Here is a 57265-nt window from a genome sequence, read left to right on the forward strand (position 1 = left end):
CTTGCGTTTGAAAGATTTGGGCGGTAGGTGTTGAATCCGAGCAAACATAGACGTTCTCCTGAGCATGGGTTTATCCCTTCTTTCAGGGCGATCGCACTCCCCTCAGGATTCATGCAGGAGGTCTATTGAGGACTAGGACGTGAGGTCAGTGCGACGATATGTTAGTAGTCATCTGGCTGTCGCCCGTTGCATAGTCGTCACTGACCTTTCCTACTCTTCAGGGCAATTCCAATTTCTCCGGTATTGCCCTTGTCTACCCATAAATCCCGTTGCACGCCGACCGTTTCGAGGCTCTTCGTTGAGTTTGAGAGGTTGCTCGCGGCGGGTGAAGGGGTCGTTATGCTGATTGGATCACGCATGGGAAAAGAAAATACAAGGCACCTAGTTCAGAGAAGTTTTAAAATCCACACGTCACTTTTTCAGCAAATAAGCGAACAATAAAATCGTTAGTTCTTGTTCAAGTTCCCCCGTTTGCAGGAACTCTGGATGCTCGGTCATTGCTCCATGAATGAGTCCTCTGATTGTACGTTCAATCATAAAAATCGTTAACTCTAGATTTTTAGGCTGAAGTTGATCGCACCGTTCGGATAGAAACGATCGCAACAGATTCTCCATCTGGGCTTGATCAAACTGTCGCATCACTTCACTATGCGGAACCTGCTCATGCAGAACGCGATGCAGTTTTGGATTCACCGCATGAGCCGCCACCGCTGCTGCTACAAGCTGCCGAATCACTTCTGGAATTGAACGATCGCCAATCTCTTCTAAATGCTCCTTCGCGAGTTGCATCATTTGATTGGCATGATGTTCTGCCAATGCTAAGAGTAAAGACTCTTTGTTGGGAAAGTACTGATAGAGAGAGCCAATACTCACCCCTGCGCGTTCAGCTACCTTATTCGTGGTGAAGTGGTCGTGTCCTGCTTCGGTCAAAATGTGAGCCGTTGCCGTGAGAATTGCCTCTACAGTTGCTTGCGATCTGCTTCGCAGTTACCGCAAGGGTCGCTCTTGTTTCGGTCGTTTACGCGGGGTGGCTGAAGGCTGGGATGGCACGAGCAAGGCTCCTAGAAATGCGAGTTGTCAGGCGTTCTCGATCGCTCATAAAATATGAGTAATCATTCACATTCTATCAGAGCAGTTTCATCGCTTGTAGGACAAAAGGAATATCACTCATGCAAATTGCAATCATTGCGATGGGAAGTCGCGGCGATGTTCAACCTTATATCGCGCTCGGTAAGGGTTTGAAAGCAGCAGGGTATCGTGTGCGACTGATCACGCATGAGAACTTTGAAGGGCTAGTGAGTTTACACGAGCTAGAGTTCTGTCCAGTCAAAGGGAATGTCCAAGAATTTATGGAAACTCCAGAGATGCTGGCGTTACTAGAGCAAGGGAATTTTCTTGCGATTAACGCTCAGACCTCGAAAGCGTCTCAGCGTGCCGCGATCGATTGGGCAGCGGATAGTTTAGCTGCATGTCAGGGTGTAGATCTACTGGTCGCAGGTGTGGGAGGACTGTTCCTAAGTCTCGCCCTTGCCGAAAAACTGAAGCGACCGTTACTGCAAGCCTATCTCTTTCCGTTTACGCCAACCAAAGCCTTTCCTGCCATCCTTTTCCCTCAGTTCATCTCCAAACTGGGCGGTTCTGTGAATTGGTTGTCTCATCAGTTAGTCCGACAGATGATGTGGCAAGGATCTCGCATCGGCAATCAGTTAGCACGACAGCAGGTATTCGGCTTACCCGCTGCTCCATTTTGGGGACCCTACAACTCAGTCCATTTGCAGCGTTATCCCATTCTCTATGGCTTTAGTTCATCTGTGATTGCTCGATCGTCGGATTGGCAGAATACTCATATCACCGGGTATTGGTTTTTGGATGAAGCACCGAATTGGAGTCCACCGATCGCCCTGCTGGATTTTCTGCAAAGTAGTTCGCCGCCTGTGTACATCGGGTTTGGGAGTATGGGGAGTCGCAACCCAGAAGAAACGGCGGATTTGGTCTTAGAAGCGATCGCTTCCACGGGGCAACGCGCTATTTTGCAATCTGGTTGGGGAGGGTTAAGTAAGAGCAGGTTACCAGATACAGTTTTAATGGTGGATTCAGTTCCTCACTCATGGCTCTTCCCGCATGTGGCAGCGGTTGTTCATCACGGAGGAGCTGGAACAACCGCTGCTGGACTCAGAGCCGGGGTTCCGAGCATTGTAATTCCCTTCTTTGGCGATCAGCCTTTTTGGGGGCAGCGCCTTGCAGAATTGGGGGTTGGTCTAGACCCGATTCCGCGTAAACAACTGACTGCTGAACACCTCGCAGACGCGATCGATCGAGCTGTGACGGATCAAGCCATGCGTCAACGTGCAGCTGATTTAGGAGCCAAAATTCGAGGCGAAGATGGGATAGCTCATGCAGTCGCGATCGTAAAAGAACTTGAAACGCAGGGAGCTTTTTAAGCTGAAGGCGATCGAGTCAAGCTGCACTGGAACGTATCAACATAGTGAGTTGAAATGCAAGTTTGTCTGCATCTGGTGAGCGCAACCATTAGCCTGCTGCTCCATTGCGGGTTGCGACAAAAATTGCAAGCCTATCTATCCCTGTCTGAGATTGAACAATCACCTCTTTTTTTCATCAATAAACTCAGCTCGTGTAGCCATTACTTCATCCAAATTTTCGACAAGCCATCGATCGAGAGACTTCAAAGCTTGACCGAGTGACTGACCCAAAGGTGTAAGTTCATACTCCACATGAGGAGGAACAACCTGGAAAGCTTGCCGTTTCACTAATCCATGCTCCTCTAAGCTTCGTAGTGTTTGCGTCAACATTTTTTGAGAAATCCCCTCAATCTGTCGGAGTAGTTCATTATTGCGACGGGGTTGATCCTTCAAAGCAAACATGATCAGCAGACTCCACTTGTCAGCAATGAGGGCGAGTAAGTGTCTCGACGGGCAGGATTCTGCGAAGAGGTCTGCGACTCGTTTTTCTGTTGGTTGTTCCATAAAAGCATAGTTACTAAAAGGTGCGTACTTGTTTCCTAGTTCCTATCAACTTAAGCTACTGATGTCAACACATTAGTGGAGTGATAGATTGATGAATCCTGACAAAATCATTACTGTATTTGGTGCAACTGGAATTCAGGGAAATGCTGTTGCCAAAAGGCTTCTACAGGACGGTTGGAAAATTCGGGCGGTCACGCGAGACGCGAAATCTGCCAAAGCTCAAGCCCTTTCAGCGCTGGGTGCTGACATTGTTACAGCGGACTTTGATGATTTTGCTTCACTCGTCAATGTTCTCGAAAATAGCTATGGCGTTTACAGCGTTCAACCTGCTCTGACCACACCGGGAGATGTCGGTCAGGCAAGATGGGGGATTGCTGTTGCCGATGCAGCATGGACAACTCAAGTGCAGCATTTTGTCTATGCTTCTGCTGTCATCGATCAAGCAAAAGGAATTCCAGGATTAGGCTCAAAGCGTGCGATTGAAGAACGCATTGCCGAGTTGTCCCTTCCCGCAACCATTCTACGCCCTGTGTTTTTCATGGAAAATCTAACCACCTACTTCCCGATCCAATCGGATGTAGAACGCTTAACTCTATCCATTCCTTTTCCGCCAAACCGCAAACTTCAGATGGTTGCGGTTGCAGATATTGCTAAAGTTGCACTATCTGCATTTTCTGATCCTCAAACCTATGTTGGACAAGCAGTTGAGATTGTTGGGGATGCAATGACATTGGATGAAATGGCAGCCGCTTGGGAGAATTATGCAGGACGTAAGTGTAGTGCAATGTCTGTTCCGCTAGAGACACTAGCGCAGTTTTGGTCGCAAGGAGTACCCTTGTTTCGTTTCATTGGTGAAGGCGGTTGCGACGTGAATATTACGGTAGATTTAGAGGGGACGGCGCGGCTCTCTTTCTCGGAATGGTTGCATCGTACTGGTGCTGCCAACGCAAGCTAAAACGAGGGTTAGAGCGGACGATTGAGAGTTTTTTCGTCTAGCTTTTAGTCTCTTTTGTTACCGCTCACTTTTGCCGTTAGCTGGCTTCATTTCAGTTGCGAGGACGTAGTTATCAAATTATCTGTAGGATGCAATCATTCTTCGCATAGGGTGAAAAATTCAGGGGCAGAAAGAGTCGTGCAAAGAACCGGATTGGTGTATCAAGTTCATTCACATCGCATTGCGGGACTGAGAAACTTCACCAATTGCTCGATCGCATTTTGAATCGAACCGGGGTCAGTACTTTGGAGCAGTGCAAACGGCTGACCCGCTTCAGTTTGCACTCGGATCAATGCGGCAATGGCGAGATCGAGCTTCCAGGAAAGCTGCGATCGTGATTGTTCAGGTAAAGCGCGTTGCAATAGATCCAGACAGAGTTCAGTCGCCTGAGAAAATTCATTCTCCACCAGACTCTTGAGCGGTTCCGGCTCGATTCGACATCGCCCCATGAATTGAGCGCGAACGAGCAGAGCAGCCGGATCGCGCACTAAGAACTCCAGACAAGGCTTAAATACTGCGGTCAGGATCGCTTCCACGGATGGCACTTCCTTGTTTGCTTTCAGTTGTTCGAGCAGGGCTAATTCTTGCTCAACGACTGGGCATGCAAATCGGGCAACGACCGCACGAAATAGCTCTTCTTTCGAGCCAAAGTGATAATGAACCGCTGCCAGGTTGACTCCTGCCTCACTCACCACGTTCCGTAAAGTCGTTGCCGTAAAGCCACGCTCGGCAAACAAGCGTTCAGCCACAGTAATGATTTGTTCTTTCGTATCGATCGTTGGCGTAACCACAATTTTCGGCATCGGTTTAACGTGTATTCATTATAGTTGAGCGCCTGTTCGCGACCCGTTCTAACGATTTCAGACTTGCGCGTTGCAATTTTTTACAACATCTGTTTTAATCATATCAAACGAACGTTTGAATGAGGATTAATCAATAAAAGCGCGGTTAGATGCTCAATACAGTTTACAGAAAAGGCGTTTGATTTAAGACAATTTTTAGCAAGGATGCGCGGTTCAAATTTTAAGTAAAACGGTCGTTTGATTAATCGCCATTCACTATCGTTTATCTGAATTCGGACAACTTGTATGATGCAGAGTCAAAACGTCAAAATGAGGCTACCGCTCAAGCAGCTTGCGATCGTCGGTGCAGTGCTACTGATGGGTGGAGGAGCTTATTGGGTGGGTCGATCGCAAACCGCATCCCAACCTGTTCAACCCGTCGTCCCTCCAAAGATTGAAACCGTGACGGCTCTCGGCTATCTTGAACCGCGTGGCGAGGTCATCAAGCTATCTGCCCCAAATACGGGTGGTGGTGCGAGTCGAGTGGAGCGATTATTCGTGGAACGGGGACAGACAGTGAAAGCCGGACAGACGATCGCGGTTGTGGATAATTACGATCGCTTACAAGCTGCTCTGGTTCAGGCACAAAAGCAAGTCGCGGTGGCTCGATCGAATTTATCAGTCGTCAAAGCGGGAGCCAAACGCGGCGAAATCAACGCACAACAGTCTGAAATCGATCGACTTGAGGCACAGCGCCAGGGTGATGTTCAGGCACAACAAGCGACGGTCGCCCGATTGCAAGCAGAACTACAAAATGCTCAAACCGAAGCACAACGGAATGAAACATTATTTCAGCAAGGAGCCGTTTCAGCTTCGCTCCGAGATAGCAAAGCATTAACGCTGAAGACTGCACAGCGGAATTTAGAAGAGGCACAAGTGGTACTGCGTCGAATTCAAACCACACGATCGCCAGAGTTGGCATCTGCGGTGGCAACGCTCGATCGCATTGCTGAAGTGCGTCCGGTCGATGTCGAGGCAGCACAGGCACAGGTGGATCAAGCAATGGCAGCCGTTCAACAAACTCAGGCACAACTCGATCAAGCAACCGTTCGCGCTCCTCAAGATGGCGTGGTGCTAGAGATTCATACTCGTCCGGGTGAACTGGTTTCGAGTGACGGCATTGTTGAACTCGGACAAACGCAGCAAATGACCGCATTGTTGGAGGTGTATCAAGCAGACATCAGCAAAGTGAAGTTAGGACAATCGGTTAAACTTTCTGCGGATAATCTGCCTGATGCGCTGAGTGGAGAAGTTAATGAGATTGGGGTGCAGGTCAAACGTCAGAATGTGATTAACTCGGATACTTCTGCGAATATTGATGCCCGTGTGGTCGAAGTGCGGGTCAAGCTTGATGCCGATTCTGCTCGAAAAGTGGCTGGACTGACCAATTTGCAGGTGACAGGAGAGATTGAACGATGACTACACTGCTCCCTGAGTCGCCGAAACAATCAAAGAACGATCGCACTAAACGAAAGAATACTTGGCAAGCAGTTGTCGATCGAACTCCCCTCGGTTGGTTGCAACTGAAGAAGAGCAAATCCCGATTGATTGTTGCTGTCGCTGGAATTGGTTTTGCAGATCTCTTGATGTTTGCTCAATTAGGCATTCAAGCTGCATTGTTTGATAGTAATACGATGCTGAATCGCGGCATGGATGCAGACATCATTCTTAGGAGTGCTCAGTATCGAGATCTAAATTTAGCCGACACTTTACCGCGTCGTCGGCTGTTTCAAGTAAAAGACATTCCGGGAGTGGAATCGGCTGAGCCATTGTATGTGTCAAGGGTTGTTTGGAAAAATCCCCAGACTCGACGCAGAACGCAACTGACGATCGTAGGACAAAGTACTGCTCGACCTGCTTTCACTTTTGCAGAACTCAATCAGCAACTCGATAAGCTAAAGCAGCCCGATACTTTTTTGTTCGATCGCTTAACTCGCGGTCAGTACTCAGACGTGGTAGATCAAGTGTCAGCCGGAAAACCTGTCGAAACTGAAATCGGTCGTCGAACAATTCGGGTCGTCGGACTCTTCCCGCTCGGTGCTTCGTTCGCAACCGATGGAACATTGGTGACGAGTCCAGAAAATTTCCTGCGCTTTTTTCCGCAGCAAAACCCAGGACAAATCACTCTGGGATTAGTCAAGGTGCAGCCTGGAGTTGATAAGGAAAAGGTTCTGGCTCAAATTCAAGCAATCTTGCCGCCCGATACGATCGCATCAACTAAACAGCAATATGTAGAAGATGAGCAAGCCTATTGGCAAGAAACAACGCCGATCGGGATTGTTTTTACCTTTGGCACGATCATGGCGTTTGTCGTCGGAACTGTGATTGTGTTTCAGATTCTTTCAACTGACGTAAACGAACACATGAGCGAATATGCCACGTTCAAAGCAATGGGATATCGCGATCGTTACCTATTGCTCATTGTTCTGGAACAATCGCTGATCCTAGCATCGCTCGGTTTTATTCCCGGACTCGCACTCGCACTCGGACAATACTCGTTGATTGCGAACCTTGGTGCTTTGCCGATTTCAATGACTGTTGGGCGAATGATTCTTGTCTTTGTTTTGACAGTCGCAATGTGTACGATATCCGGCGTGATTGCAACTCGTAAACTTCAATCTGCTGACCCAGCCGATAACTTCTAGGCATAACATGACTTTAGATTCTATGGTTGCAAACAGTTCTACAGTAGCTGCATCCTCAGTAATTCGAGTAGAAGGTTTAGATCACTTTTTCGGTGCAGGTGAACTGAGAAAACAAGTTCTTTTTGAGATCAATTTGTCGATCGACGCGGGAGAGATTGTGATCCTGACAGGTCCTTCTGGCTCAGGTAAAACGACTTTGCTATCACTGATGGGCGGACTACGATCGCCACAGTCCGGTAGTCTACGAATGCTAGAGACAGAACTGGTCGGAGCGACAAAAGCCGTTGCAGTCGAAGCTCGTCGCTCTTGTGGCTATATTTTCCAAGCACACAACCTCCACACGAGCCTGACGGCTCAAGAGAACGTGATGATGGGTCTGGAAGTCCACGGCAGCTATTCACGCTCAGAACGACGCGGTCGGGCACTAAAGATGCTGGAAGTCGTGGGCTTAGAACAACGAACGCAGTACTATCCAACCGATCTGTCTGGTGGGCAAAAACAGCGAGTTGCGATCGCTCGTGCTTTGGTCAGCCATCCTCGGATCGTTTTAGCAGATGAACCCACCGCAGCACTCGATAAAAAGTCTGGTCGCGATGTGGTGGAACTGATGCAGAAACTCGCGAAAGAACAAGGCTGCACGATTTTGATGGTGACGCACGATAACCGGATTTTGGATGTTGCCGATCGCATCATCTACATGGAGGACGGGCAGTTAAGTAATCAACCTGAACCGACTGACCACTCAGTACACACGGATTAATTTGAACTGAAGGAGCAAAAAGATGGCAAAGACATGGAAGCAAAAGCTCGAAGACAAGAAGGAGCCGAAGCTTCAAATTCTAGAGAAGCCAATGTCGGGCGTTCCCGCAGGCGGCGCGTTACTCGCCCCAACTGCACAATTGGTCAAAGAATTTATCGAGATAATTCCTCCAGGTGAAGAGGTTTCCGTCACGAAACCTAGAGTTGTTAGACTTGATTCAAGAGGGAGCGATCGGACTGGTGCGGGGTGTTGAGAAGTTTGATCCAACCAAAGGCTACCGCTTCTCAACTTGTGCGTACTGGTGGATTCGTCAAGCGATCATCTCAAGCGTCATCGATCTCATCTGCGTGATGATCTTCTCGGCTGAGCGAAAAATAGAATTGATGCGGGATGTCGATTCAGATCTCGATTGCAGCAGTCATAATCCAAGTTCGGTACGCTTCTTGCGCGAAAAGCTTAAAACAACAATGTCGTAGGATTCAGCAATGTAGGATCGCAGATCGTCATCGCTCAATCCTGGATGATCGTGTCGTTGAATCCATTTCATCCCTCGCGAAGCCAGGTAAGGCGCTGGGCGAAGTCCAGGCATTTCTCGCAACATTTCGTAGGCAGTTTCAGAAGTTTTGAAGGTGATACCGGGCAACCCATTGTTGCTTAGAGCGCAAATCGCAAAGACTTTACCACCGACTTTCCAGACATCGGAGCCGCCCCATTGCACGACGTGATTTGTTGCGGGTAAACTGCTGCAAAAGCTGTTGAAATCGTCTTGTGTCATAAGCGAATCGTGAAGCAGAAAGGGATCAATTTGCAATCGGTGAAGGCTGGAGTGTGGAGCCAAGATGTGTGCTGCTTTCATTATGTCAAATGGGCAATATGAACCAAGCAGCGGAACGAACATTAGTGGAGCAAAGCTGTCAAATCTACGTTCACCAGTATCAGCTTCTTTGGTTCACTTGTGTTTGCTAGTCTGACTGTTGAGCTGCGATCGACTTTTATGTTTGGGTACTCGAACAGAATTGAATGAGAAAAACATCACTGCTGCTAGACTAGCGCTTGTGGTGGCGAATGATGACGAGATCGCCACCACAAGAATGGTAAGTCCTGAATTCCGAGCGCTTCAAGAATTAGGCGGAAAAGCAAGCGACTAATCTCGTCTTTCCGCAGTTCGAGCGATCGCATACTCTATGGCGTTACATCATCCTTAACCATTAATCTTGTGGCTCAATAGAGCAAGACGCTTATCGTCTCAATATCTGGATGAAATGCGTTCGGATGGCGAACGTATTCTTTCATGATATTGCACGATTACTGCTTTACAGCGATCGCTTAAAAATCGCAGAACTAGAAAGAATTTTTCGTGCTGCTAAGTAGATAGGTGAGATTAATCGTAAGATGCGTTTCGACTCCGCTCAACGCGCAACACCCGATTCTTCGAGGGTTGAGCGAAGTCGAAACCCAAACCCAACGAGTGGTTTAATTTGGCTCTCCTACTTAGTGTAAGTTGAAAACACATCCATGAGCATCTCGGTCTTACTTTTCTTTGAGATTTGTGAAGGAGTTACACAAGACAAACTCAGAAGAAAACTGCCGAAGAGACAATTTTTCACGACTTGCGTAACGAACTAAGAAATTTGAGTAAAAGCTGTTCGAGTTTTTCGAGCGATTGAGGTTGAGCGATTTTGCCGCAGGCGCACAAACACGCTACTTTAGATGTCTACAGGCTCTCTGATCCATCGCTAGATCTTATCGATAAATTATCATGACACACCGGGCGGATCATAATTGGGTAAGTAGATAGGTGAGATTAATCGTAAGATGCGTTTCGACTTCGCTCAACGCGCAACACCCGATTCTTCGAGGGTTGAGCGAAGTCGAAACCCAAACCCAACGAGTGGTTTAATTTGGCTCTCCTACTTAAGAACGTTACGAATGACAGCAATTCTAAATTCAGATTTTGACAGGAAGAGGAACTAAGGAGAGGATAGAGGATTCCCAGCGAGAGCCGAAACATGTAAAGCCTACCCCTAAGTTTTGCAGTGTTGCTGAACTACGTCTATGAAAGAGTTCAACAGATTGCCTTTTCGGTTCATGCTTCCATTCTAGTGCAACGTATAATTCGCTACTTCTCAAACGTCCTCCAAAATCAGGAAAGAGCCAAAATTTACGACATCCAATTTGATAAGTTTCAAAATCTCTGTTCAAACTGTACTACTTGCGCTTTAGATCCCCATCCAGTCAGTGTCTCAACGCTTAAACAAAGTGTCATTTATTTGGTAAGACGACATTTTACGTGATACTCGACACGTATGAGTGGACGGCATCGCACTTCCAGCGATCAGAAAATTTGGGAAAAGTATTTTTGGAGCTTCTCCGAATGCAGGAGAAAACTAGGACTGTCGATCGCGCGGGTGTGCAGGAAGTTGACCCGTAATTAGCTGTCGCGAATAAGAATGCTGGAGCGCAGTTAAGTTTGAGGAGTTGAGTGATTCTACGATCGTACCTCTGTGCATCACTGCAACGAAATCGGCAAGATAAGCAACCGCCGCAAGGTCATGAGTAATGAATAGATAAGACAGATGGAATTGCTGTTTCAAATCATGCAGTAATTCTAGAATCTGAGCTTGAGTGGTCATATCTAAGCTAGAAACAGGCTCATCTAGGACAATCAGCTTCGGTTTAAGCGCGATCGCTCGTGCAATTGTAACCCGCTGCAACTGTCCACCGCTAAATTGATGAGGGTATTTATCGGCATCAGCAGCCGTTAAACCTACTGTCTCTAAAAGTTGTATCGTTTGATCAATAGCTTCAGTCGTCGTAATTTTTAGATAGTTCCGTAGCGGCTCACTGATAATCGATTTAACCTTAAATCGTGGATTAACTGCGCTAAAACAATCTTGAAAGACAACTTGCATTTCACGCCGCAGCGATCGTAATTCTCGCGCTCTTAACTGATTCAGTTCTTGTCCTAAAAAATAAACTTTGCCGCAATCGGGCTGTTCTAATCCGAGTACGATTCGCCCTAACGTACTTTTTCCTGCACCGCTTTCCCCAACGACTCCCAGGCAACTCCCAGAGGCGAGATCGATCGACACATTTCGTAGAGCAGGAACAGATTGAGTCGTCCCACTCCAGCCTAACTGGAGGGAGTAGCTTTTAGAAACATTTTGCACCGATAGTAGGCTCATTTCCGTTCTCCGAGACGATTGATCAACCGAGATTCTAAAAGCGATCGAGTGTAGGGATGCCGTGGATGATCAAATAATCGATCGACACGGGTTTGCTCAACAAATTCACCATTCCACATGACTGCAACTTGATCCGCCATCTGAGCAATCACCCCTAAATCATGTGTCACTAACAGGACTGCACAGTTTGTTTGCTGCTGAAGGTGTTTGATCAGTTTCAAAATCTGCATCTGCGTGATCACATCCAGCGCAGTCGTTGGTTCATCTGCAATTAGAACCTCTGGTTCTAGGGAAAGCGCGATCGCAATCATCACCCGTTGCAGCATTCCTCCACTCAACTGAAACGGATACTGGCGCAGCACTCGTTCTGGGTCAGTCAAGCCGACAGAGAGGAGATATTCAACAGCAATCGATCGAGCAGTGGTTTGAGTCAGCGATCGATGAGCGCAAAGGGTTTCGACAAACTGCCGTTGAATCGTTGCGATCGGATTAAAGAAACTGGCAGGGTTTTGCAGAACAATCCCGATTCTTTGCCCTCGAATCTTGCGAAGTTCTGCTGTTTTGAGTCCAATGAGTTCTTGTCCTAACAGTTGAGCGCTACCGCTGACCGTTGCGCCTTGCAAGAGTCCAAGAATGGCGAGACAGGTTGCACTTTTGCCGCTTCCACTTTCGCCAATGATGCCCAAAACTTCACCCGGTTGTAGCTGAAAAGTTACGCCTCGGACAATGGAACGACCTGTGAACGCAACCTGTAACTGATTGACGATTAGAACTGCTTCAGCCATTTTCTAGTTTTGTTTTTAAGGTTTCTACTTTCATCTGTTGCTCCATTCGAGGGTCAAGCACATCCCGCAACACATCCCCAACCAGATTAAATGCTAAGGTTGTGAGAAAGAGCATCAATCCTGGATACAGCATTAATTCGGGCTGACGGCGAAAGTACTCCCGCCCATCGTTGATCATTGCGCCCCATTCGGGTGTCGGGGGTTGAATCCCTAGTCCCAGGAAAGATAAGCCCGCAATGTGTAGCACAATATGACTAATATCAAGCGTTGCTAACACGGTAAGCTCGATCAGCGTGTACGGTAGAATATGCCGGATCATAATCGGTAAAGCACTCGTGCCGGATACGATCGCGGCTTGAACAAAATTACTTTCTTTGACGCTCAAGACGCGACTCCGAACAATCCGCGCATAGCCTGCCCAGTGGGTTGCCACCAGCGCAAGAATTAAGTTACCAATCCCGCCGCCGAGTGTTCCGACGATCGCAAGCGACAAAATCAGCGATGGAAACGCAAGAAACACATCGCACACCCGCATCAGCCAGCTATCCACTTTACCGCCTATATAGCCTGCCACTAAGCCCACCAACAAACTGATCGAAGTGGTAAAAATGACAACAATGAGCGAAATAGAGAGTGAAGCTTGTCCTCCATAGATTAAGCGAGACAAAATGCAGCGCCCTAGATGATCGGTTCCCAAAGGAAACTCTGGGCTTGGAGGTCGAAGTTTTTTCATTAAATCGACGACCAAGGGATCATGCGGTGCAATTTGTGGGGCAAATAGAGAGATCAGAAGGACGATCGCGATTAAGCTGAGACCGAACCAGGCTAATTTACGATCGAGCAATTTTTGCAAAATAGACATCATTAAAGCTCCTGTTTGCCGAAACGAATGCGCGGATCGAAATAGCTGTAGGTCAAGTCGATCGCGAAGTTCACGACGACAAATAGCACTGCGGTTAGACAGACATAGCACTGAATCATCGGATAATCTCGATTCAAAATCGATTGCACTGCAAACCGTCCTAATCCGGGCAATGCAAAGACATTCTCGACCACAACTGTTCCTGCTAAAAGATGAGCAAAACTTAAACCAAATACTGTCACGATCGGTAACAGCGCATTTTTCAAGGCATATTGCAGCACGACGAGGCGTTCTGAGAGTCCTCTGGCTCTCGCATACAGCACATAGTTCTGATTCAGGCTTTCTAACATACTCCCGCGTAGCAGCCGCGCATAAACCGCAGAAGGAGCAAATGCTAAAGTCATTGACGGTAACACCCAATCCACGATCGATCCGCGACTCGTAATCGGAAACCAGCCTAGTTTGAAGCTAAACACATACAGCAGCAAAAATCCAAGCCAGAAGCTAGGCATTGATACGCCAGTGTAAGCAAACAACCGACTGATTTGATCGAAAATGGTATCCCGATACAAAGCGGCTAAAATTCCTATCGGCAAACTCACCACAAAGATCAAGATCGTTGTGCAGAACATCAACATCAATGTTGTCGGAATATAGTTCACTACTTCCTGTAGCACAGGTTTGCCCGTCACAAAAGACCGCCCAAAATCTAATCTGATAACGTGCCAGAGCCAGTCTAGATATTGAATTACGGGCGGGCGATTGAGTCCGAGTTTTTCTCGCATTGCTGCGATCGCTTCGGGAGTCGTTGGAGTTTCAGCAGCCCGAAGCACAACCACAGCGGGATCACTCGGCATGAGTTGAAGTAAGAGAAATGCAACGATCGAGATGCCGAGTAGGACTGGAATCAGTTGCAGGCTACGTCTAAAAACGTAGTGATTAGTAAGTTTCACGGGATTTGCTGGAAGTAGGGTTAAGACTTGCTGAGTTTGTTAATGGGAACTTGGTACGCTTGGGGCATGAACTCGAAGCCGGACAGATTCTTGTGTAGCACCGCAATATTTGTAGAGTAGGAAATGGGGAGATAGACAGCTTGCTGATGCAGCGTCGTGAGAATATCTCGATAAAGCTGTTGACGTTGGGCGCTCTGGGTTGTTCGTAGCACTTCCCCAATTTTACGATCGAGATCTGCTTTCATCGGGAGTCCTGTCTGTGCGGCATAGTCTGCATGACTTGGAACTCGCATAGAAGAAACCATCGCTTGAGGCTCGTAAGGCGGTCCCCAGGTCTCGTTAAAGATGAGATGAAACTCTCCTGTGGATTGGCGCTCTCTCCAGGATTGCTTTTCTTCACCGAGTAACTTCACTTCAATTCCTACAGTTTTAAGATCGGATTGAATGGCTTCCGCGATCGCACGATCGACTTTGTTATCTCCGCTAAACGATAGGTCAAGTACCAAGGGCTGACCGTCTTTCTGACGAATCGTTTGTCCTGCGGCTTGCTTCCATCCCGCTTGATCGAGGAGTACTTTTGCTCGATCGACATCGTAGAGATAAGGTTGCAATCCTACATCAGCATAAGGGACTTCTTTTGAAAAATAAGTCTCTGCTTTCTGCTCGGTGTTGTAGAAGATCGCTGAGATAATGGCATCTTTGTTAACACTATGCTGAATGGCTTGGCGAACTTTGAGATCTTTTGTCGCTCCTCGATTGGAATTGATTGCCAGCGCCCTTGTACTCAAAGGAGGCGATACTTCTGCCAGGTATTGACCAGAATCGCGCAACTGTCGGAATGAATCCAGGCTAATTTCATCACTTCCATAGATCAAATCGACTTCGTTTCTTTCAAATGCCAACACTCGCGTTTCACTATCTGGGACGATTTTGACGGTAACTTGCTCTAGTGCAGGTTTTTGTCCCCAGTAAGTTTCATTGCGCTTAAAGACAGCATAGGTATCTTTTCGATAGTCCGCGAGTATCCAAGGTCCTGTTCCAATCGGAGCTTTGATTCCTTGAGCAGTGGTTCCACTCTCTGGAAATGCTTTAGGCGATAGAAAGCGAACTGGGCGAATTAAAGTCAGTTCTTGTAGAACTGGATAGTAAGGCGTTTTCAAAAAGAGTTGCAATGTGCGATCGCCTAAAGCTTCAACTCGATCAATAGCTTGCACTAACTCTAGCCAGTCATGTTCTTTCCGGTTTTGCAAAATTTGCTCGAAATTAGCTTTCGCAGCAACCGCATTGAATGGAGTCCCGTCTGAAAACTGAACGCCTTGACGGAGTTGGAATGTGACCACTTTCCCGTCAGGTGACATTTTCCAACTTTCTGCCAGTGCAGGCTGAATTCTGCCTCCTCGATCGTAAGTTACAAGCGGCTCATAGACCAGATCCTGAGCAAACATCTGACTCGGACCATATCGATGAGGATTAAGCGATCCGACATCTTGCGACCAGGAGAAAGTAAGCTGAGTGGTTGACGATCGAGGACTGGGTTGAGTACAGCTTGGTAACATGACCAAGCAGGCAGCGATGATAGCTAGTAAACTGTTCAGAAAAGGTTTTCTCATAAAAGAGCGATCGCTAAATTGATGCTGCATTGTGACTCTGTGTGGCTCTGTTTCAGCATGAGATGGAATAAATCTGCTTTGAAGGAAGGTGCAAGCTTGCCAAGAGTATCACTCCAACAAAAAACTAGACAATCCAGGTAGGTAGGATTACAAGGTGAATTAGACAAAGCTTCATCTTCTCTTAAGCATTGGTAGGCGAGTTGAAACTATTTAGCTCTGGAACTAAAAACGACCTTAATCAGTATCTTGACAGCATAGTGAGAGTCCTCTATACTACATTGCGATGATAATCATTCTCATAATTATCATGTAATCTTGCCCTTTTGGGAAGCGCTTTGCGTCAGTAGTTCAAGCTTAAGTCCTACCTCATTAGTACAAAAGCCTCAGAGCTAGGTGCTTTTCGGAACTCTGCTGAGTGAGTCAGTGCAGCAGAGCAAGTTGAAATGAATGTTCCCGGTGCGCTTGGCTAGCGCTTAAGTCGCCTTGATTGGATGTGTGTGAGTAGATGAGCATGACGAAGATTGAATGGATGAGCGCGATCGCGCTTCTGGTAACTTTATTGACTGCGGTTCCTGCTGTACAGGCTGAACCTTCAGTGTCGAATGAATCTTTTATTTCAACAGTTGAAGACTTACCCAAGGTTTCGACACGAGCGGCTGACTTAGAGCTAGAGCGATCGACTCCTACCGTTCAACTATCTGAACCGATCGCTCAAACATCTGAACCTGAAGAAGAGGAAATCACTGTCACCGGAGATGGGGCGCGGGGTTATCGAGTTCCCAGTGCAGAAAGTACAACGCGCACAGATACGCCGCTCCGCGATATTCCTGCAAACATTCAAGTCATTCCTCGACAGATTTTAGAAGATCAAGGTGGAACTCGCGTCGATGATGCGCTGCGAAATGTTAGCGGCATTACTTTAGGAAATTCATTCGGAGGTCGGCTTTCCCAATTTACGGGGCGCGGCTTTCCTGTGACTCAGTTTCGCAATGGACTGCTAGAAGGTAGTAGCACAGGAGCATTGTCTCGATTCAACTCACTCACATCTGTTGAAATTGCTGATATCGAACAAATCGAGGTGTTAAAAGGTCCAGCTTCAGTCCTATTTGGGCAGGTTGAACCCGGAGCGGTGATTAACTATGTCAGCAAAAAGCCACTGTTCAGACCGTACTATAATGCGAGCTTGAATCTTGGAAGCTATGGTTTTTTCCGCCCAACCTTTGATTTCTCAGATAGGCTCGATCCCAATGGCAATGTTTCTTATCGATTGAATGTTGCAGTCGAACGGGCTGAAAGCTTTCGTGACTTTGTTGAGACCGATCGCATTTTCATCGCTCCCAGTCTTGCCTGGAAAATTAGTCCCCGCACCCTGCTAAGTTTTGAGGGATCATTTCTCAAAGACGAGCGACCTATCGATCGTGGACTGGTTGCACTGGGAAGAGGGGTTCCTGATGTTCCCATCAGTCGCTATCTTGGTCCTGGAACTGAGCCGAATGAGTTTGACGAAAAGCGAGCCTATCTCACGCTCGATCATCAATTTAGCGATCGCTTATCTCTGCGAAGTACTCTGCGCGTTACCCGTAGTGAAGAACTGCGTCCCCTGACGGTTCAAGCAGGTAATCTTCGACCCGACAATCGGACGGTGCCGCTCAATTCAAGTACGATCGATCAACTCTTTGAAACCTATACTTGGCGTAACGATCTGATCGGCAAATTCAATACGGGTTCAATCAGACATACGCTACTTGCAGGAATTGAACTAACGAAGATTTCCGGGTGGTTCAATAACAATTTCACCGGAACCGTTAGCCCAATCGATTTGTTTAATCCAGACTACAGCCGCGTTGTGATCTCTCCGCTGCGTCGCCGTCCAGAGCTAGACTACACCAATGATGTAAAAACATTAGGTATCTATCTGCAAAATCAAATTGATTTAACAGATAATCTCAAGCTTGTTCTCGGTGGGCGATTTGATAGCTATGACCAAGAAGAACTGCGTCCGAATGCTCCAGCTTTGAGCATTCGCCAAACTGGAACTGCATTCTCTCCCAATGCGGGTCTAGTCTATCAACCGAGCAAAACACTCGCGTTCTATGCGAACTATGCGCGATCGTTCCAACCACAAATCGGGCGCGATCTCGATCGACGAACATTCGAGCCAGAACGCGGGACACAGTACGAAATCGGTATGAAAGCTGATCTCATTCCAGGGCGATTGTCTGCTACTCTCGCAGGCTACAGAATTACAAAGACGAATGTGCTGACCTCTGATCCGAGAGATCAGAATTTTTCGATTCAAGTCGGTGAGCAGCGCAGCCAAGGGATCGAATTAGATGTCGTTGGCGAAATCTCACCGGGTTGGAATTTGATTGCTTCTTATGCTTATACGGATGCTGAAATTGTTCAGGACAATCGTTTTGCGTCAGGAAATCGGCTAGTTAATATTCCTTTTAATACTGCAAGTCTATGGACAACCTACACATTGCAATCTGGCTCACTCAAGGGATGGGGATTGGGTGCAGGCATATTCTTTGTCGATGGGCGCTCTGGTGATTTGGCAAACAGTTTTGAAATACCAAACTATGCACGAGTGGATGCAAGCATTTTCTACAGCACAGGCAAAGTTAGAGCAGGAATCAATTTCAAAAATTTGTTCGATACCGTCTATTTTGCTGGGACACAAAACCGCTCAAGCATCATTCCTGGAATTCCTTTTACAATTCAAGGTACTCTTTCTGTACAGTTCTAAATTGCCATAGATACATTCTTTAGTCATAGTGTTAGTCACATCAATTCGCTGTATGACGCATGGAATCCCGATCGAGAAGCGTGACTCATTGGTGTGTGCAAATAGACAACCAAATTCAATATTTCCCATTTCCATAGAATAGGATTTCAAGATCAATCAGTCTTGAAATCCTATTCCTCGTGAGCAATTTGAGGCTGAATTCAGTCTATCGAATAGTCTAGTAACGTTTCTAGAAAGCGGATGATTGCTTTGTTCGCAGGTTCTCCGTTTGATTTGAATCAGCAAATTTTCTATTTAACGAACCCATTGGCTTGGCTAATTCATGTGCTTAGGAGTGCAGTTTAAAACTCATTGACCGAGGCAACGGTTATTGATTGTCGCAGAAGTTGCTTCAGTCGTTCAGTGTCGTTCACTTGCTCTAACTGTTGGGCTAAGTCAGAAGGTAATGTTCCAAAGCGAACCGCCAAAACCTCTAATATGTTTTCTCGTACTGTACGAATTTGAGCGAATCGCTCGATCGTGGTGAGATATGGCATGGCATTTTCCGCTCCAAATCGACGAATCTCTGCATCAAACACAAGATCAAGCTCTGGTGGCAGTGTCGCCATCAAGTCGATGAATCGAAACAATTCCAGAATTGTGTCTTCACTGTATCTCACCGACTGCATTTGCATAGTTCACAGGTGGGAAGTTACTCCGATTCAGTTAAGCGAGAAGTCTTTCTAAATACTCGATCGAATAAAACTTGTGCAGGCTAAACGCCGGAATCTTCCGGTAAAGCGATCGGAGAGACACTCTTTTTCCCTTAATTTGCAGCGCTTTAATTGCATCGGAACCCGCGATCGCCCCTGCATTATCCATAAACTCGATCACTGCCACGATCGAGGCTTGCAAATCAAGCGAGTTGGCGAGCTGCTCGACTTCACTCCGACTCAGTTCACGTCTGGGGTGTTGGGTGCGAAGCGTGGCGATTGCCGCAATAAAGCAAAACTGATCAAACGTCACAAGCATTGCGCCCTTTGGAACGTTCGCCCACGATCTCCAGTTGTGCCACGCATTTTTAGAAATTTTCCCATAGAGTCTTGAAGCATAGGCTTTTACCATGCTTACGGGAAAATAGCGCTGTTTGATCTCTAAATCATTCATCGGAATCTACTGCTTCTAGAATGCGATCAATTTCACTCTCGGAAAGTTGTGTGAGGCGCTGATACAACCGATCGCGCTTCTGCGTTTTTCGCCAAGCTGCGGCTTTTGCGAGTGAATCCAGTTTGATCGGAAGCCCTAATCGGACAATTTCTCCAAGTACTTCAGCAAACGCCCGATTCTCTGATGTCGAGATTTCTCGAATTAATCCTGCCTCCTCATCACTCAAACCAACTTCGTATCGTTCTTTTTTCGGCTTCACTTCGCCCACCATCATGCCTAGCTTCTCCTAAAAAATACCGGAATACTGCCCCTAATATTGCACAAAGTTTGTATTACCTGCTATATTGCGGGTAATACTCAGGTATTTCCTACAACATTATGAAAGAAAACTCAGATCGCCCCTCTGATTACTCTGGTCAAATTGCAGTTTCTGATCGTTCTTCTAATGCGGAGCGATCTGATCAAAAATCGACTTCAGACAAACCGAATACCTTTGAGCAAGTGCGCGATCGTAAAACCGCAGCAACCGTTTCTGTTTTAAGTGGCGGTGATAATGCGGTTTCTGAAGTGCTTGAAAAGGCAAGAGCGATCGCGGACACTACACTTGCCGATCAAAAAGATGAAACGGCGCATGAGATTGCAGCAGAACTGGTCGCTCAGGAGACGCAGGAGTTGAATGACCTGCGAAATTTTTTCAAGCGGTATCGGACAGGCGAAACGGCTCGATTGATTGCGCCGTATCAGGATTACTTGAACGGGGAAATTGTCGAGTAGACGATCGCTCTACAAATCCTTTATTCGAGCCGATTCACTGGTACACTCCAATGCTCTCCCTACTACCTATGAAGTCCCAACCCTCCAAACAATCGTCTCAATCCTCTGAAGTCGATCGGGTCTGTCTAGCTGAATGTCGAAGACAGGGTGCGATCGTGGGTGGTGTCTTGGGGCTTTTATTAGCAGTTGGAACGTTAGTTGCAGTGAAAGCAATGGACAAACCAGATCGTTACAGTATTTCAGCCCTGTCCGCAGTTGGAATGGCGCTAATTGGACGTGATGTTTTAGGAGGCTATTTTTATGAGCGTCGCAAGTCGGAATGAATACGTTTTTCTGCTGAGAGACTCGAAAAATTTGATCAGACTGGAAACGCATTCCACGATCATGGATCTCTTCGCAGATCAAGAAGGCTCATTACTTGCAAAGGCGAGAGTTGCAGATGCCAATCGATTCAAGGAGCAAATGGAGCGTTCGCTTGCCCCTTACTGTGCTTACGAAGCAGCCGATGATATTCGCTTTCGGATCTCGGAAGAAGAACTAGCAAAGTTTATTGCTCTGGAATTCAACAATGAGCAAAGTCAAGCTGAATTCGGTTACCGCTCTATGCAAGTCGCCTCAACATCTCCACAGCGGCGTTGGAATTGGAAGGATTGTCTAGTCATTTCCATATATTCGTGTATCGGTGCTTTGGGTGCATTCTTGCTGATTTTACCGATCCTGGATCTCAAGCTGTCTTCAGCTTGCTCAGTTCCCCCGCCGATGGCAAATTCTGATCAAGTGGAACAGTGAAATGAGGCATACAAAATCACACCCAAACAATCTCTATGCCTTCCTTGTAATTCCTGCAAGTTTGATGGCGATCGTATGGTTAATCAGCGGTCAAGATTATCTACACAAGCAGGGCATTCAACAACAAGCGAAGGAACAGGCTGAGTCAGATGCGACTGAAGCGCAAATGGCAGAAGCGCGACTAACATCGCCGCGTGGTTGTCGTCAACTATTGCGCGATCGCCCCTTATCCACAGGTACAAAGGTTTATTTTTCCTACTTGCAAAATGGGCGGGTCGTTATTGATAAAACTCGACCTGTTCCGAACGGAATCTGCGTCTACGACCAGTTCGGGGCAACTGCGATCGTGCGGTGGGATGAAAACGGAGAACCGATCGCAACCCAACTTGCCACGATCAGCAGCGATCGATTAGATGAGCTTTTGCAGAAATCAAAAGAGCGCAGAAAATAGTGAGGTTTTTGCACAATGACAACGAAACACAGCTTGATTAGCTATTACACCTCCTCGGATTCCTTGAATCAATTGGTTGCAAGATACGGCGATCGCCTGGAACGACTCGATGTGGTTTCCAAATTGCAAGTTATCGGCGTACTGATCACCTGGCAGGCTTACGACACCGAATTAGCAGAACAAGGTGAGAACGCGCCAGAACAACCTTACACCCTGGCAGAAGCAATCGAGGATTACCCGATCAATATCTCATCGAATGCTCTGATGGCGCTTCAATCGCTGAACAACATTGCCCCTGAAGATGTCATTAAATCCACGATCGCAATATCTCATCAACTTTTAGAAGCGATTGCATAGATACTAAGCTTCAAGATTTTTGCAGACCATTTTTAGGGGATTAACCAATCATGGCACTCAAAAGAAACAACGGTTCGCTTCCTCCTGACTATCGACCTCCTGGAAGTCGTCAACACACCCAAAATCAGCATAATGGTTCTTCCTCAAGAGACCATTATGCTGATTCGTCGTGGACACATGAGCCAGAAGAGAAAAAGCGATCGCTACTTGAAGGGCTGGGTCGATTTGCAGACGTAATTGTGGACTTTATCAAGCATCCTACAGCAGTCAAGGTTTTTGTCGTTGGTCTTGGAATCTTTTCGGCTGTACTGAACATTCATTCGATCATGTCGTTTCTGCAAGAAGTTGTCATTACACCGGAACAGCTTCGAGATATGACTGCAACGTTGATCCGGCTCCCGATCCTGGGATCAATCTTCGCTTATCTGAACTATCTGTTTGGAGCATTTCTAATCGTCGTTTTTGGCTTTCTGTTTTGGGCAGTACTTCAGGGATGTGAACTGCTAGTTCGAGTTGATCTTTTTATTGAAGATGCTGCCTCGAACATTATTCGGTATGCCAACGATCGCGCTCATCGAGAAACGATTCGTCCAGCGTTTTACAATCCTCAGCTACAGCGCTTATCCAAAATTTCGACCTACAATCCTGCCCTGTTGCTAATTGGTTGCGTGATTGGCATCATCGTATATGCCATTGAATGCTGGGCAACCGGGCGTGTTCGTCCTTGGACAGATAGCGCAGGCAACTTCACACCAAATACTTTCTTTAACTTCTGGTCGGTGTTTGGTGTGCAAATTTGCATCTTGCTCCACACGATTTTCAAGATGGTCGCTTACAAGGGTGAGCAACAGGCGCAGTAGTTAAAGATTCAGTTTCTTGCATTGAGTTCAGCATGGGTCGTGAATGATGTCTAATCTGTACCACAACACTGCTCCAGGTCACTATCACGGGTCGCATTTACGGTACTTAATTGAAGTCCGCCGATTGCGACTCAGTGACGCGATCGCGGGTATCAGAACTGACTTGCTCAATCAGATTCATGGTTTATCTGCTCAACAGCGAACCGGACTATTATCAGTAATTGGATTTGGCTTTTTAGGTCTACCGTTGCTCAGTACAGGAGCAGCGATTCCAATTTTGGGAACGGTTGCAACGGTTGCGATTCCGGCAATCTGGAGAACTGCCCTTGGAGGTGCAAGAAAACGATTAGAAATAGAGCTATCGATTATCGGTCACTCTGCTCACTTCGAGGATCTGCTTTCCGCAATGAGTATCTATATCGATGCACATCCTAATTGTGGTGTGAGCTTGAACGCATTTGTGAATGCTTACGAAACTGCACTATCAAACTATCACGCCGTCGCTCATCAGGACTACAACCTAGATGCAATGTGCCAAAGTTTTTTGGCTTCACTGCGATCGCAGATGGGACATACGCCTGTTTGGTTCAATCAGCTTGTGAATCAAATTGATTTAGAAATCAAAGGTCGAAACGTGGACTTGCAGCATTTGCAGGAGAACCCGATCGGAAGTGTTGATCCTCGAATTCCGACGCTTGCTTCGTGGCAGATGCAGTTGTACGGATTTACGCCAACTCAAGGAAGTGCGATTGAATCACTCAGACAACAAGCAAACACAACATCATCAAATTCACCTAAATCGCAACCTGCAATTCCCAATTCTCAGCGATCGTCTTCGCCAACTGATTCAGCCGTGTGGCTGAATTCAACTTCAATGCAATCAGTAAAAGCCGAGAATGACCCTTGGAATGCTGAACAAACGACAATCGATGTTGTAAACAGTGACACCACCATGAAAAACTCTTCACCTTCAGTATCAACTCCTAAACCTCAAGATCTCGGTGTTAATGTGGCTGAAAAAATGGCATCAGGTCGATTTGTGATTTCACGACTAATTGTCGGCGCAACTCGCACTGGAAAATCTCAGTTAGCGTCTGACGCTGCGGGGTTGCTTCGATTAAGGTTCGGTGACAAGATTACTCTTTTCTACATCAGTGCGGGTTATATCGAAGAAGAGGATGGGCGCTATTGGAGAATGTGCGATCGCGTCTCAGGCTTCTACTTTCCCGAAATGAGTGACACAGAAAAACGTCTTGCTTATGATAGCTGGGCGCAACTTTTAGACGAATTCAACGCAGTTCCCGCCAGTGTCGATCGACCCAAATTGCTCATTGTGGATGAGCTTAACAGCGTCATGCGTTCAGCATTGGGGCTAAATTCTGAAAAAGCAATTCAAGTCTTCAATGCAATTAAAGATAAGCTTGCCAGCATCTCATCGATGGGTGCAAAGCGGGGACTATCGATGTGGGGAATCGCACCGACTGGCGCGATGGCTGATATGGAATTGACGCGCGGCAACGTAACCGCGATGAATCCAATTTTTGTTGCTCAACGCCCAGATTGTGATCCCGGTTGGAACGATGTCGTTTACCTGACTGCCAAAACAAATGGCATGGCACCAGGCAAGCGTCCTTCTGAAGATGTATGGGATAAAGCAAGAGCGATTGGGATTGAACGAGTTGTGGGGGTGGGTGGACAGTGGCTACTGTTGATGGACACGATCGAGGTTTGTCAGCAGTTTTCTGATGCGGTATCTGAAACTTAATTACATTCGTCTGTTCAAGTTCTTGAAATCAGCGCCTTTCTAACCGTAGTTGTGCTAATTTTGACTGGCAGTGCCACAATAAAGGCGGTTCGTGAGTCAAGACTAGGGAATACGAGAGATTAACCGTGCTGCCATCGATTTTTGAAACCTGCACTCCCAGAGATGAAATTCTCTCCGGCGAACTGTCGCTTGATTTATTCGCTGCCAAGCTAAAGTTGGTGGTCGATGGCAATGCTCCGAAAATCTATCAAGATCCAGAATCGTTCTTTGCGAATACGTTTCCGACCGAAGGACTCAAGACATTAATCGCTGAGGTCTTCGGGCGCTTGGTAGGAACCGCGATCGGTTCTCCGGTGATTCGATTAGAAACCAGCTTCGGCGGCGGAAAAACGCACGACGAAATCGCGCTTTGGCACATTGCCCGTAATGGACGTGCCATTCGAGGACTCGATCGATTTAGTGAACGATTCGATCACATTCCCGCTGCTCCAGTTCAAGTTGCTGCGATCGCGTGCCAAGATCTAGACGTAATCGAAAACTTTCACCCTGAAACGGGAATCACAACTTATACGCTTTGGGGTGAAATCGCCTATCGCATCGGTGGCATTCAAGGCTACAGTCTACTGCGCGGCTCGGATGAGAAAAAGGTGAGTCCGGGAACTGGTGTACTTCAGCAGTTGATTCAAGACCGACCGACGCTAATTGTACTCGACGAAATCGCGCAGTATTTACGCAAAGCGAAAGGGGTGATTGTTGGCAATAGCGATTTATCAAAGCAGGTTGTAGCGTTTCTGTTTGCGCTGATGGATCTAGCTGGGTCTTGCAATAACCTAGTGTTTGTTTATTCTCTCGCTTCCTCGTCGGATACGTTTGCGGATGAAACCGCAGAGCTTCAAGAAACGGTTCGCGCTTCCGCCCGTCAAGAACGCATCCTGAGTCCAAGTACCGATGTGGAAATCTACAACATTGTAAAACAACGATTGTTTCAGCGGGTAGACGAAAAAGCAGCGAAAAAAGCGGCTCAAGAATATCTCAATGCTTATCGATCGAGCCGCACAAACCTCCCCGATGGTTGTCAAGATGCCACGTACTCACAGACGATCGAGTCAAGCTATCCGATTCATCCAGAGCTATTTAACCTCTTAACCAAAAAGATTGCATCAATTCCGAACTTTAACCGGACTCGTGGAGCATTGCGTCTCTTTGCGATCGCGGTGCGTGAATTGTGGCGCGATTGCTCCGCAGTTCCTCAAGAGAGTAATCGCACAAGTTGGATGCCGTTAATCCACGCGCACCATTTACCGATCGGAGTGAACGAAGAAATCACGAACGAATTAACCTCACGGCTAGAACGTCCTTTGATGCGGCTACCGATTCAAGCCGACATCTATAACGCGAACGGACGGGAAGCACACGCTCAACTACAAGATCAAGACTGGATAGCAGCCGGAAAGCCACCGTTCTCCACTTGGATTGGACGAACGATCTTTTTGCACTCGATCAATCAAGGTGTAGTTGCGGGCATTCGACGAGCGGAACTGAATCTATCGCTGCTGACACCTGGAATTGAAACGGGCTTTGTCGAGAGTGCTTTAGAGCGTCTTAGCATAGTGGCATGGTATCTCGATCATGATCCGATTACCTCGATCGCTCGTTTCAAAGAAGAACCTTCGATCAACAAAATTATTGCTGAAGAGAAAGAACAGATCGGACGCAGTGAAGCGAAAGATGATTTGCGATCGCGTCGTGACACGATCTTTGCCAATCGCTATTTCACCTTGATTTCATCGCCGGAAAGTCCAAGCGATGTTGATGATGGGGCAGATAGTATCGCGCTTTGTGTGATCGACTTCAATGAAGCGACGGTGCAATCGTCGATCGACGCTGCACCTGCGATCGTGGAGCAAATCTTCAACAGTACGGGTGATTCTGGCAAGTTCCGCATCTTTCGCAATCGGTTATTGTTTCTACTCGCGAATCAGCAGGAATTAGAAAGAGCGATCGACGTGGCGCGAGAACTGAGAGCGATTCGCAACATTCTCAAATCTCAGAATCGCCTAGAAGATTTGTCTGAGAGTCAACACAAACAACTGAAGCAGAAAGAAGGCGAATTGGATTTAGCCGCACGAGTTGCCTTAACCAATGCGTATCGCCATTTGTTTTACCCCTCGAATGATCCGGTCAAAGCTCCAAAAGGGTTAATGCACTATCCGCTTCCCGCTCAAGATGCCAGCGATGTTAAAGGTAAGAGTAACCAGCAAGAAGCCATTCTCAAAGCGCTGAAAGACTGCCAAAAGATTCGTGCCGATGACACTCAACCGTATGCCCCTGCGTATGTGCTGCAAAAAGTCTGGGCAACCGGACTCGATTCGATCAGCACGAAAGGATTAAAAGAAGCGTTTGCGAAAGATTTAGGGCTGAATCTGTTTTCTGATGCTGAGACTGCGAAATTAAGAACGTCGATCGCTCAAGGTTTAACCAGCGGACAGTGGGATTTGAAAGTGGGCGATCGCGTCTATATCAAAACCGACGCGGCTCCATTGATTCCACCTGACATCATTGAATTTTCAGACCGCATGGTGCTGTATCGACGTGGCATTCTAGAGCCACCCAAACCACGAGAAATTGAGATTAATGCTCAAGTGATGCCGAGTACACAACCGAATAAACCTGTACGAGTGCGATGGAAAGCGGCAGGGGCACTCTCGGTCAAACTGTTTCAAGACGGCAATTTAATTGCAGGAAATTTCTTACCGTCTGACGAATACGAAGGCGAAATCGCTCAAACAGCAACCTTTCGTGTTGTGGCAGATTATGGGGAAGGAGAAACCGCAGCGGCAGAATCAAAGGCAAGAGTGCAGGCATATTCGACGCTCTCCACTGGCTCCACTTCGGTTCACGATACGCCTAGCTTGTTTGATGCCAAGCTGGAGGTAATTGATTTATCTGGAAGCCTCAACAGCGTGTTTAATGAACTGCGCGATCGCATTCACGATGACAAAATTAAGTCGATCGAGCGATTGGAACTGAGCGTGTCTGAAGTGATGGATTATCGCAAACTCACGACAGCGCTTCCTCTACTGATGCGCTATCCCATGCGGATCGATCAATTCGTCACGATTCAAAGCGGGGATCAGTTCGTTCGACTAGAGTACCAGGGCAACGTCAAAGGATTTCAAAGTTTTGCGAATCCCACAAACACACTGTTAGCAAGTCCCGATGTTCGAGCAGATGTCTCACTCAAAATTACGTTTGAGTTTGCAACTGCGATCGAGCCAGGGGGCGTGGAGATCAAAGCGATCGAGCAAGCGTTGGGAAGAAATCCGGTCGATCGGCTCAGTTTGACGACGAAGGTACTATACTGACGAAGTTTGTTTACGATCGTAGATGTCAAACGCTCAGGAATCGGAGTATGCAAGAGTTTCAACTCAAAGTCGTCCCCACCGATAACAACAACTTCGCACTGGAGTTGTACCAATGCGCGTACAAAAAAGCGGGGGAGAAAAAGCGATCGCCCTCCAAACGGATTGGTCGATTGAAAGGACAAGCGTTAGTGCAGGCGCGACAGGCAATTTATGACTGTCTAAAGGCGAATCAGTATGATCCCAAAACGTTGAAGTGCGATAGACAAACGCCGTATGTGTTGAATGAAGAATCTGGCGTGAATTTAGCGTTATTGTTTCAGACGTTGCAGCCGCTTTCTAAGCCAGAGCGGATTGCGAATATTGCGGCAGGAGTGCGATCGATGAGTAACGAAGAGTCGCATTACTGGTTTGCGAAGGTATCAAACGGTAAGCGAAGCCAAGCACTTAGGGCAATTCGAGTTCTGCTAGGAGATTAATCCCAGCGATTTGTCCTACACTACACGCCCTCTTGCAACAGCGAGAATGGAGCAAATTGAAAATTGTCGCGAGAAGAATGGATTGATCAATTTTCATCCCTCCTTGATTAAGATTGAATCAGCCTTTAGCTTTTTGCAACAGTAAGCGTCTCCTAGCGCTAATGAATACAGAATCAGCACGTCATACAAGACTAAATAGAACGCTCGTTTTACTTTGTAATTCTTGCTGCCTAATGCGGCGGCTACTCCCTCATGAACGTAGATGTTTCTAATGCCATAGGCTAAAGCAAAAATGTGTTTTGCTTCCAGTTGTCTCAAATTTTTAATGTGTATCAGTGCGTCAGAAATCAAGCTTTTAGTTCCTCCCTTAGTGTTGTTGACTAAGTACTGGATAAAAGGATAAATTTCTCTACGCCACACCGCTCGGTGTAGAACCTGGCTCTTTAGCAGTTCATTAAAGTTTGAGGTGATTGGATCAAATTCAAGACTTGTCAGTGTATCTCTGCTGTAGAAATTAGCTTTACTTTTTTGATCTTCATCTTTAGGAATTACGTCGCAAGCTGTGTTAGTGAGATGCTCAAATGCAAACCATAAATCAGAGATTTTGAGCATGAGCATATAACAAGCGCGTGTGTCCTCTCGCGTGATGGATAAGCTGTCGGTAAATTTAACTTCCATCCCCCAGGAAATTTTGAATCGTTTGTTGAAGCGATCAAACGAACTGAGGGTGCTGTCTTGGCGAATCAGAGGAATTAATCGTTTTGCGTTTTCGCTGTAGCGATCGTAAAGACTTTCAAGAAGAATTTGACTTGCCTGAAAATGAACCTGCATTTATAGTCCCAATCCTGCTGATTATACTTAGTTACTGTGACAATTGAGACTTTGACATTGTTTCCTACTTGAGTTCCTTTTTCCGTTCATTCTTCGGTGATTGACAGCAGGAGTTTATGATCTGCTAAAAGTTTATTGCAGTGAATTGAGTGTGAAGTTGCTACCTGCTATCTACAGAGACGCGAAAGGAGTTAGAAGAACAAAGAAAACTGAACGAAACTATTGCCGTATCCTGATTTGCTGAGTGAGTTGCTGTAGCCTTTGCTCGATCGCAGTACGAAGACGATTGTAAAGCTTTACACCTGGATCTGAATGCCCAACAGCAACAACCAACGCATAGCGCTGAGAGGGAGTATCTTCTATTTTGACCCACTTTCGATTACAAGTAACGACCAGATACATTGGGCTTTGATCATATTTAGTCGCTTGTGAAGAAATCTCTATGCTGCCTCGTTGTAAAGTACCCTTATTGCGAAGAGTAGCATTGGGCGAAAAATTGACGCTGCACCCAGAAGTAAAGTTCTTCTTGAGAATTTCCATCGAAATTTCAGAATAGCTCCCCCCGTCGCCAGCTTTTTTCGCTTTCTCTGCACTGATGTACGCATTCACGATACTTTCACGATCAACACCTTTATACAGATTGAAATCCATTGTGATTCCAAGATAAGAATCACCACGAGTCGGGCGAGTGGGTGGATCAAAAGCTAAAGCAATGGAGAGGTGGCGAATTCCTTTTGTTCTCAAGTACTCAGGTGGTAAAGCCGGAATTTCAAAAATATCAAAACTTCCAACTGAGATTTCAAGGTGATCTTCTAGCAGCACAGCGTAATTCTCTGCTGAGTACATTGCTCTTTGAAGATCTGCTTGCCCATAACCATAGATTGAGAGTTGCCGATTGAACTGCTTGGATTTCTGACTTTTAGACAAACCTGAACCAATCTGGAAAGCAGGTGGGATTTCAACTGGTAATTCAGCAGAGATGCTGACTAATGCACGAATGAGATTAGATGATGCCTCTGGATATTTAGTAAATAGTTGAGCTGCCAGATTTGACACACGAGGAGCCGCAAAACTGGTTCCGATCGCCATCTGAAACAGTGAAGATGAATAATTTTGAGAGAAGGTCACAATCGAAACACCTGTTTCATTCTGGGAAGTCATGCGATCGCCATCCAAAACGAAATCGCCACCCCAATCGACTAGCTCTGGTTTGATCATGCCATCTACACCAAACCCGACTCTAGTAAAAGGTGAAGGATACCCAGGGACTTTAGCAACTGTATTTCGTCGAGCGTCATCGGAATAGGTCATACTGCCGCGACCCAGCGAGAGAGAACCTACTGTCAGTGCGATCGCAGAAGTAGCCGGATCAATAATTCGTGCTTCCGGGTCTAACAGATAACTGGGATAGTCTGTCCGAAGTCGCTCTCTTTCATCCCTGTGAGGGTAGGGATATGAGTTTCCTGCTGCGACGACGAATACAAGATTCTTATGTTGATATCGATAAGCTAGCTCGTCAAGTTTAGCTGCAATTCTAAACTGTTTACTTCCATCTCGGTAGATCTGTTCAGCATTGCCTAAAGAGAGATTGATGACTTTACAATTGGGATATTGATTGATGAAATATAAGATAGCTTGTTCTAACTGATTCTCTAGCAGTAAATCTTCATCAAACTCATTGCGATCGTTCATCACACGAGCCGAGTAAATCCATGCGGAGGAATCAAAAGATTTCTTGCGGATGCAGGCTTCAACGTCCCCATAAGCCGCGATCGCTGCGACTCCTGTTCCATGATTCGCCTCATCCTCTGCACCTCCTTGAATGAATTGCCGCTTGGTATCAGGAAAGACTTCTGCTTCTCCAATTACAGGAGCAAGTAATGGATGTCCGCCAGAGATCCCCGAATCAATTACTAAAATTCCACAGCAGTAAGAAGGTGGGGAATTTACAGCGGGGATTTCTGAAAGGGAAGGATTGAATTCAGAGCGCATTGCAAATGCAACTCTCGGACGACGATCGATTTCTTTCACAATCAATTCATTCAAGAGTTGATCCAGAATCGTTTGATTGACTTTGATCCGAGCGATACAGAGGTATTCTCCAATGTAGGAATCAGTCAGATCAAATTTTGCAGTTTCGATTGATTGCGATCGTAGATCCTGGCGAATCTGCTCGATATACTTTCGCATTTCTTGTCGATCGCCTGTATGCCAAAGCTCCAAATCAAGTGCTGCAATTTCATCAGCTTGTAAGGGTTCTAATTCTAGCGATCGACCCAGACGATCTTGAGGCTCCAGTGGAACTAATCCTTCTACTGCGTCCAAGTAGTCATATTGAGGACCCGCTTTGATGCCGCTATAGTTTTCGATGCGCTTTCTAAATTCTGTCAACTCCTCGTCTGAAGCAAAAACGACGACTGCTTTATTGATAGCAGGCTCTCTTCCCAGTAGCGTTAAACCAGATTTTGTTAGATCATCATCTTGCAGCGGAAAATTCTTGTCGAGCTTGATTTTGAAGATCAGTTTTGGATCGAGGTGGAAGGAGCTTCGCCGTTCTTTTGCAGATTCGGTCAATGTGGAGATTTGAGCTATAATCTGCGTCCCGCGTGTGCTGCGATCGCCTCGTTTACCCCCACCACCTCCGCTCTTTGCTCGACGAGGTAGCTGAGTATTCACTCTGGGCAATTTTAGATGCTCGAACTGATTCGCCATGCTTGCTAGGGTGTAGACAGATCTATTGAGTTCGATATTATACGCTCTCTAGCGAGATAACGTGCGATCGCGGCTTCTAAATCATCGGATGAAAGTTCGTCATCTCCTCGCAGAAGAACAGCTTTTGTAGCATCAGAGCAAATTCGCTCGATATCTGCGCCTGTTGCTGATTCAAGTTGGGTTGCGAAATGAGCTAGATCCACTTCTGGATAACGAATGGCAGAGAGATAGCGGGTGAGGAGTGCGATACGAAGCTCAGTTGAGGGACGATCGAAGAGAAGCACTTCATCAAATCTGCGCCAGACTGCTGTATCTAGAAGATTTTCGTGATTTGTTGCGGCAATAAACAGACTACTGCTTTCGGTTGTGTCAATGAGTTGCAGCAAACTGTTTACGAGGCGTTTTACTTCGCCATGCTCATTCGGGGTATTGCGATCGCGGGCGATGGCATCGAATTCGTCAAATAAGACAACCCATTCTCCATGTTGAATATAGGTAAAGATCTTTTGCAGATTTGTAGCGGTTTCACCTAGATAAGAAGAGAAGACAGCCGTAAGGTTAACATAGACAAGAGGAAGCCCTAGAACACTCGATAGGACTTTAGCAGTCTGAGTTTTTCCGCATCCTGGAGGACCGCAAAAAAGGAGCTTATTTTTGGGTTGGAGTCCGTGAGCGGCGAGAATGTCCTGTTTGCGATTTTCGAGAACGATTTCATTTAGGGGGTCTAAAATGGTTTCACTGAGAATGATGTGATCCCAAGTCAGGTCGAATTGTTTCACTTCAACTAGCGCTAATCCTGTTTCTCGATCTTTCGGAGGTTCGGGAAATCGTTGCCAAGGAGCAAGATTCGATGCGATCGACTTGAAAGCGCCGTTTCCGTTATGCAGAATTTTTTCTAAATCTCTGGCGAGGAGAGTGTGATTCTTACTTTTCTCTTCCTCGATAAGTTCCTGTGCGGCAGCTAAAAACTCTTCTCTCTCGTTGTGAGAGAAGCTTCTAAAGAGTTTTCTTAGGATTTCTCCCCGTGCCATATGGTAAAGTCCATGCTTATTTTAAATTTAGTTGTTTTGTACTAATATAACATTAGAAAAACAAATTCAGCAATCGTAGCACTAAATCTAGCATTACTTTGATAGGTTCATTTGTTCTGAATATTGTTTGAGGGGCAGATGCCTTTCCTTGGCGCGATCCCAGCTTCAGCAAAATACTGTTGTCTATGGAATATCGGTGGGAATCCAATCAAGCGTCTAAAACATCAAGGGACAGCAATTAGATGTCGATCGCTCTTAACGAGAGGGGCGTATAACTCGGATCAGTTGACCCACAAGTGTCTCTTCTGATTGGATTGCAGTATTAATTCTTTCTGCAAGCTGAATTTTGTCAGCATCGTCTGTACAAGCAATAATGCCAGCGTGATTTGGATCTTGATTGTGAAGTCGAATAAAGTCACGGCGATTGAGCGTTAGAATCGCTCGTGCTTGCTCGGTGGCAAAGGCAAGCACTTCATCATCGGGAATGCTTTGGTTTGCTTTGCCTGCTTCCTGGACGGTTAGCACGTCATGTCCAAGCTGACGTAAATGATTGCTCGTCAGGTAGGGAAATTGCTCATCTGCATAAAGTCGCGCCACGAGTTATGCCGCCTCGTTTTCTGCGATCGCTTGCTCAATTTCTGCGGGATGAGCTTCTGCATATCGCCAAGCGTTACTCAGGTCGATCGCGGTAATGGTGGGATAGTTGGTGAGAATTTGAGCATCCGAGTTGCCGAGGTTTTGGGCTTGAACGAGTACCCAGATAGGGATACGAGTATTCGCAATGCGGGCATCTCCACCACAAATGCCAGGAGTTTTCTCGATGCCGTCCCAGGCATTGCCGAGACTTTCGCTTAGGAGTTGAATCGCTTGGGCTTTTTCGGCAGGGCTAAGGGCGAGGAGTTGGGGCTGAAGATCTTGGAGTGGCATGGGTGATAAAGCGATTTTGATTGATCGTCAGTGGGAGCGGGGTTAGCGTCTAGAATATCAGCGGACACCTGTATTTTAGACCCATCTTCTATACCCGCTATGACGACCCGCAAATCTGTGTTTATCGAAAAGATTATGCCTGTGAAGCTGCTGAATGAGCAGGTGTATTACGAACATGGGGGGAATCCGTTTAAGGGGTTGCATCGGTGGTATTCGCGTAAGCCGCTGTCGTTTAGTCGGGCTTCGGTGTTGGGTTCTCTGTTGCCGGATGGGGTGTCGATCGAGGAATTTGAGTATTTGCTGGGGTTGGAGTGGCGCAGGTTTCGCAACATTAAGATAGATGCAGCCTCAGCCGATAGTTTAGTTCATATTCCTGATAAATCTGTTTCTGCTGTCGTTACCGATCCCCCCTACTACGAAACAATCCAATACTCTGAATTATCCGACTTCTTCTATGTTTGGCAAAAGCGCACATTAGGCGACATCTTCCCTGATCTCTTTTGGTCAGACCTCACAGACAAAGAGCGCGAAGCTGTTGCTAATCCCTCACGTTTCCGCAACATGGATATGAGTCCCGAAGAACTTGCCAATCAAGACTACGAAGCAAAAATGGCACTTGCCTTTGCAAAATATCATCGAGTCTTACGCAACGTCTTCTCTCGCCACTCCCCGATCCTCGACACCTCCGGCAACGAAGTCCGCCCCGAACAAGCCTTTTCCGAAGCCCGCAAAGCCGTCGCCAACTATCGCTTCCGCAAACTCGCCCAAACCGACACCCTTGGCTCGACCCCCTCACCACCTGGTACATTCTCGCCTGGGATGCCTTCCGCGCCCGTGAATTCCCCTTCGATGAAGCCCGCCAGCTTGCTCTCGCCGTCGGAGGATTCAACGTCTCCGACCTCGCCAAAACTCACAAACTTCTCGACTCCACCAGCGGCATCTGCAAACTCCTCTTTGTGGTTAGCAATGGACGAAATCAAAGCCAAAGTCCGCTACGAACAGCCAGAATTAGACTTAGGCAATGTGCAACAAAGTTTGTTTTAGTTGATCAGATATCAATCATGACTTTAGGAGCACCCGATGAAAGTTACTAAACCCAAGAAACAAAACTTCTCCAGCTTTGATTCTGCACGAGCGTACAAACAACTCAACATCACCGAACTCACCCCTTGGAGAATTGAAGCTGCCCCAGTTTCTGCAAGCGATTTCTTCAATCAACGGCTTGAAAGATTGCAATGTTTTGACCTTCAAAGCCTTGAAGAATCTAAGAAACTGTTGATTGATGCAATTTGCGAAGAAGGCATTCTAAAATTCAAACGCCTCAAAATCTGGAAGGGAGCAAGTTTAGAGAGTGACACCCTTTGTGGATACGCCGACTATCTAGTTACTGAGAGGAAAGGCTATTTAGAAGCCCCCTTTCTTTGCATCATTGAAGCGAAAAAAGATGACTTTGAACAAGGTGCAGCACAGTGTTTAGTAGAAATGCAGGCTTGTCAATGGAGCAACCAGCAAATCGGTCGAGCGATCGACATTTTTGGCAGCGTTACCAACGGCGAAGGCTGGAAATTCTACAAGCTCGATCGCTCAGGCGTAGTATACGAAACACTCCTCTATGCTGTTAGTGATCTCCCAGCCATTTTGGGATCTCTCAACTACATCTTTCAACATTGTGAGCAAAATCTATCTGTAAATAACTAGGAGATCATTCAAATGAAAGTTAAAGGAATTTTACGCGGAAGAACGATCGAGCTAACAGAAGCGATCAACCTTCCAGATGGAACAGAAGTCTCTGTCGAAATCGACGATCGCCAATTGCTCACTCTAGAAGAACGTCAAGCAATATTTCAGACCTGGTTAGATCAGCCTCTAGAAGAACGGGAAGACCTGATCAAAGCTTTAGAAGCAGTGGAACGTGAACGGCGATTGTCGGCAGAGCTTGCTCGTTTAAATCTTGAAATGCTTCAGGTCAGTACTTCAGAACCTTTAACAAGCATCATTGGAACTGCCAAAGGCAGCTTCGCAACCCCTGAAGAAGCAGATCAATTCATCCGACAGGAGCGCGACGCATGGGACTCTTGACGGCAATTCGGGGGAATAGAATTTATCTAGACACGAATGTTTGGATTTATGCTGTTGAAAGTTATCCTTCTTTCATTCAAGACTTGACTGCCTTACTTCAAAGTATCGATCAAGGACATCAAGTTGCAATTACCAGCGAACTATCTTTAGCGGAAGTCCTGGTCAAGCCATTACGAGAAAAGGATCAGGCTCGACAAGATGCTTACAAGCGAGCGATCGTGAATCGTAACAACGTTTTTGTCGTGCCTGTTCTGAGAGAGCTTTTAATTGATGCTGCTCAAGTTCGGGCAGATATCGGTTTAAAGCTTCCTGATGCCATTCATGTTGCGACAGCAATGCGGTCCCAATGCACAACGTTTCTGACGAATGACGATCGCCTTAAAAGCTTGGGCAGCTTAAATGTTGTTCTGCTATCTGAGGCAATTTCTTCCTGACATCTCTGAGGCTACAATGTTACTTCTAAAAGATCGAGCTTGGAAAATCAGCTACTCTAGCGACGAGAATAATCCTGTTCCTGATTTCTATATCCATCGCTCGAATGCGCGGTGAAGTACGATCGTAAAGCTGGATTTTTCAACAGTTCGATTCTCAGCAAAGTGGCTCGTGGACTCGGCGCAATGCTCGATAATGCCGGACAAATGCGCCTGATTATGGGCTGTCAGTTTAGTCCGCAAGATTTGCAGGCAATTCAGAAAGGCTATGAACTGCGATCGGCATTAGGCGATCGCTTAGATGAATCGCTACAACCACCCAGCAATTTCGCTCAACTCAAACACTTCGAGATCCTAAGCTGGCTGATTCAAAACAACCGTCTTGATATTCGTATCGCCATTCTGCTTAAGACCGATGGCACTCCCGGAAAGAGCGAGGAACAACTCGATCCGAATCGTCTGTTTCATTGCAACAACCTATCTAACTGGGAAATTTAGTATGTCTCATCTCTTGCACATTGATAGCAGTCCGCGAGAAGATTGACCGATTTCTCGATCGCTGACCAAAACCTTCATAACTGCCTGGAAAGAGCTTCATCCAGATGATAGTGTGGCGTATCGAGACTTAGGACATCACCCTGTACCACACGTCGATGAAGCCTGGATTGCTCAAGGTGCTTGAACTCAATGGCAAGTGGCAGCAGTTTTAGAGTTCTCAATCTGCCCTCGTCTGAATCAACCGATTATTGAGAGGTGGTTAAATTATGCACACGATTTTCAAGCCTGAAGAAACTGCATTGGTTCTGATTGATCATCAAATTGGAACGATGCAATTGATTAAAAACATTGCATTGGACGTAGTGAAGCAGAATACCCTTGCGTTGGCAAAGACCGCGAACATCTTGAATATGCCTGTGGTGTTGACCAGTAGCCAAGAAGAAAATGTTCAAGGTTTACTGCTTGTAGAATTGCAAGAGATTGTGCCAGAAGCTTTTGATGCAAGAGTTAAGCGAGCAGGCATTGTCAATGCTTGGACTGATTCCAACTTCAAAGATGCCATTGCTGCTATAGGTTGCAAAAATCTGATTATGGCAGGTGTGACTACGAGCGTTTGTTTGGTGTTTCCAGCGATCGATGTCGTTCGTGATGGATATAATGTTCAAGCGGTCATGGATGCTTCTGGTTCGCCTTCTGAGCTAACTGAGGAAATGTCTCGTCGGCGCATGGAGAAAGAAGGAGTTGTACTCACTGCAACTGATACCATCCTGGCTGAGTTAGCTCAAAACTGAAGTACACCCGAAGGACAGCAAATCATTCAAGTCATGTTTCAAAACGTTTTGCCTCTAATTCATTCATAGAGATTTACTTTGTTCATTTGCTTCGCAGCGCAAATCGCGATCATAGTGATGTCGATGAGCGCCTATTCCTTGCCTCGTTTGTCACGCGGGTCTTGCAACTCGGCGAAGTGGGTCAGCATCCGAGCATCGGTTGGCTGAATCAGAACTTCCCCAGTCGGCAAGACATCGTAGACAAAATGAATGCCATTCCAATCTGCATCTAAGCTTGTCAAGGTCCGTAACTGAGAAAGGACACGCTAATAGGCAACTTCATGAGACTTTTCTCATAAAATTCTCATTTCGTCTTCATCAAAAACAAAGAACCTAGAGATAAGCGCATCAAAAGCGTGATGACTGAAAGGCTGTTGAAAGGCTCTGAGTTTTTCTGTGGAGGAAGTTGCCAATGCGAGTTTGTGTAATTGGAACTGGATATGTTGGGCTGGTGACAGGAACTTGCTTGGCTCATATCGGTCATGATGTGATTTGTATCGACAACAATGCTGCGAAAGTTGAACAAATGCGATCGGGCATTGCTCCGATTTTTGAGCCTGGTCTGGAAGAGATAATGCGATCGACGATGCAAGCCGGACGATTACAGTTCTCAACCGATTTGGGGCAAGGTGTCGAGCAGGGTGAGATTCTGTTTATTGCTGTAGGAACGCCTGCACTACCAAGCGGTGAGAGTGATACGCGATATGTGGAGGCGGTTGCTCGTGGAATTGGACAGCATCTGAATGGTGGATACAAAGTGATAGTGAATAAGTCTACTGTTCCGATTGGTTCAGGGGACTGGGTGCGGCGAATTGTGATGGATGGTGTTGCAGAACGACAGCAGCAGATTACAGGATTTGATGTGGTGAGTAATCCTGAGTTTTTGCGCGAAGGTTCAGCCGTTTATGATACGTTTAACCCCGATCGTATTGTTTTAGGCAGTGATAGTAAGACCGCGATCGCGAAAATGCAATCGCTTTATCAACCTTTAATCGATCGTACTTTTGCTCAGGATCAATCTTTGCCGCCTGTTCCAGTGGTTGTGACTGATCTAACTTCGGCAGAAATGATCAAATATGCGGCGAATGCGTTTCTAGCGACCAAGATTAGCTTTATCAATGAAGTCGCGAATATCTGCGATCGTGTCGGTGCCGATGTGACTCAAGTTGCAACTGGAATCGGTTTAGATTCTCGGATTGGTCGTAAGTTTCTACAAGCGGGAATTGGTTGGGGTGGATCGTGCTTTCCAAAAGATGTTGCTGCACTGATTCATACTGCAAGTGACTATGGTTATAAAGCAGAACTGTTGAATGCTGCCGTGAATACGAATCGCAATCAAAAGCTGCTTGCGGTTGAGAAGCTTCAGCAAGTACTAAAAATTCTCAAAGGTAAAACGATCGGGTTATTTGGATTGACGTTCAAGCCCGATACAGATGACTTGCGAGATGCCCCCGCACTGGAACTCATTGAGGCGTTGACTCGTCTGGGTGCGAAAGTGAAAGCTTATGATCCCATTGTTCGATCGACTGAAGCGGTTGAATTAGCTCATGTTTGTTTGACTGAAACGCCTGAACAGCTTGCAGAAAACTGTGATGCGATCGTGCTTGTGACGGACTGGAAAGAATTTCGCGATTTGAACTATGCAGGTTTAGCATCTCGAATGAATTCTGCATTGATGATTGATGGGCGCAACTGTCTAGATCCTGAGCAACTGACGCAAGCAGGTTTTGCTTATGTTGGTATTGGTCGCCCGAATCAAGGATTTTTGACTGCAAAAGTGGTTACATCTCAAGTTCAAGCAATATCTGCTGCATAGATCGCTCAGGAAGGTTCGTCATCTGTTCCGCTTTGACCCTTCATCCCCCCCTTTCCTATGAGATTGCTAGTTTACTCTCACGACGCTTTTGGATTGGGCAATATTCGCAGAATGTTAGCAATTTGTGAACATTTGCTGGATACGATTCCCAATCTAACGATCTTGCTGTTGTCGGGATCACCGATGCTGCAAGGGTTCAGAATCCCCAAGAACTTAGATTACATCAAATTACCCTGCCTCAATCGCGGTACAACCGGAAAGATTGCAGCGAAGTACTTAGGAATGGATGCAGATGAAACAGTGAAACTACGATCGAAGCTTATTCGTTCTGCTGCTGCAAGTTTCAAGCCTGATCTGGTGCTGGTTGATAAGAAGCCTTATGGGATTCAAAATGAACTAATGCCAATGCTAAATTACCTAAAAGCGGCTCAACCAAAACCCAAGATGGTTCTGCTGTTGCGAGATATTTTGGATGCTCCAGAAGTGACGATCGCAGACTGGCAGAAGCATGGATTTGATCAAACGGTAGAAGAGTTTTACGATCGCTTATTGATTGTTGGTACGCCTGAAGTTTTTGATTTTTGCAAAGCCTATCAACTGCCGTCGAATATTGCTTACAAATCCAGATACTGCGGCTATTTGGGACGTTCAGCAGGCAGCAAGTCGAGAGCGGAAGTTCGTCAGGAGTTAGGAGTTGGTGAGTGCGATCGCTTAATTGTGGTCACACCGGGCGGCGGAGAAGATGGCTACCCGATAGTAAACGCTTTCTTGCAGGGAACTGCTGCAAAGATGTTTAGAAGCTTGGTGATTTGTGGTCCAGAAATGCCATCACCGCAAAAACAATCGCTTTATCAAACGGCTGAGAAACTTCCTCTGGCTGAAATGCGTGAGTTTAGCGATGATTTGATGAGCTATTTGGCTGCGGCAGATGTTGTAGTTGCGATGGGAGGATATAACACGATTTGTGAGGTACTTTCGGCAGGAAGACGGGCTGTGATTGTTCCGAGAGTGAAGCCTTCTCAAGAGCAAATTGTACGAACAAATTGCATGGCGAGGTTTGGCTTTTTTGATGCGATTGAACCGGATCAACTTACACCAGAGAAAGTTTCTCAGGTGATTCAGAAGCAATTAGAACAACCTATCAATCGACGACCTGCGATCGATTTGAACGGGCTTTCTAGAATTGCTCATCATCTTTCAAGTTTGATGCAGGAACCGCCCAGAGATGCTGTTACACAGAGAACTTATGCTGTTCGTTAAAGGAGAATGATTGATGAAACGATTGATGTTTTATTGCCAGCATATTCTTGGAATGGGCCATTTAGTGCGTAGCATGGAGATTGTGCGCGGATTGTTACCGGAGTTTCAAATCTGCTTTATTAACGGTGGTGAAATCGTTCCAGGATTTGAGATACCTGATGCTGTAGAAGTGATTAACTTACCTGCAATCAAGACAGATTCAGAATTTCAGGAATTGCAGGTAGTTGATTCAACGTATACGCTTGAAGACGTGAAGGAGATGCGACAGGCAGAACTGCTACAGGTCTTCGATCGATTTCAGCCTGATGTTTTCATGATTGAATTGTTTCCGTTTGGGCGGCGACGGTTCTCGTTTGAGCTAATTCCACTGTTGGAGCGGGCGAAAACTCGCGGAACGAAAGTCGTTTGTAGTTTGAGAGATATTGTCGTTACGAAAAGCGATCGCGCAAGGCACGAAGAAAAAGTGTGCAAGCTGATGAATCAATATTTTGATTTGCTGCTGGTGCATGGTGATCCGCAGTTTCAACCGCTAGAAGAAACATTTTCTAGAGTGGCAGACTTAAACTGTGAGGTTCAATTTACTGGCTATGTTGCTCAACCTCAACCGGAAGTAGATGTCGAACTTCCTGAACTCAATCCGCGCCGACCTCTGATTTTAGTGAGTGTGGGAGGAGGAAGGTTTGGACATGAATTGCTGGATTGTGTGATCGAATCTGCGCCGATTTTGCAGCATCAGATACCACATCAGATTCAAGTCTTTACAGGTCCATTTATGCCAGAGTGGAAGCTGTTAGAACTGCAAACCAAAGCGGCAACTTGTTCTAATGTGCGCGTCGATCGATATACGCCTCATCTTTTAAGCTATATGCGACGGGCTGACTTATCGATTAGTATGTCTGGCTACAATACTACGATGAATGTTCTAACAACGGGAGTGAGAGCCTTGCTTCTTCCGTTTATTGGCAATGATGATCAAGAACAGCGGATTCGATCGGAGAAACTTGCTCACTTAGGAGTTGTTGAAGTGATTCGTCCAGGGGATTTAGAGCCGAATTGCTTTGCTAAGAAAGTCGTCTTCCAACTACAGCAGAGACCAACTCAATTGCAGTTTGATTGTTCAGGAGTTGAAAAAACTGCAATGCAGCTAAAGCAATTTTTACAGCAACAGCAAAATCCTGTGGAGGTAGTGAACGTATGAAAGTTTGCATCACAACGCTAGAGTTTCCGCCGGATGTAGGAGGAGTGGGCGAATCTGTGCATCGAATTTCAAAGATGTTGACCGCAGGAGGATACGAAGTTCATGTTGCTATATTTCGTGCGAGTCATCGTTTTGGCAAAAATGGAAGCCGCAGACGAGCAAGCTGCACTTCAACGCTGCAAGATGGAATCTATGTTCATCGCATCCAGAATGCTGTCCGAAGCGATACAGTCGAAATTCAAGATTTCTACAGCGATGTTTATTTCTACTTGAAGCAATTGCATCAGCAACATCAATTCGATTTGTTTCATACCTTTTTCATGACTGAAACGGGCTATGTAACCACGATGCTGGCGCGAGAGGCAGATATTCCGATCATCAACAGTGTGCGTGGTAGTGATTTGCACAAACATATCTTTAGTGCAAAGTATCACGCTCCATTAAGTTGGGTTTTGGAGAATGCTGCTTGGAATACTTTTGTTAGCCGCGATTTACAACATCGAGCAGAAGTGATTGCACCAAGCATTAAATCTAAGTCATCTGCATTCTGGAACTCGATCGCGCCTGTTGAGTTTACCGATCTTCCAACACCGAGTTTGGCATCTGAGCTATCAGGCTTGGTAATTGGCTCTGTTGGGCGATTGCGCGACAAAAAAGGAATTGAATTTTTGATGGATGCCTGTGAGCAAGTTAGTTCTGAAATCGACCTTACATTGCTATTGATTGGAGATTTCGTTGAAAAAGAACGGGCTTACTGGGAGCAAGAACTACAGCGATCGACATTAGGCGATCGATTAAAAATTACAGGTATTGTCAGCCGCGCGGAAGCTCTCGCTTACCTTCCTCTGCTAGATATCTATGCGATTCCCTCGTTAAATGATGGCTGTCCGAATGCACTGCTTGAAGCGATGTGTGCGGGCTGTCCGATTATTGGTAGTGATGCTGATGCGATCGGAGAAATTCTAGAACATCAGAGCAATGGAATCGTTGTGAATCCTGGCAGTACAGAGGATCTTGCAAATGCAATTCGGTTTCTGGCAAATCAACCGGAATTGAGAAAGACGCTTGGAAAAGCAGCGCGGCAAACCGTTGTAGAAAAGCTTGCTCCAGAAGTGGAATATCAAAACTGGATGGAAGTTTATCGAAATGCGATCGCGCTTCATGCAGCTAAAATCGCACCTCAAAACGGCGATCGACTGATTAATCTCAATGTTCAAGATCTTGCTCTTCTCTAACATTTGATTCCTCAATCTTTAGAATCAGGAGTTCAACTATGACAACGCCCAGAGTTACCCTCATTGTTTCTCCTCGCGAACGGTTTAGCTATACTCGCGAATCGCTGGAGAGCATTCTAGAAAACACGACTGTTCCTTTTTCGTTGATCTACGTGGATGGAGGCTCTTCTAAATCGACTCAGGAGTATTTAGAAACGCGATCGCAGGAAAAGAACTTTAAGCTAATTCGCACCGAGCATTTTCTCGCGCCCAACCAAGCCCGGAATCTAGCAATTCCCGACGTTGAGACAGAGTATGTTCTGTTTGTTGACAATGATGTAGTTGTTAGTCCGAACTGGCTTGAGAAATTGATTGCTTGTGCAGATGAAACTGATGCAACCATCGTTTGTCCACTGACTTGTATTGGTCAACCGCTCGGTCAAACGATCCATTTAGCAGGCGGAGAAGCTCACATCTACACCGAAACTCAGAAAGATGGCACACTTAAGCGCAAAGTGCATGAGAAACACTACTTTGTGAATCGTCCAGTTTCAGATGTTCAAGAGAAACTAATTCGGCAACAGTGCGAGTTTGCTGAATTTCACTGTATGTTAGTTCGCACCAGCATTTTCAAAGAGATTGGATTGCTCGATGAAGGATTGCTTAGTACTCGTGAACATATCGATTTTTGTATGAGCGTGACGAATGCAGGCGGCACAGTCTTTTGTGAACCAGAATCAGTCGTAACTTATGTGCCAGGATTGAAGCCCGTTGATTTAACGGAACTATCTTTCTTTATGTTGCGGTGGAGTGATGCTTGGGAAATTGCTAGTTTGGAGTATTTCTCGAAGAAGTGGAATCTGACCCAGAATGATAAGTACTTTAAGAAACGGTACGATCGCATGGGACATCGCCGCTATCAAGGCTTTTTACGTCCATTGGTGCGTCAAGTTTCGTTTGGGAAGAACAATCCCAAGCTCGAAAAATTGCTGATGCCAGTGGAACGAACAATCAATCGCCTGATTAGCGATCGACATGAGAAATCATTCCAGTAATACCAAATTGATTTTTGAGTGCTATGGATACGGAAAGCCCCCTAGCCCCCAAGTTTGGGGGAACAAGAATCAAAGTCCCCCAAACTTGGGGGATTTAGGGGGCGAAGGATCTGTAGCAGCAATAAATTGACTTGGTATAAACTATCATTCCGCCTGTAACACTCGTTTGGACGTGAACCATGAAGGATGCAACCAAAAACTTTAGAACAGTCATGCCGGGAGTCAGTCGGATTCTGAAGCGGTTTGCACCTCAAATCGGTAAACAAAAGCATCTTCTACTGATGTCTTTTGCGGGATTGATGACAGAAATTGTTCTACATCTCCTTGAACCGTTCCCACTCAAGCTGATTTTTGACTACATTCTGCTTCCAGGAGCAACCACAAAACCTTTTCCGATTCCTTTTTTAGCAAGTCTCAATCCGATTCTGCTGCTCTCGATTCTCACAGTGGGATTAGTTGGAATTTCGACTCTTCGTGCGATCGCGGCTTACTTCAGCATTGTTGGAATGTCGCTTGCAGCAACGCATATTCTGACTGAGATCCGATTCGAGTTGTACAGTCATTTACAACGTCTGTCGCTGGCTTACCATCACAAAAATCATAGCGGTGATTTAATTACTCGTGTAACTTCGGATATTGGGCGATTACGAGAAGTTACGGTGATGGCGGTAATGCCTTTGATCGCTCATTCGTTGACGCTTGTAGGCATGATCGGGGTGATGGTCTGGATGAATTGGGAACTTGCGTTGATTGCGATCGCGCTTTTCCCGATCTTTTTTTTCTCGACGCTTCGCCTAACTCGCCGGATCAAAGGAGTTGTCCGAACTCAGCGCAAGCAGGAAGGCAAGATGGCTGCAACCGTCGCAGAGTCAATCAGCGCGATCAAAGTGGTGCAAACTCTATCTTTGCACCAAATGTTAGAAGAGTCCTTTTCTGAATACAACACTCAGAGTTTACAAGATAGTGCAAAAGCACAAAAGCTATCAGCAGGATTAGAGCGATTGATTGAATTGTTAGTTGGTTTAATGACTGCTTTAGTTCTGTGGCGAGGGTCACTACTGGTTTACTCAAAAGTGCTAACTCCTGGGGATTTGCTGATTTTTGTCAACTATATTCGGATTGCTTTTAAGCCGATGCGACAGGTGGCGAAGTATATCGGATTGTTAGCAAAAGCGACCGCATCCGGTGAACGAGTGCTAGATGTTCTCGATGAAGTGCCTGATATTCAGGATACACGCGGCGCGATCGCTGCTCCTCCGTTTCAAGGCTCAGTTCGCTTTGAGAATGTTTCTTTTGCTTATGAAAATGACGATCGCGGCATTCTGAAACACATGAGCTTTGAAGTAGAACCTGGTCAGAAAGTAGCATTAGTTGGCTCATCTGGAGGCGGAAAGTCTACGATCGTGAGCTTGCTACTGCGACTGTATGATCCGCTAGAAGGTCGGATTCTAATCGATGGTCACGACCTGAGAGAATATCGATTAGATTCCTTTAGACAGCAGGTGAGTGTTGTTCTTCAGGAAAGCGTACTATTTGCGACGAGTGTTCGGGATAACATTGCCTACGGATGTCTCAGTGCTACTGATTGCGCGATCGAGACTGCGGCAAAGCTTGCAAATGCTCATGATTTTATTCAACGTTTACCGCAGGGCTACGATACACAGCTTAGTGAACGAGGTGCAACGTTATCCGGTGGTCAACGTCAGCGAATTGCGATCGCACGAGCAGCAATCCGACAAGCTCCGATCGTTGTGCTAGACGAGCCTACAACTGGATTAGATCAGGAGAATGAACACGCTGTTACAGAGGCTCTTAATCGTTTGGTTGAGGGTAGAACAGCATTCTGGGTGTCGCATAATCTTAAAGCAATTCGTCAGGCTGATTTAATTCTCTATATCGAAGAAGGCGCGATCGTAGAACAAGGAACGCATGATGAACTGATGAAACTGGGTGGACGCTATGCGGCGATGTATGCACTGCAAACGGCAATTGATACAAACAGTAGCCAAACGGTAGGGGTGTAAGATGAAAACCAAAGTGATTTTGGTGCGGCATGGTCAAAGTACTTACAATGCTGAGAAACGCTATCAAGGCTGTTGTGATGATTCTGTCCTGACGGAAGCTGGATTCTCAATGGCAAGTCAAACTGGAGCTTTGCTCAAGAACACCAAGATTGATGCGGTGTACTGTAGTCCATTGAAGAGAACGCAACAGAGCGCGATCGCAATTCTAGAACAATTAGAATCAGGGCTGGAGCTAAATTGTCACGAACGTTTGAAAGAGATTGTAATGCCAGCTTGGGAGGGTTTACCGTTCAAGTATGTTCGGCAGCATTTAGCAGAAGATTATGAATGCTGGAAAGAACGTCCTCATGAGTTTCAGATGCCGCATGTCTTGGAGTCTACTGGCTCACTTGCGACATTAACAAAAGCTGAAACGCAGTGTTTTCCAGTGCTGGATTTGTACACGCAAGCCGAGCAATTTTGGGAAGAGATCCTACCAAAGCATTCTGGTGAAACCATTCTAATCGTGAGTCATGGTGGAACAATTCGAGCTTTGATCGGCACTGCGATCGATTCAGATTCTCGATCGTTCCACGCTTTGCAACAGTCGAATTGTGGTGTAAGTGTCTTAGAGTTCTCTCAAGACTTGCATCATCCTGCACAGTTAGCTCTAGCCAATAGCACACAGCATCTAGGCGAATCACTGCCGAAACTGAAGGCGGGAAAGTTAGGATTGCGTTTATTGCTCGTTTCAGATCAAGACCAGAACGATGTTGAGCAACTTGCAGCACTGATTCAATCGATTCAACTCGATCTGTGTTTGACGTGCGATCGCAATGATTTATTGGCTCGCAGTTTGTTCAGCCATCGTCCTGAGCCTGTCATTCATCTCAGAACTGCACAGAGCAATTTTTTTGAAATATGGCATCGAGCATTACAAGCGAGTTCTGCACAATCGGCATCGCTTACAACTGGAATCGCGATCGCTTCTCCTGATGTAATTCGTCGTGTCCTGTCTCAAACCCTAGACATTTCTGCAAATCCGTCTGCATTGTGCTTGAAGCCCGGAGCAATCAGCATTCTGCACTATCCAGTCAATCATCGCCCGGTCTTGCAATCACTCAATTTTTCTCAGTCTATTTGACCCATCACTCTTAAACACATTATGAAAGTACTCGTTACTGGCGCTGCTGGTTTCATTGGATTTCACCTAACACAACGCTTGCTCAGTGACGGCTATCAAGTCTATGGCATTGATAACCTCAATGATTACTACGATGTGAATCTCAAGTATGCTCGACTAGAACGACTCAAACAACATTCAAATTTCAGCTTTCAGCAGTTAGATTTAGTCGATCGAGAAAACCTTCTTCAACTGTTCCAAGATCATTGCTTCGATTATGTTGTTAACTTAGCGGCTCAAGCAGGCGTTCGGTATTCGCTCCAGAATCCTCATGCTTATATCGATAGCAACGTTACAGGCTTCGTTAATCTATTAGAAGGTTGTCGTAATAGTGACATTCAACATTTAATTTTTGCGTCTTCAAGTTCTGTCTATGGAGCAAACACCAAAGTTCCATTCTCAATTAGTGATAGTGTTGATCATCCGATTTCGCTCTATGCTGCAACCAAAAAATCAAACGAATTACTAGCTCATTCTTACAGCCATCTCTATGGTATTCCGACAACTGGACTGCGCTTTTTCACAGTTTACGGAGCTTGGGGCAGACCGGACATGGCATATTTCAAATTTGTTAAAGCGATCGTAGAAGGAACCCCGATCGAGGTTTATAACTTCGGCAAAATGCAGCGGGATTTCACTTTCATTGATGACATTATCGAAGGTGTTGTTCGAGTGATGTCTCGCATTCCGACGACTAATGCTGATTCAAGATTAAACAGCGATGCAGCTTACAAACTCTACAACATCGGCAATAATAATCCGGTAGAATTGATGCACTTTATCGAAGTACTTGAGCAATTACTCGATCGCTCTGCAATCAAAAAATTCTTACCGATGCAGCCTGGAGATGTTCTTACAACGTATGCAGATGTTGATGATTTGATGCAGGACGTAGGCTTTAAGCCCGAAACTTCACTAGAAGAAGGACTGTTCCGGTTCGTGCAATGGTATCGCGAGTACTATTCACCGTCGAGGACTTGCCAACGCTTGGGCAATAAAGTACTGGCATAGAACATCAATTTCTACAGCAGTATGAGACGAAGAATTTAGTTATGCCTAACCTTTTTCGGGCTGCGCTCATTGCCAGTACTTTTCTGTTTCTGCCTGCTCAGATCGCGATCGCACAAAAGCTTCCTGATTCACTGGAGCCAGATTCTTTCTCTCACCCGATGAGCCAAGTCACCAATGTTTCTGAACTATCTGATGTGAGTCCAAACGATTGGGCATACCAAGCCTTGCAATCGATCGTAGAACGCTATGGCATTGTTGCAGGCTACCCAGAGCGAACCTTTCGCGGTCATCGATCGATGAGTCGCTATGAGTTTGCAGCAGGATTAAACAGCGCAATGAATCGGATGGATCAGATCTTGAAAACTTTGCCTGAACAATATGTTACTCAGCAAGATTTAGCAGTTCTCAAAAAGCTACAGGTAGAATTCGCTCAAGAACTTTCGATCGTAAAAAACCAGCTTACTTTGCTAGAGTCCGAACCGCGATCGTCGAGTTCATTTTCGGAAACAACGAAGTTCAGCGGCGAAGTGCTGTTTACTGTAACGGGCGTGGGTCGCGCAGATAAAGCAGATGGTAGCGGAGATTCAACGGATAGCGGCTTAACTGTTGGGAATCGGGTTCGATTGAATTTTGATACTAGCTTTTTTGGTAAAGATCGACTTAGAACTCGCTTACAATCTGGCAACATTGCTAGAACAGATCGTGCAGCAGGAACAGATATGGCGCGGCTTTCTTATCAAGCTGACAGTGAAGGCGCGATCGAGGTGAGTCGCTTAGAGTATCAAGCACCGATCGGGAAAGATACAACGCTTTATGTTTCAGCGATCGGAGGTAGCTTAAATGATTTTGCGAATACATTCAATCCTTTTATTTCAGGAAGCGCAGAAGGCTCTGTTTCTCGGTTTGGTCAGCGTAATCCAATCTATCGATTGGGAGGCGGGAGCGGCATCGGATTAGAGTATGAGTTCACTGATGATATTGCTTTAACGATTGGTTATTTAGGCTCAGATGTCGATGATCCCAATGAAGGCTTTGGCAAATCATCTTATAGCGCGATCGCACAATTATCTTTAGAGTTTAGTAAAACATTCGGGCTAGGACTGACGTATGTTCGCTCCTTCAATAGCATTGATACAGCAACCGGAAGCGAACTTGCCAATGATCCATTCGATGATGAAAGTGATGCTGTGATTGCAGATTCGTTCGGGATTCAAGCCGCGATCGCACTGAATCGTAGATTGTCGATTTCAGGTTGGGCGGGATTGACTCGTGCAAGAGCAACCGATCTAGAAGGCGATCCAAGCGCCAGTATCTTTAATTGGGCAGTCACGATCGCATTTCCTGATTTATTCAAAGAAGGAAGCCTTGGCGGATTGGTTATTGGTCAACCGCCGAAGCTGACCCGCAATGATTTTTCACCAGGAGGGCAAACCTTCAGAGATAGAGACACATCACTACATTTTGAAGCATTCTACCGCTATCGAGTGAATGACTTTATCAGCATCACACCGGGAATCGTTCTGATTACAAATCCTGAACATCGCGACAGCAACAATGACATCTTTATCGGAACTATCAGAACGACATTCAACTTTTAACTATGATTCAACATATATTAAAAATAGCTGCGATCGCAGTTCTCAGTTCTGGATTGTGGGTCATTGCCACTTCTGCGATCGAACTTGCAGACGGAAAAACCTACTTCGAGAAGCCGCCCCGCTTGATTGGATCAACCACCAGTCAAAACGGAACCTACATTTGGGGTGCAACTTACTACTTCACGGTGCAACTTCCAGACGATGCAGGCGAACCCTTACAAAAGCTCAAAATTCAACTTCAAGCGAGTCCGGGTCGTCCTTTTTTCAATACATCACGAACGGAAGCCTTTGAGGGAAAACGCAAAAAACCAGGCAAGAAACTTTCACTCAAAGATGTGAAAATTGATACTCAAACTCAACTCGTCTCCGTCACCTTTGATCCGCCTGTTCAACCTGGTAGCACTGTGACTGTAAGAATCTATCCCGTTCGCAACCCCAACGCAGGCGGCACCTATCTTTATGGAGTGACTGCATTTCCAACTGGAACACAGCCTGCGGGTCAATTTTTGGGATTTGGGCGAATTCGGATCTACGATCGCGAACAAGACTAAGCCTATCAATGGTTAATCATGCAAGGAAACGATGAACACTGCCAAGAGAACGGCGAAGCTACGATCCATCGCAAGGGGATATTCTGGGCAGCCCGTAACCGGATTTTGCTCTATTACAGCTTGCTGCTGGTCTTAATCTTTGTTGCCGTAATTCCTGCTTTTCGATCGATGTTGATGCGTCGCGTTGATGAACGGGTTCGGCGCGATATGACTGAGAAAGCAGACACATTCACGGCTCTACTTCAGGGACAGATCAATGATTCTCTCGAAGGCTCTCACTGGTCTGAGCGTCAGGATCAACGGTTACAGCCTCCTGATTCGGTACAAGAATTAGCAGAATTTTTTGATGCTTATCTCTCTCGCCAAGTCCCAGAAGATGATGTTTTTCTCATTACATTCATCGAAGGAAAGTTCTATCGTTCTAGCCCCAGAGCCAGACCGGAAGTTTTCAAGCAAAATACTGCATTAATGAATCGATGGGCAAAGCTTTCAACTTCTAAACAAGGCGAAGAATCGATCGACGATCCAGAACTCGGAAAGTTAGTCTACATTGCAAAACCCGTCCAACTTCAAGGACAAACGATCGGGGTGTTTGTGATGGCGCATACGACCGCAGGAGAACAGATGGAAGTTCTAGAAGCGGTTGATGTTGTTGTACAGGTGACAGGCGGCGTTCTCGTTGTGGCATTGGTTCTCGGTTGGTTCGCATCGGGTCAAGTGCTTGCACCCTTGCGATTGTTGTCTTCTACTGCTCGATCGATTAGTGAATCTGACCTTACACAGCGTATTCCGCTCCGAGGAAAAGGGGAAATTGCGGACTTAGCAAGTACCTTTAATGACATGATGGATCGTTTGCAAAGTGCTTTTATCAGTCAGCGAAATTTTATCAATGATGCGGGACACGAACTAAGAACGCCACTGACGATCATTCGAGGACATCTTGAACTGATGGACAATGATCCTGATGAACAACAAGAAACCCTCAACATTGTGATGGACGAACTCGATCGTATGAATCGATTTGTTGATGATCTGATTCTGCTTGCAAAGTCAGAACGTTCTGATTTTCTCCAGCTTGAACTGGTTAACATTGAAACACTCACACATGAGCTATTCGCAAAAGCTTGTGCCTTAGCCGATCGACACTGGATCTTAGATCCTGTAGGGCGCGGACAAGTCGTTTTAGATCGTCAGCGCATCACTCAAGCCATGATGAATCTTGCTCAAAATGCAACACAGTACACCGATGCAACTCAGACGATCGCGCTTGGTTCTGCAATTCGTTCGGGCAAGCTGCATCTCTGGGTGCGGGACACTGGAGAAGGAATTTCTTTGACGGATCAAAACCGTATCTTCGATCGATTTGCACGCGCCGCTAATAGTCGCCGTCGATCAGAAGGAGCCGGACTTGGATTGTCAATCGTTCGAGCGATCGTAGAAGCACATCACGGACAAATTACACTCCACAGCCAATTGAGAAAAGGATCAAAGTTCACGATCGTCATTCCGTTAGATTTGACTAGCGATCGACGTTAAAAGCACGTTGTCTTTCTGCCAAAAAGATTGAGATCACTTAAACTTCTAGATAGATAAAATTCTGTACATCTATGAAGCTGAACGGTTCTTCTACATCTGAATCGACAAAGCCACCCGCGAATCATGTCGTAGGTGTCGAAGCGCCGATTACAGAACAACCTACAAAACTAGGATTTTTCTGGGCAGCCAGAACACGCATCTTATTTTGGTATGTTGTGATTCTGCTATTTATCTTTCTCGCATCAATTCCTGCGTTTCGTTATCTACTGTCTAGTCAAGTCGATCGACGAGTTCGCGATGATTCAATGGAGAAAATTGATACCTTCAAAAGTCTGCTAAATGGAGAATTAATCGACGAAGAAAATGTCGAATTAGATGAACCATCAACCCAGCAAGCCCAATCGTTTCAAAAACCCTATTCTAAAGAAGAACTTGCTAATTTCTTTGATGCTTATCTATCACGGCAAATTCCGGAAGACGATATCTATATCATGACGTTTGTAGATGGACAGTTTCACAAATCCAGTCCCAGGGCAAGACCGGACATTCTTAAGCGTGATTCTGCTTTAGTGCAACGTTGGGCAAAACAAACAAAAGCTGAGGAAGATAAGCACCTCACCAACGATCGAGAATTAGGAGATGTTCTTTACATTGTTGAACCTGTTAAAGTTCGAGATCAAACGCTCGGTGTCTTAGTTGTCGCGCATACTACTGGAGGAGAACAAGCGGAAGCGATCGAAGCCGTCAGTGTGATCATCAAAGTGATTGCTGTTGCGCTGTTGATTGCATTAGTTTTAGCGTGGTTTGCATCAGGACGAGTACTATTGCCACTGCGATCGCTAAGTCATGCAACGCGATTGATCAATGAATCTGATCTCAGTCAGCGGCTGACCATTCAAGGCACTGGACAAGTCGCAGATTTAGGGCATTCCTTCAACGAAATGATGGATCGGCTGCAAGCTGCTTTTGTCAGTCAGCGGAACTTTATCAACGATGCCGGACACGAACTTCGCACCCCGATCACAATCATCCAGGGACATTTAGAACTGATGGGCGATGATCCAGAAGAACAGCAAGAAGTTCTCACGATCGTCATGGATGAACTCGATCGAATGACGCGATTTGTCGATGATTTAATTCTATTAGCAAAGTCGGAGCGCCCCGATTTTTTACAGCTAGAACAAGTTGAAGTGCATCAGCTTACAGAAGAGATTTTTACTAAAGTTCAGGCACTCGCAGACCGCAATTGGACGGTAGAAGGAACCGCGAAAGGAGATATCTTACTCGATCGACAGCGTATCACTCAGGCAGTGATGAATCTGGCACAAAACGCCACCCAGTTCACGCAGGTTCATGACACGATTGCCATTGGCTCGGCAATTAGTAAAGGAAAGCTTCACTTCTGGGTGCGAGATACCGGAGAAGGCATTGCTGTGACGGATCAGCGCCGAATTTTTGATCGATTTGCTCGTGCTGCGAACAGTCGGCGGCGATCAGAAGGAGCCGGACTTGGATTGTCGATCGTTCAATCGATTGCAGAGGCACACGGCGGCGAAGTTCACGTCCGCAGCCAGCCCGGTCAAGGCGCAACCTTTTCGATCGTTCTTCCCGTTCAGCCCCAGGAGCAGCCCCAATGACGCAAATTCTCATCGCAGAAGATGAACCAAGAATCGCCGCATTTATCGAAAAAGGCTTACGTGCGAATGGATTCACCACTGCGATCGCGACAACTGCCAGCGAAACCTTGAATCTGGCAATGGGTAGCGATTTTGATTTATTGATTCTCGACTTGGGATTGCCTGAAAAAGACGGGCTAGAAGTTTTAGAAGAAATCCGGGGGCAAGGATCTCAAATCCCGATCGTCATTCTGACAGCGCGTGATGATATTCAAGATAAAGTAGCGGGTCTTGAAGGTGGCGCGGACGACTATATGACGAAGCCTTTTCGGTTTGAAGAATTGATTGCCAGAGTGAAGCTGAGACTGCGAGGACAATCAACTGCTGCAACTCAAGAAGAACTGATTCTAACAGCGGGTGATGTGGTGCTGGATCTACGAACTCGCAAAGTGAAAGTAGCAGGAAAAACGATCGAGCTACCTGCGCGTGAATTTACCTTGGCAGAAACTTTCTTTCGGCATCCAGGACAAATTTTAAGCCGCCAGCAATTGCTCGATCGAGTTTGGGGCTATGACTACGATCCAGGCTCAAATGTCGTCGATGTATATGTTGGCTATCTACGAAAAAAACTGGGCAATACGCTATTTGAAACAGTTCGCGGCATGGGATATCGCCTCAAAATCTAAGAAAATTCTCATCTTAAATTCATCAATTTCTCATCTACAGTGTCGATGCTATCTTTGCTCAGAAAACAATTGATACTTCAAGATTGCTGAACTATCCCCTAGAAGTTTCTTAACTCTAAGAAGTCGTCTCTCGTCTTAAGATCAAAGTGTTTACCGCTGCTGTAGATTCGCAAATGTGCCAGATTTTAATCGCTGAAGATGAAGCACGCCTCGCTTCATTTATTGAGAAAGGGCTTAGAAAAAAAGGGTTTATGACTGCGATTGCGGCAGATGGAGAACAAGTAGTAGAGATTGCGCGATCGCAGAAAATAGATTTACTCTTGCTTGATCTTGGTCTTCCGTTGGTCGATGGGTTGACTGTTCTACAAGAACTTCGCCGCAGTGGCGAACAGTTTCCGATTATCGTTATAACTGCACAAACCGATGAGCGAGAGAAAAAAGCAGCCTTGCAAGCAGGGGCAAACGAGTTCATTACGAAGCCATTTCGCTTTAATGATTTACTACAAGTTGTGCAGTCTTTCTTGGATCAGAGCTAGCAGACTGGAACAAAGCACAAGATATTCAGGGTAATTTGTCACCACTCCGCCCCAATTGCTTCAGAAAGTGAACGTTGTCCGAATCGTGCCGATCACCAAATCTCGATTTTGCTGATTGTGATTCGGTGCAGTCAGCCAAATAATTCCAGGTGTAATCGCGAGATGATCACTCACCCGATGTTGATAAAAGATTTCGAGATGAAGCGAAGTATCGCGATTAGCGCAAAGCGCACCTGTAAAGCAATCGCTGCTTAAGCCTATATTTGTAACGGCGCGATCGAGTTGCGTCAGCTTCGGTTCCATTCCGACCACCAATCCCGCAAAATTACCCTTCTTACCCAAATCAGGGAAGCCGAGTGTAACTGCCCAATTCCAGATCGCAGCATCTCCCAAGTTCAACACTCTCGCTCCTGTATAGCCAACCCAACCATTAATAATAAAGTTTGGGCTGGGTCTAAAGGAGGCTTGCAAGCCAAAGGAGTTTGTTACAACAGCTCTACCCGTTGCGGTGAATAAATTTGCGTTCAGACTACCTGCGCTACCTTCGGTCGTGTAGTCGGTATTGTAAGCATGAACGTAAGTTAATCCGAATGCAAGATTTTCAGAAGGTTCGATCGTCAGTTGTGCGATCGCGCCGTATGCTCCATCAAACAATCCATTCTTAGCAGTTGGACGACCTGCATTGCTTGCGAGATAACCAACGCTGAACTCTAAAACGTCATTGAATTCGTGCACGACCCCGATACCTGTCCCTTCTAGCAAGTAGTAGATCGGGTTGCGTGTACCAAACTGAGAGATCGAACCACTACTGCCATCACCATCAAAGAATGGATTGATCGACTCCGCGAATTCTTCTGATTCTCCATCATTCGCTAAAATTAGTACAGTTGTCTTTTCACCAATGGGAAACTGGTAAGACAGCATATTCAATTCGACTTCGCTCTCCTCTTGTTCCTGAAAGCCAGGTGCAAAAGATAGTTCACCCTCTGGCGTGCCCGTCAAGTTAGAAATGGCGATGCCGTTTGAGGCTTGTAGGCGCGTTCTGAGTAAATCTTTTCCGGTAAAACTCGTATCAAAGCTCAACCGAGTGCGATGGGACAGTGTGGGATTACGATCCACCCTTCGTCCGTTGATATCATCCCCTGCAAAAGCACTTGTCAATGCAATCACAGATTCCCCATGCAGCTTGGTTGTTGTCGAAAACTGCTGCTTTTCGAGCGTGATAGTCTGAGCTTCTAGCGCATCGACTCGACCCCGTAGGGTTACAAGTTCTACTGTGAACTCTTCTTGGAGCTTTTGTAGTGTTGCTAAATCTTCTTTTTTGACGAGATCTGTTGTTGCTGCTGCGATCAGTTCATTGACGCGATCGAGACAAGCATTTAATCCTGCTGCAAACTCATAGCGAGTCAGGGCACGATTTCCACGAAAGGTTTTGTCAGAATAGCCTGCAATGCAGCTATAGCGATCGACAAGCGATTGCAATGCTTGAAATGCCCAGTCGGTTGGTTGCACATCTGAAAGCTGCGAAACAGAAGTCACCTGCGCCATAGGTGAAGCTTGGACAGGAAGGGGAGTAAGATTAAGCGCGATCGCAAGACTAAACCTAACCAATGCGGCACATCGATTCAACATACTTTTTTTCTCACACTTTATTGATTGACATTGATTGACAGAGCTTACGCTGTTGGATCAAGCGATGATCTCGCGTCTAACCGGAATCTGAACGACAAATTCCGCCCCTTTCCCCGGCGTTGAATAGCAATCGATTTTGCCGTGATGCTTTTCGGTGATAATTTGATGACTAATGGAGAGTCCGAGTCCTGTCCCTTTACCGATCGACTTTGTCGTAAAGAAAGACTCAAACAGCTTCAGACGAATGGCTTCGGGAATACCTGCACCATTATCTGCGATCGCAATTGTGACCCAATTCGGAGCGCTCATGAATGTGCGGATCGTGATAGTCGGATTTGAGTTAGTTGTACTATTTTCTTCTAGAGCATCGATCGCGTTGCTCAGTAGATTCATAAAAACCTGGTTAAGCTGGCTGGGATAGCATTCTACTGGATGGAGTTGCCCATAGTCCCGCACAATTTCGATCGCTGAACAATGAAGGCTCATTTTCAGGCGATGTTGCAAAATCAGTAGGGTACTTTCAAGACCCTCGTGGATATCAATTGTAGTAACAGCGTCATCCAGGCGAGCAAAATTCCGTAACGATAGAGCTAGATCATAGATGCGATCGCTCCCAAGCTTCATCGAACCCATCAGTTTCGATAAATCCTCTTTCACATAATCAATTTCAAGCTCTTCG

At 46.1% G+C, this 57265-nt stretch carries 58 protein-coding genes and 1 pseudogene (1 of these 59 cut by a window edge); 39 read left to right on the forward strand and 20 right to left on the reverse strand.

The features are described 5' to 3' along the window. Window positions 1-411: 411 nt before the first annotated feature. Window positions 412-987: a TetR/AcrR family transcriptional regulator gene (locus ACQ4M5_RS33060; RefSeq protein WP_430680125.1), complete on the reverse strand. Its 576-nt coding sequence runs from the start codon at window positions 985-987 to the stop codon at window positions 412-414. A 182-nt stretch (window positions 988-1169) separates the two neighbouring features. Between ACQ4M5_RS33060 and ACQ4M5_RS33065 the strand changes: the two genes are divergently transcribed. Continuing rightward, window positions 1170-2441 carry a glycosyltransferase gene (locus tag ACQ4M5_RS33065; RefSeq protein ID WP_430680066.1) on the forward strand — a complete coding sequence of 424 codons (1272 nt, stop codon included), beginning with the start codon at window positions 1170-1172 and terminating at the stop codon, window positions 2439-2441. A gap of 159 nt (window positions 2442-2600) precedes the next feature. On the opposite strand, the gene ACQ4M5_RS33070 is transcribed toward ACQ4M5_RS33065, so the two are convergent. Then, window positions 2601-2984, reverse strand: coding sequence for a winged helix-turn-helix transcriptional regulator (locus ACQ4M5_RS33070; RefSeq protein ID WP_430680067.1), 384 nt, complete (start codon window positions 2982-2984; stop codon window positions 2601-2603). A 91-nt stretch (window positions 2985-3075) separates the two neighbouring features. On the opposite strand from ACQ4M5_RS33070, the gene ACQ4M5_RS33075 reads away from it, so the two are divergent. Next, the gene (locus ACQ4M5_RS33075; RefSeq protein WP_430680068.1) at window positions 3076-3939 is read left to right on the forward strand and encodes an NmrA/HSCARG family protein; all 864 of its coding nucleotides are present in this window, start codon (window positions 3076-3078) and stop codon (window positions 3937-3939) included. A 206-nt stretch (window positions 3940-4145) separates the two neighbouring features. Here the strand turns inward: ACQ4M5_RS33075 and ACQ4M5_RS33080 are convergent, their stop codons facing one another. Beyond that, window positions 4146-4781, reverse strand: a complete 636-nt coding sequence (locus tag ACQ4M5_RS33080) for a TetR/AcrR family transcriptional regulator (protein ID WP_430680069.1) — start codon at window positions 4779-4781, stop codon at window positions 4146-4148. Window positions 4782-5066: 285 nt separating this feature from the next. Here ACQ4M5_RS33080 and ACQ4M5_RS33085 point away from each other — a divergent pair, with 285 nt between their 5' ends. The 5 genes and pseudogenes from ACQ4M5_RS33085 to ACQ4M5_RS33105 form a co-directional block, all read left to right on the forward strand. After that, entirely contained in the window at window positions 5067-6239 is a 1173-nt protein-coding gene (locus ACQ4M5_RS33085) for an ABC exporter membrane fusion protein (protein ID WP_430680070.1), read from the forward strand. Beyond that, window positions 6236-7465, forward strand: a complete 1230-nt coding sequence (gene devC, locus ACQ4M5_RS33090) for an ABC transporter permease DevC (protein ID WP_430680071.1) — start codon at window positions 6236-6238, stop codon at window positions 7463-7465. Before ACQ4M5_RS33085 ends, devC begins: the two co-directional genes overlap by 4 nt. Before the next feature lie 7 nt (window positions 7466-7472). Further along, window positions 7473-8225 (forward strand): DevA family ABC transporter ATP-binding protein, encoded by a 753-nt coding sequence (locus ACQ4M5_RS33095; protein WP_430680072.1) that lies wholly within the window; start codon window positions 7473-7475, stop codon window positions 8223-8225. Between the two features lie 22 nt (window positions 8226-8247). Then, window positions 8248-8478 (forward strand): hypothetical protein, encoded by a 231-nt coding sequence (locus tag ACQ4M5_RS33100; RefSeq protein ID WP_430680073.1) that lies wholly within the window; start codon window positions 8248-8250, stop codon window positions 8476-8478. Continuing rightward, window positions 8423-8557 (forward strand): annotated as a pseudogene (locus ACQ4M5_RS33105) (sigma factor); the annotation flags it as partial. The gene ACQ4M5_RS33100 and the pseudogene ACQ4M5_RS33105, both read left to right, overlap by 56 nt. An 86-nt stretch (window positions 8558-8643) precedes the next feature. Here the strand turns inward: ACQ4M5_RS33105 and ACQ4M5_RS33110 are convergent. Beyond that, a complete protein-coding gene (locus ACQ4M5_RS33110; RefSeq protein ID WP_430680074.1) occupies window positions 8644-9081 on the reverse strand; it encodes an MmcQ/YjbR family DNA-binding protein in 438 nt (145 codons plus the stop codon). Between the two features lie 142 nt (window positions 9082-9223). Between ACQ4M5_RS33110 and ACQ4M5_RS33115 the strand changes: the two genes are divergently transcribed. Continuing rightward, window positions 9224-9373 (forward strand): hypothetical protein, encoded by a 150-nt coding sequence (locus tag ACQ4M5_RS33115; protein ID WP_430680075.1) that lies wholly within the window; start codon window positions 9224-9226, stop codon window positions 9371-9373. A gap of 1239 nt (window positions 9374-10612) precedes the next feature. Here the strand turns inward: ACQ4M5_RS33115 and ACQ4M5_RS33120 are convergent. Genes ACQ4M5_RS33120 through nikA form a run of 5 tightly spaced genes read right to left on the reverse strand, consistent with a single transcriptional unit; the run spans window position 10613 to window position 15650 of the window. Continuing rightward, entirely contained in the window at window positions 10613-11410 is a 798-nt protein-coding gene (locus tag ACQ4M5_RS33120) for an ABC transporter ATP-binding protein (protein WP_430680076.1), read from the reverse strand. Beyond that, a complete protein-coding gene (locus ACQ4M5_RS33125; RefSeq protein ID WP_430680077.1) occupies window positions 11407-12195 on the reverse strand; it encodes an ABC transporter ATP-binding protein in 789 nt (262 codons plus the stop codon). Before ACQ4M5_RS33125 ends, ACQ4M5_RS33120 begins: the two co-directional genes overlap by 4 nt. Then, complete coding sequence (gene nikC / locus ACQ4M5_RS33130) at window positions 12188-13057, reverse strand: nickel ABC transporter permease subunit NikC (RefSeq protein ID WP_430680078.1); 870 nt, start codon at window positions 13055-13057, stop codon at window positions 12188-12190. The genes ACQ4M5_RS33125 and nikC overlap by 8 nt, the downstream gene beginning before the upstream one ends. A gap of 2 nt (window positions 13058-13059) precedes the next feature. After that, complete coding sequence (gene nikB / locus ACQ4M5_RS33135; protein WP_430680079.1) at window positions 13060-14010, reverse strand: nickel ABC transporter permease; 951 nt, start codon at window positions 14008-14010, stop codon at window positions 13060-13062. Window positions 14011-14030: 20 nt separating this feature from the next. Then, the gene (gene nikA / locus ACQ4M5_RS33140) at window positions 14031-15650 is read right to left on the reverse strand and encodes a nickel ABC transporter substrate-binding protein (protein ID WP_430680080.1); all 1620 of its coding nucleotides are present in this window, start codon (window positions 15648-15650) and stop codon (window positions 14031-14033) included. Window positions 15651-16131: 481 nt separating this feature from the next. Here nikA and ACQ4M5_RS33145 point away from each other — a divergent pair, with 481 nt between their 5' ends. Further along, entirely contained in the window at window positions 16132-18369 is a 2238-nt protein-coding gene (locus ACQ4M5_RS33145) for a TonB-dependent siderophore receptor (protein ID WP_430680081.1), read from the forward strand. A 341-nt stretch (window positions 18370-18710) separates the two neighbouring features. On the opposite strand, the gene ACQ4M5_RS33150 is transcribed toward ACQ4M5_RS33145, so the two are convergent. Genes ACQ4M5_RS33150 through ACQ4M5_RS33160 form a run of 3 tightly spaced genes read right to left on the reverse strand, consistent with a single transcriptional unit; the run spans window position 18711 to window position 19789 of the window. After that, window positions 18711-19043 carry a hypothetical protein gene (locus ACQ4M5_RS33150; protein ID WP_430680082.1) on the reverse strand — a complete coding sequence of 111 codons (333 nt, stop codon included), beginning with the start codon at window positions 19041-19043 and terminating at the stop codon, window positions 18711-18713. A 31-nt stretch (window positions 19044-19074) separates the two neighbouring features. Continuing rightward, window positions 19075-19515, reverse strand: coding sequence for a hypothetical protein (locus tag ACQ4M5_RS33155; protein ID WP_430680083.1), 441 nt, complete (start codon window positions 19513-19515; stop codon window positions 19075-19077). Continuing rightward, on the reverse strand, window positions 19508-19789 hold the full coding sequence (locus ACQ4M5_RS33160; protein ID WP_430680084.1) for a hypothetical protein: 282 nt from the start codon (window positions 19787-19789) through the stop codon (window positions 19508-19510). Before ACQ4M5_RS33160 ends, ACQ4M5_RS33155 begins: the two co-directional genes overlap by 8 nt. Before the next feature lie 104 nt (window positions 19790-19893). Here ACQ4M5_RS33160 and ACQ4M5_RS33165 point away from each other — a divergent pair, with 104 nt between their 5' ends. The 9 genes from ACQ4M5_RS33165 to ACQ4M5_RS33205 all read left to right on the forward strand — a co-directional run bounded on the left by ACQ4M5_RS33165 (window position 19894) and on the right by ACQ4M5_RS33205 (window position 28352). Further along, window positions 19894-20289 carry a hypothetical protein gene (locus ACQ4M5_RS33165; RefSeq protein ID WP_430680085.1) on the forward strand — a complete coding sequence of 132 codons (396 nt, stop codon included), beginning with the start codon at window positions 19894-19896 and terminating at the stop codon, window positions 20287-20289. Window positions 20290-20357: 68 nt separating this feature from the next. Then, window positions 20358-20612 (forward strand): hypothetical protein, encoded by a 255-nt coding sequence (locus tag ACQ4M5_RS33170; protein WP_430680086.1) that lies wholly within the window; start codon window positions 20358-20360, stop codon window positions 20610-20612. Next, entirely contained in the window at window positions 20590-21078 is a 489-nt protein-coding gene (locus ACQ4M5_RS33175) for a hypothetical protein (protein ID WP_430680087.1), read from the forward strand. Before ACQ4M5_RS33170 ends, ACQ4M5_RS33175 begins: the two co-directional genes overlap by 23 nt. Before the next feature lies 1 nt (window position 21079). Next, window positions 21080-21529 (forward strand): hypothetical protein, encoded by a 450-nt coding sequence (locus tag ACQ4M5_RS33180; RefSeq protein WP_430680088.1) that lies wholly within the window; start codon window positions 21080-21082, stop codon window positions 21527-21529. Window positions 21530-21544: 15 nt separating this feature from the next. Further along, the gene (locus tag ACQ4M5_RS33185; protein WP_430680089.1) at window positions 21545-21886 is read left to right on the forward strand and encodes a hypothetical protein; all 342 of its coding nucleotides are present in this window, start codon (window positions 21545-21547) and stop codon (window positions 21884-21886) included. 50 nt (window positions 21887-21936) lie between these two features. Continuing rightward, complete coding sequence (locus ACQ4M5_RS33190; RefSeq protein WP_430680090.1) at window positions 21937-22746, forward strand: hypothetical protein; 810 nt, start codon at window positions 21937-21939, stop codon at window positions 22744-22746. A 46-nt stretch (window positions 22747-22792) separates the two neighbouring features. Continuing rightward, the gene (locus ACQ4M5_RS33195) at window positions 22793-24511 is read left to right on the forward strand and encodes a hypothetical protein (protein WP_430680091.1); all 1719 of its coding nucleotides are present in this window, start codon (window positions 22793-22795) and stop codon (window positions 24509-24511) included. A gap of 125 nt (window positions 24512-24636) precedes the next feature. Continuing rightward, window positions 24637-27876 carry an ATP-binding protein gene (locus ACQ4M5_RS33200; RefSeq protein ID WP_430680092.1) on the forward strand — a complete coding sequence of 1080 codons (3240 nt, stop codon included), beginning with the start codon at window positions 24637-24639 and terminating at the stop codon, window positions 27874-27876. Window positions 27877-27923: 47 nt separating this feature from the next. After that, window positions 27924-28352 (forward strand): DUF7680 family protein, encoded by a 429-nt coding sequence (locus tag ACQ4M5_RS33205; RefSeq protein ID WP_430680093.1) that lies wholly within the window; start codon window positions 27924-27926, stop codon window positions 28350-28352. Window positions 28353-28445: 93 nt separating this feature from the next. Here ACQ4M5_RS33205 and ACQ4M5_RS33210 read toward each other — a convergent pair whose 3' ends face one another. From ACQ4M5_RS33210 to ACQ4M5_RS33230, 5 genes are all read right to left on the reverse strand, one after another. Next, window positions 28446-29030: a hypothetical protein gene (locus tag ACQ4M5_RS33210; protein ID WP_430680094.1), complete on the reverse strand. Its 585-nt coding sequence runs from the start codon at window positions 29028-29030 to the stop codon at window positions 28446-28448. A gap of 372 nt (window positions 29031-29402) precedes the next feature. Then, window positions 29403-31895, reverse strand: a complete 2493-nt coding sequence (locus ACQ4M5_RS33215) for a S8 family peptidase (RefSeq protein ID WP_430680095.1) — start codon at window positions 31893-31895, stop codon at window positions 29403-29405. A 5-nt stretch (window positions 31896-31900) separates the two neighbouring features. Further along, a complete protein-coding gene (locus ACQ4M5_RS33220) occupies window positions 31901-32926 on the reverse strand; it encodes an AAA family ATPase (protein ID WP_430680096.1) in 1026 nt (341 codons plus the stop codon). 255 nt (window positions 32927-33181) lie between these two features. Continuing rightward, window positions 33182-33523 (reverse strand): DUF5615 family PIN-like protein, encoded by a 342-nt coding sequence (locus tag ACQ4M5_RS33225; RefSeq protein ID WP_430680097.1) that lies wholly within the window; start codon window positions 33521-33523, stop codon window positions 33182-33184. Window positions 33524-33526: 3 nt separating this feature from the next. Then, on the reverse strand, window positions 33527-33853 hold the full coding sequence (locus ACQ4M5_RS33230) for a DUF433 domain-containing protein (protein WP_430680098.1): 327 nt from the start codon (window positions 33851-33853) through the stop codon (window positions 33527-33529). Between the two features lie 99 nt (window positions 33854-33952). Here ACQ4M5_RS33230 and ACQ4M5_RS33235 point away from each other — a divergent pair, with 99 nt between their 5' ends. From ACQ4M5_RS33235 to ACQ4M5_RS33265, 7 genes are all read left to right on the forward strand, one after another. Continuing rightward, window positions 33953-34897, forward strand: a complete 945-nt coding sequence (locus ACQ4M5_RS33235) for a DUF1156 domain-containing protein (RefSeq protein WP_430680099.1) — start codon at window positions 33953-33955, stop codon at window positions 34895-34897. A gap of 36 nt (window positions 34898-34933) precedes the next feature. Continuing rightward, the gene (locus tag ACQ4M5_RS33240) at window positions 34934-35551 is read left to right on the forward strand and encodes a hypothetical protein (protein WP_430680100.1); all 618 of its coding nucleotides are present in this window, start codon (window positions 34934-34936) and stop codon (window positions 35549-35551) included. A 12-nt stretch (window positions 35552-35563) separates the two neighbouring features. Beyond that, window positions 35564-35932, forward strand: coding sequence for a hypothetical protein (locus ACQ4M5_RS33245; protein WP_430680101.1), 369 nt, complete (start codon window positions 35564-35566; stop codon window positions 35930-35932). Then, window positions 35920-36366, forward strand: a complete 447-nt coding sequence (locus tag ACQ4M5_RS33250) for a type II toxin-antitoxin system VapC family toxin (RefSeq protein WP_430680102.1) — start codon at window positions 35920-35922, stop codon at window positions 36364-36366. The genes ACQ4M5_RS33245 and ACQ4M5_RS33250 overlap by 13 nt, the downstream gene beginning before the upstream one ends. Window positions 36367-36477: 111 nt before the next feature. Then, window positions 36478-36861 (forward strand): hypothetical protein, encoded by a 384-nt coding sequence (locus ACQ4M5_RS33255; RefSeq protein ID WP_430680103.1) that lies wholly within the window; start codon window positions 36478-36480, stop codon window positions 36859-36861. A gap of 61 nt (window positions 36862-36922) precedes the next feature. Then, a complete protein-coding gene (locus tag ACQ4M5_RS33260; RefSeq protein ID WP_430680126.1) occupies window positions 36923-37045 on the forward strand; it encodes a hypothetical protein in 123 nt (40 codons plus the stop codon). 82 nt (window positions 37046-37127) lie between these two features. Continuing rightward, window positions 37128-37652, forward strand: a complete 525-nt coding sequence (locus tag ACQ4M5_RS33265) for an isochorismatase family protein (protein ID WP_430680104.1) — start codon at window positions 37128-37130, stop codon at window positions 37650-37652. A gap of 131 nt (window positions 37653-37783) precedes the next feature. Here the strand turns inward: ACQ4M5_RS33265 and ACQ4M5_RS33270 are convergent, their stop codons facing one another. After that, on the reverse strand, window positions 37784-37933 hold the full coding sequence (locus ACQ4M5_RS33270) for a hypothetical protein (RefSeq protein ID WP_430680105.1): 150 nt from the start codon (window positions 37931-37933) through the stop codon (window positions 37784-37786). A 170-nt stretch (window positions 37934-38103) separates the two neighbouring features. On the opposite strand from ACQ4M5_RS33270, the gene ACQ4M5_RS33275 reads away from it, so the two are divergent. From ACQ4M5_RS33275 to ACQ4M5_RS33340, 14 genes are all read left to right on the forward strand, one after another. After that, on the forward strand, window positions 38104-39507 hold the full coding sequence (locus tag ACQ4M5_RS33275; protein WP_430680106.1) for a UDP-glucose dehydrogenase family protein: 1404 nt from the start codon (window positions 38104-38106) through the stop codon (window positions 39505-39507). Window positions 39508-39564: 57 nt separating this feature from the next. Further along, window positions 39565-40767 carry a glycosyltransferase family protein gene (locus ACQ4M5_RS33280; protein ID WP_430680107.1) on the forward strand — a complete coding sequence of 401 codons (1203 nt, stop codon included), beginning with the start codon at window positions 39565-39567 and terminating at the stop codon, window positions 40765-40767. 13 nt (window positions 40768-40780) lie between these two features. Next, window positions 40781-41965: a glycosyltransferase family protein gene (locus ACQ4M5_RS33285; protein WP_430680108.1), complete on the forward strand. Its 1185-nt coding sequence runs from the start codon at window positions 40781-40783 to the stop codon at window positions 41963-41965. Further along, window positions 41962-43200, forward strand: a complete 1239-nt coding sequence (locus ACQ4M5_RS33290) for a glycosyltransferase (protein WP_430680109.1) — start codon at window positions 41962-41964, stop codon at window positions 43198-43200. Before ACQ4M5_RS33285 ends, ACQ4M5_RS33290 begins: the two co-directional genes overlap by 4 nt. A gap of 38 nt (window positions 43201-43238) precedes the next feature. Next, window positions 43239-44234 carry a glycosyltransferase family 2 protein gene (locus tag ACQ4M5_RS33295; RefSeq protein ID WP_430680110.1) on the forward strand — a complete coding sequence of 332 codons (996 nt, stop codon included), beginning with the start codon at window positions 43239-43241 and terminating at the stop codon, window positions 44232-44234. Between the two features lie 179 nt (window positions 44235-44413). After that, window positions 44414-46258 carry an ABC transporter ATP-binding protein gene (locus tag ACQ4M5_RS33300; RefSeq protein ID WP_430680111.1) on the forward strand — a complete coding sequence of 615 codons (1845 nt, stop codon included), beginning with the start codon at window positions 44414-44416 and terminating at the stop codon, window positions 46256-46258. A gap of 1 nt (window position 46259) precedes the next feature. Beyond that, the gene (locus ACQ4M5_RS33305; protein ID WP_430680112.1) at window positions 46260-47381 is read left to right on the forward strand and encodes a histidine phosphatase family protein; all 1122 of its coding nucleotides are present in this window, start codon (window positions 46260-46262) and stop codon (window positions 47379-47381) included. 21 nt (window positions 47382-47402) lie between these two features. Continuing rightward, window positions 47403-48431, forward strand: a complete 1029-nt coding sequence (locus tag ACQ4M5_RS33310) for an NAD-dependent epimerase (protein ID WP_430680113.1) — start codon at window positions 47403-47405, stop codon at window positions 48429-48431. A gap of 41 nt (window positions 48432-48472) precedes the next feature. Further along, a complete protein-coding gene (locus ACQ4M5_RS33315; RefSeq protein ID WP_430680114.1) occupies window positions 48473-50029 on the forward strand; it encodes an iron uptake porin in 1557 nt (518 codons plus the stop codon). A gap of 2 nt (window positions 50030-50031) precedes the next feature. Beyond that, the gene (locus ACQ4M5_RS33320; RefSeq protein ID WP_430680115.1) at window positions 50032-50580 is read left to right on the forward strand and encodes a DUF2808 domain-containing protein; all 549 of its coding nucleotides are present in this window, start codon (window positions 50032-50034) and stop codon (window positions 50578-50580) included. 18 nt (window positions 50581-50598) lie between these two features. Continuing rightward, window positions 50599-52116 carry a sensor histidine kinase gene (locus tag ACQ4M5_RS33325; RefSeq protein WP_430680116.1) on the forward strand — a complete coding sequence of 506 codons (1518 nt, stop codon included), beginning with the start codon at window positions 50599-50601 and terminating at the stop codon, window positions 52114-52116. A gap of 71 nt (window positions 52117-52187) precedes the next feature. Then, entirely contained in the window at window positions 52188-53753 is a 1566-nt protein-coding gene (locus ACQ4M5_RS33330; RefSeq protein ID WP_430680117.1) for an ATP-binding protein, read from the forward strand. Next, window positions 53750-54418: a response regulator transcription factor gene (locus ACQ4M5_RS33335; protein ID WP_430680118.1), complete on the forward strand. Its 669-nt coding sequence runs from the start codon at window positions 53750-53752 to the stop codon at window positions 54416-54418. The genes ACQ4M5_RS33330 and ACQ4M5_RS33335 overlap by 4 nt, the downstream gene beginning before the upstream one ends. Window positions 54419-54591: 173 nt before the next feature. Next, on the forward strand, window positions 54592-54954 hold the full coding sequence (locus tag ACQ4M5_RS33340) for a response regulator transcription factor (protein WP_430680119.1): 363 nt from the start codon (window positions 54592-54594) through the stop codon (window positions 54952-54954). Window positions 54955-55014: 60 nt separating this feature from the next. Here the strand turns inward: ACQ4M5_RS33340 and ACQ4M5_RS33345 are convergent, their stop codons facing one another. Further along, window positions 55015-56586, reverse strand: a complete 1572-nt coding sequence (locus tag ACQ4M5_RS33345; RefSeq protein ID WP_430680120.1) for an iron uptake porin — start codon at window positions 56584-56586, stop codon at window positions 55015-55017. Window positions 56587-56643: 57 nt separating this feature from the next. Beyond that, window positions 56644-57265, reverse strand: the final stretch of a protein-coding gene (locus ACQ4M5_RS33350; protein WP_430680121.1) for a sensor histidine kinase. It continues 656 nt past the right edge of the window; only the last 622 of its 1278 coding nucleotides appear in the window; its start codon lies off the right edge, out of view; it ends in the stop codon at window positions 56644-56646.

Source organism: Leptolyngbya sp. AN10 (assembly GCF_050565645.1).
Taxonomy (GTDB): domain Bacteria; phylum Cyanobacteriota; class Cyanobacteriia; order Leptolyngbyales; family Leptolyngbyaceae; genus Leptolyngbya.

Excerpts from the sequence above, each read along its gene's own strand:
- ACQ4M5_RS33295 (WP_430680110.1), top strand. The coding sequence starts at position 43,239 with ATGACAACGCCCAGAGTTACCCTCATTGTTTCTCCTCGCGAACGGTTT.
- ACQ4M5_RS33150 (WP_430680082.1), bottom strand. The coding sequence starts at position 19,043 with ATGCAAATGCAGTCGGTGAGATACAGTGAAGACACAATTCTGGAATTG.
- ACQ4M5_RS33215 (WP_430680095.1), bottom strand. The coding sequence starts at position 31,895 with ATGGCGAATCAGTTCGAGCATCTAAAATTGCCCAGAGTGAATACTCAG.
- ACQ4M5_RS33110 (WP_430680074.1), bottom strand. The coding sequence starts at position 9,081 with ATGAAAGCAGCACACATCTTGGCTCCACACTCCAGCCTTCACCGATTG.
- ACQ4M5_RS33340 (WP_430680119.1), top strand. The coding sequence starts at position 54,592 with ATGTGCCAGATTTTAATCGCTGAAGATGAAGCACGCCTCGCTTCATTT.
- ACQ4M5_RS33290 (WP_430680109.1), top strand. The coding sequence starts at position 41,962 with ATGAAAGTTTGCATCACAACGCTAGAGTTTCCGCCGGATGTAGGAGGA.
- ACQ4M5_RS33325 (WP_430680116.1), top strand. The coding sequence starts at position 50,599 with ATGCAAGGAAACGATGAACACTGCCAAGAGAACGGCGAAGCTACGATC.
- devC (WP_430680071.1), top strand. The coding sequence starts at position 6,236 with ATGACTACACTGCTCCCTGAGTCGCCGAAACAATCAAAGAACGATCGC.
- ACQ4M5_RS33100 (WP_430680073.1), top strand. The coding sequence starts at position 8,248 with ATGGCAAAGACATGGAAGCAAAAGCTCGAAGACAAGAAGGAGCCGAAG.
- ACQ4M5_RS33280 (WP_430680107.1), top strand. The coding sequence starts at position 39,565 with ATGAGATTGCTAGTTTACTCTCACGACGCTTTTGGATTGGGCAATATT.
- ACQ4M5_RS33155 (WP_430680083.1), bottom strand. The coding sequence starts at position 19,515 with ATGAATGATTTAGAGATCAAACAGCGCTATTTTCCCGTAAGCATGGTA.
- ACQ4M5_RS33320 (WP_430680115.1), top strand. The coding sequence starts at position 50,032 with ATGATTCAACATATATTAAAAATAGCTGCGATCGCAGTTCTCAGTTCT.
- ACQ4M5_RS33065 (WP_430680066.1), top strand. The coding sequence starts at position 1,170 with ATGCAAATTGCAATCATTGCGATGGGAAGTCGCGGCGATGTTCAACCT.
- ACQ4M5_RS33170 (WP_430680086.1), top strand. The coding sequence starts at position 20,358 with ATGAAGTCCCAACCCTCCAAACAATCGTCTCAATCCTCTGAAGTCGAT.
- ACQ4M5_RS33205 (WP_430680093.1), top strand. The coding sequence starts at position 27,924 with ATGCAAGAGTTTCAACTCAAAGTCGTCCCCACCGATAACAACAACTTC.
- ACQ4M5_RS33220 (WP_430680096.1), bottom strand. The coding sequence starts at position 32,926 with ATGGCACGGGGAGAAATCCTAAGAAAACTCTTTAGAAGCTTCTCTCAC.
- ACQ4M5_RS33235 (WP_430680099.1), top strand. The coding sequence starts at position 33,953 with ATGACGACCCGCAAATCTGTGTTTATCGAAAAGATTATGCCTGTGAAG.
- ACQ4M5_RS33175 (WP_430680087.1), top strand. The coding sequence starts at position 20,590 with ATGAGCGTCGCAAGTCGGAATGAATACGTTTTTCTGCTGAGAGACTCG.
- ACQ4M5_RS33315 (WP_430680114.1), top strand. The coding sequence starts at position 48,473 with ATGCCTAACCTTTTTCGGGCTGCGCTCATTGCCAGTACTTTTCTGTTT.
- nikA (WP_430680080.1), bottom strand. The coding sequence starts at position 15,650 with ATGCAGCATCAATTTAGCGATCGCTCTTTTATGAGAAAACCTTTTCTG.
- ACQ4M5_RS33275 (WP_430680106.1), top strand. The coding sequence starts at position 38,104 with ATGCGAGTTTGTGTAATTGGAACTGGATATGTTGGGCTGGTGACAGGA.
- ACQ4M5_RS33180 (WP_430680088.1), top strand. The coding sequence starts at position 21,080 with ATGAGGCATACAAAATCACACCCAAACAATCTCTATGCCTTCCTTGTA.
- nikC (WP_430680078.1), bottom strand. The coding sequence starts at position 13,057 with ATGTCTATTTTGCAAAAATTGCTCGATCGTAAATTAGCCTGGTTCGGT.
- ACQ4M5_RS33230 (WP_430680098.1), bottom strand. The coding sequence starts at position 33,853 with ATGCCACTCCAAGATCTTCAGCCCCAACTCCTCGCCCTTAGCCCTGCC.
- ACQ4M5_RS33125 (WP_430680077.1), bottom strand. The coding sequence starts at position 12,195 with ATGGCTGAAGCAGTTCTAATCGTCAATCAGTTACAGGTTGCGTTCACA.
- ACQ4M5_RS33330 (WP_430680117.1), top strand. The coding sequence starts at position 52,188 with ATGAAGCTGAACGGTTCTTCTACATCTGAATCGACAAAGCCACCCGCG.
- ACQ4M5_RS33185 (WP_430680089.1), top strand. The coding sequence starts at position 21,545 with ATGACAACGAAACACAGCTTGATTAGCTATTACACCTCCTCGGATTCC.
- ACQ4M5_RS33095 (WP_430680072.1), top strand. The coding sequence starts at position 7,473 with ATGACTTTAGATTCTATGGTTGCAAACAGTTCTACAGTAGCTGCATCC.
- ACQ4M5_RS33285 (WP_430680108.1), top strand. The coding sequence starts at position 40,781 with ATGAAACGATTGATGTTTTATTGCCAGCATATTCTTGGAATGGGCCAT.
- ACQ4M5_RS33265 (WP_430680104.1), top strand. The coding sequence starts at position 37,128 with ATGCACACGATTTTCAAGCCTGAAGAAACTGCATTGGTTCTGATTGAT.
- ACQ4M5_RS33195 (WP_430680091.1), top strand. The coding sequence starts at position 22,793 with ATGTCTAATCTGTACCACAACACTGCTCCAGGTCACTATCACGGGTCG.
- ACQ4M5_RS33250 (WP_430680102.1), top strand. The coding sequence starts at position 35,920 with ATGGGACTCTTGACGGCAATTCGGGGGAATAGAATTTATCTAGACACG.
- ACQ4M5_RS33305 (WP_430680112.1), top strand. The coding sequence starts at position 46,260 with ATGAAAACCAAAGTGATTTTGGTGCGGCATGGTCAAAGTACTTACAAT.
- ACQ4M5_RS33245 (WP_430680101.1), top strand. The coding sequence starts at position 35,564 with ATGAAAGTTAAAGGAATTTTACGCGGAAGAACGATCGAGCTAACAGAA.
- ACQ4M5_RS33300 (WP_430680111.1), top strand. The coding sequence starts at position 44,414 with ATGAAGGATGCAACCAAAAACTTTAGAACAGTCATGCCGGGAGTCAGT.
- ACQ4M5_RS33165 (WP_430680085.1), top strand. The coding sequence starts at position 19,894 with ATGAAAGAAAACTCAGATCGCCCCTCTGATTACTCTGGTCAAATTGCA.
- ACQ4M5_RS33310 (WP_430680113.1), top strand. The coding sequence starts at position 47,403 with ATGAAAGTACTCGTTACTGGCGCTGCTGGTTTCATTGGATTTCACCTA.
- ACQ4M5_RS33085 (WP_430680070.1), top strand. The coding sequence starts at position 5,067 with ATGATGCAGAGTCAAAACGTCAAAATGAGGCTACCGCTCAAGCAGCTT.
- ACQ4M5_RS33345 (WP_430680120.1), bottom strand. The coding sequence starts at position 56,586 with ATGTTGAATCGATGTGCCGCATTGGTTAGGTTTAGTCTTGCGATCGCG.
- ACQ4M5_RS33070 (WP_430680067.1), bottom strand. The coding sequence starts at position 2,984 with ATGGAACAACCAACAGAAAAACGAGTCGCAGACCTCTTCGCAGAATCC.
- ACQ4M5_RS33075 (WP_430680068.1), top strand. The coding sequence starts at position 3,076 with ATGAATCCTGACAAAATCATTACTGTATTTGGTGCAACTGGAATTCAG.
- ACQ4M5_RS33210 (WP_430680094.1), bottom strand. The coding sequence starts at position 29,030 with ATGGAAGTTAAATTTACCGACAGCTTATCCATCACGCGAGAGGACACA.
- ACQ4M5_RS33335 (WP_430680118.1), top strand. The coding sequence starts at position 53,750 with ATGACGCAAATTCTCATCGCAGAAGATGAACCAAGAATCGCCGCATTT.
- ACQ4M5_RS33120 (WP_430680076.1), bottom strand. The coding sequence starts at position 11,410 with ATGAGCCTACTATCGGTGCAAAATGTTTCTAAAAGCTACTCCCTCCAG.
- ACQ4M5_RS33145 (WP_430680081.1), top strand. The coding sequence starts at position 16,132 with ATGACGAAGATTGAATGGATGAGCGCGATCGCGCTTCTGGTAACTTTA.
- ACQ4M5_RS33190 (WP_430680090.1), top strand. The coding sequence starts at position 21,937 with ATGGCACTCAAAAGAAACAACGGTTCGCTTCCTCCTGACTATCGACCT.
- ACQ4M5_RS33080 (WP_430680069.1), bottom strand. The coding sequence starts at position 4,781 with ATGCCGAAAATTGTGGTTACGCCAACGATCGATACGAAAGAACAAATC.
- ACQ4M5_RS33240 (WP_430680100.1), top strand. The coding sequence starts at position 34,934 with ATGAAAGTTACTAAACCCAAGAAACAAAACTTCTCCAGCTTTGATTCT.
- ACQ4M5_RS33160 (WP_430680084.1), bottom strand. The coding sequence starts at position 19,789 with ATGATGGTGGGCGAAGTGAAGCCGAAAAAAGAACGATACGAAGTTGGT.